The organism is Bacillus sp. CCB-MMP212 (assembly GCF_022748145.1).
GTDB classification, from domain to species: domain Bacteria; phylum Bacillota; class Bacilli; order Bacillales; family Bacillaceae_G; genus Bacillus_A; species Bacillus_A cereus.
This window is the reverse complement of sequence record NZ_JALDQE010000004.1, coordinates 57,672-115,342: the sequence shown is the minus strand read 5'-3', so window position 1 is coordinate 115,342 and position 57,671 is coordinate 57,672. Positions and strand designations below refer to the sequence as shown.

Here is a 57,671-nt window from a genome sequence, read left to right as displayed (position 1 = left end):
CATCAGTTCCTTCAGGAAGTACGATAGAAATGCCTTTTCCTTGAACTTTTTCTTTTACTGTTGTAAATAAGTTGCTCACGAATAAACCCTCCTACATATGTTAAAAAACTCTATCTTTAAGAATACTGCTTTTCTTCTATATTTTAAACTTATAGCTCCCAAAAAATAGATAAAATAAAAATGATTATATTTTCATAAAATTCAGCCGTTAAATTCACCTCGCTTAAACACTTAAATGTGACAATTTTATGCGCCAAGGTTTTATATAGATGATTTTAAAACTATATATGCTATAGTTAACGTGTAAAACTATCATTAACTGAGGTGAATAGAATGAGTGAAGCAACAACAACGTTAGATGGCTGGTATTGTTTACATGATTTACGTTCTATTGATTGGGCTGCATGGAAAACATTATCTAGCGACGAACGCGGACAAGCAGTGTCTGAATTTTTAAATGTCGTTGAAAAATGGAACGAAGTAGCTACTGCGAAAAAAGGTAGTCACGCAATGTATACAGTTGTTGGTCAAAAAGCTGATATTATGCTTATGATTTTACGTCCAACAATGGAAGAGTTAAATGAAATTGAGACAGAATTGAATAAAACAACATTAGCTGAATATATGGTTCCTGCATATTCTTACGTATCTGTTGTTGAACTAAGCAACTACCTTCCAGCTGATGAGGATCCATATCAAAATCCACAAATTTTAGCTCGCTTATATCCTGAATTACCGAAAGCAAATCATATTTGCTTCTATCCAATGGATAAGCGTCGCCAAGGTGATGACAACTGGTACATGCTTCCTATGGAAGAGCGTAAAAAAATGATGTACAGTCACAGCAAGATTGGTCGCCAATACGCAGGGAAAGTACGCCAAGTTATTTCAGGATCTGTTGGATTCGATGATTTCGAGTGGGGCGTAACATTATTCGCTGACGATGTTCTTCAATTTAAGAAACTTATATATGAAATGCGATTTGATGAAGTAAGTGCTCGTTATGGTGAATTCGGAACATTCTTCGTTGGAAACATCTTACCAGACGAAAAAGTAGAGAAATTTTTACACATATAATATTGAAAAAGGGACGAAATTCGTTCCTTTTTTTATTTCCCTCTATATTTCTCCTCAAAAAACTCCTTTTTCCCTCAAATTCGAACAAAAATCGACAAATTCCTTACAAAATTGTAACTTTTCTATATCCAAATTCATGCTAAAATGGTACGAGCTATATGCTAATAACGATGCGAAGGTGATAATTTATATGAAGAAAATCTTGTCTATTTTACTAGCGCTTATATTGTCAATTTCTTCCTTAGGAGTAACAACATCCCATGCGGAAGAAAAAATACAAATAGAAGCTGCTGCTGCACTTCTATTTGATGCAGATACAGGGAAAATACTGCATGAACAAAACCCAGACGAACTGCTAGCTATTGCTAGTATGTCAAAATTAATTGTTGTTTACGCTGTTTTAGAAGCAATTAAAGAAGGGAAAATTACTTGGGATACGAAAGTAAATATTTCCGATTACGCTTATGAAGTCTCACGTAATAATGAATTCTCTAACGTACCATTTGAGAAAGGACGTCAATATACTGTAAAAGAATTATATCATTCTATTGTTATATTCTCTGCAAATGGATCTAGTATTGCTTTAGCAGAGCTACTTGCAGGAAGTGAGAAAAACTTCTTAAATCTTGCAAATGAACATGCAAAAAAACTAGGGTTAAAGAAATATAAATTTGTAAACGCTACTGGTTTAAATAACGCTGACTTAAAAGGGAAACATCCCGAGGGTACTGATCCAAATGCAGAAAACTCTATGTCAGCTCGCGATATGGGTATACTTTCAAAAGTAATGATTACAAAGTATCCAGAAATGCTAGAGGATACAAAACAAAGATTTAGAAACTTCCCAGACAATCATCCAAAACCAATTCGTATGGAAAACTGGAACTGGATGTTACCAGGAGCTGCCTTCGCTTATGAAGGTACTGATGGTTTAAAAACAGGAAGTTCTGATACAGCTGGATATGGATTTACTATTACTGCGAAACGCGGTGATTTACGTCTTATCTCGGTTATTATTAAAACGAAATCAATGGACGAGCGCTTCACAGAATCTCGTGAATTAATCGAATATGGATTTAATAACTTTGAAAAACAAAAGCTCAAGGTTGATAAAAATAACACAATCTCTGTAGTAAAAGGGAAAGAAGATCAAGTAACGGTTGCACCTGAAAAAGAAATAACAGTAATTGCGAAAAAAGGTAGCAAAGATCCTTATAAAATTGGGACTGAATTAGATAAATCTCTTGCTGAAGATGGACATTTAGTTGCTCCTGTTAAGAAAGATGCTAAAGTAGGCTCAATTACTTTAGAATCAACTGATAAATATGGTTTCTTAGACGGTAGTAAAAGTATGAAAGTTACTGCAAAAACAACAGAGGAAGTTGAAAAAGCAAATTGGTTTGTGCTAACAATGCGCTCTATTGGAGATTTCTTCTCAAACTTATGGTCTAAAGTATTTTAATGATGAAAAGCTAGCTCACGCTAGCTTTTTTTATTTTCCTCTCTCAATGTAAAACTTCGTTTGGTTGTCATATCTGAGTCCTTTTTCTCATACGTATGAACTAGTAATTGTTCCACACTTCATCTAGAAATAAACCTCTTTCCAAAAGGTATTACAAAAAGAGAGGTGACACATAATGGGTGTTATTGCTTATAACGAAGCAGATGTAAAGTTGTTAGCTAGACTGATGCGTGCTGAAGCCGAAGGAGAAGGGCAACAAGGAATGTTAATGGTCGGAAACGTTGGGGTAAATCGTGTCCGCGGAAATTGTTTAGACTTTAAAAGTATTCGTAATTTACGTCAAATGGTGTATCAAAATCCTGGTGGTTTTGAGGCAACACAAAAAGGATATTTTTATCAAAGAGCCCGTGAACAAGATATCGCCTTAGCAAGGCGAACTATTCAAGGACAACGTTTTTGGCCCGCTAACTTTGCCTTATGGTTCTTTAGACCTGAAGGTCCTTGTCCACCAACTTGGTATAACCAACAAAACTCTGGTCGCTTCAAAAAGCACTGCTTCTTCCAACCATCTGGTGAAGACTGTCCTAGCGTATATTAAGAGATGAAAATGAGGAGGGATTTTTGAATGGCACAGCAACAAAATCCGTACTATGGAACAGGTTTTTATCAACCATCTGGAACTTATGTCCAACCACAACAAATGACTCAACAACAACAGCAAGCAATGCAACAACAAACAGCTCAAGCTGCGCAAGCTCAATATGCAATTTCTCAAGGCATGTTACCTCTAGAGCAATCCTATATTGAAAATATCCTTCGTTTAAACAAAGGTAAGCAAGCTACAGTTGTAATGACTTATGAACGTGGCAGTTCCCTTGGTACACAATCTTATACAGGTATTATTGAAGCAGCCGGCCGTGACCATATCGTTATTAGTGAACCGCAATCAGGAAAACGCTATTTACTATTAATGATCTACTTAGATTACGTAGAATTTCCAGAAGAAATTACGTATTTACCTAGTCAACAAGCAACTTATACTCCAAGACCATAAAAAAAGCTGGCAAATGCCAGCTTTTGTTTTTTATAATCCTTTTACAACTGCAGTCCCTACTAGAATCCACGCCACAATAAACGCTACACCACCAAGAGGTGTAATTGGGCCAAAGAACTTAATGCCTGTCGTACTTAATGCATACAAACTACCTGAGAACATAATAATCCCAGCTACCATTAGCCAACCAGCAGTAGTTAAAAGTGATGATTGAACCTTATCCATCAATAAAGCAACTACGAATAATCCACCTGCATGAAACATCTGATATGTAACGCCTGTTTTCCAAACTTCTAACATTTTCGCAGAAATTTTATTTTCTAAACCGTGTGCTCCAAAGGCCCCTAACGCAACAGATAGCCCCGCTGCAATACAACCTAGTAAAAAGAAAATTTTCATCTTAATTCCCCTTTTTTACCTTTATCATAAGCAATTTTTTCATATAAGCCAAACGATTTAATTCTTAAAAATCAAATAAAGAATTACCATTTGCACCTTCTTCTTTTATATACACAGGTTCTCCAGAAACTGGTATAACTGGTTGAACTGTTGTTATAGGCTGTGATCCAATTACTTGCGATTGAATTTGCGGCTCCCTATACGTAGAAGATTCAACCTGTTCATCTAATAGTAAATCGCATAAAGCACGCACAACTAATAAATGTTCTTTTGACTTTTGTCCTTCGCTACTTTTTGCCTTCGCAATTTCATTCGCCATTTTATTTAAAATCTTGTCACTAGATATTTGCATTCCTTATCACCTCGTACTTTGTAATTCTTTCTCAAATTGTCCCAGTTTCTCTACTGAACCAAATACTATTATCATATCATGTTCTTGTAGTTTTTCCTGCCCTGTTGGATTATGTATAATCTTCCCATTTCTTGAAATCGCTAATATCGTTACATCAAACTGATTCCTTACATTACTCTCTAGTAACGATTTACCGACTAGTATTGAATCTTTGCCAACTAGAATTTCTTCAATGACAAATGACTGTTCTACTCCATACAACACTGTATCAATATAATGAACGGTTAATGGATTTGCAATACCTTTTGCTATATGAATACCTGCCATACTAGATGGATTAATAACCTTATTTGCACCAGCACGCCTTAATTTCTCTTCAGTTTCTGGCTTTTCAGATCTCGCCACAATTTTAATCGTATCGTTTAATCCTCTTGCTGTTAATGTAATAAATACATTTTCGGCATCATTTGCAACAATAGCAACTAAACCAGCTGCTTTTAAAATTCCGGCATTATGTAATACTTGATCTTCCGTTGCATCTCCATGTACAAATAAAAGCTTTTCCTGCTCCAATATGCTTTCATCTTTATCAACAACGACAAATGGAATATTCTTTTCTTGCAATTCATGTACAACTTGAAGCCCCACTCTACCGCAACCACATACTATAATATGATTTTTCAACTGCGCTATTTGTTTATCCATCTTCTTCCTCCGTACTGCATGAAATAAATTCCCTTCAATAATCATAGCTGCCACTACCCCAATTGCATACGTAACAATACCTACACCAACAGGAATAATAAGGAGCGCAAATACTTTCCCTGCTTGCGTTACAGGAACGGCATCTCCGTATCCAACAGTCAATACAGTAATCATCGTCATCCAAAATGCTTGAAACAAACTAATCTCTTCAATTGTCATAAATCCTATCGTTCCTAGAATTACAACAAAAGTCATACATATAACTGCTATCCATAATTGCTTACGTGCATTCATACCGTGTTTCAACTCTTTTCTCTATCTACAATCTTTGCCAGTGGAAATAAAATACGTATATACTAGATACGGAATCTATGAAAGAGGTTGATATAATGAAGACATTTCTTTCCGCCTTACAATGGGCACTATTTATTTTAGCTGGAAGCCTTATTGTACCAATTAGTGTCGCAACTAGCTATGGTCTTGATGGCGCTGAAGCCATTGCATTCGTACAAAGAACATTATTTGTTCTAGGCTTTGCTGGTCTCTTGCAAGCTATATTTGGGCATAAACTTCCTATTCAAGAAGGTCCTGCTGGCCTTTGGTGGGGAATTTTCTCCCTTTACGCAAGTTTAGGCGTCGTATTATTTGGATCAAGCAATGAGACACTTAAAGTTCTTCAATATGCTTTCTTATTAAGCGGTATTATTTGTATTATTCTTAGCGTTTTTGGACTTATTGATAAACTCGTTCGCTATTTTACACCGACAGTCATTGGAACGTATTTATTTCTTCTTGTCGCGCAACTCAGTGGCTCCTTCTTAAAGGGAATGTTTGGCCTTGATGGAAAACATACAGAAGTACAACCTAACGTATTTATTCTTTCACTCATTGTTATTTTACTATCCTTTTTCATCATGAAGCTACCTATTATTGGACAATATTCCGTTCTTTTCAGTATCATATGCGGCTGGATATTATTCGCATGCTTCGGATTATCTAATCCAATAACACCAGTGACAGACATAATTCGTTTTCCGTCCTTATTTGTTTTCGGCATGCCTCGTGTTGAATGGAACATGGTAATTACGGTCATATTTGTTACACTCTTACTTCTAACAAATATGTTAGCAAGTATTCGCGTTGTACAAAAGGTTGTCTCTAAATATGAAGAAAATGCTGCATCAGATCGTTTTAAACAAGCCGGCATTATAACAGGAATCAACCAATTGCTAGGCGGCCTGTTTTCAGCTATTGGACCTGTCGCTATTTCTGGATCAGCAGGTTTTATTGCAACGACTAATATTTATAAACGTCTCCCTTTTATATTAGGGTCAAGCTTTATTATTGTCGTTAGTATATTCCCAAAGATTACTTCATTCTTTGCAGCAATCCCTGTTGCAGTTGGTTATGCCGCTATTTATCCTGTATTCGCAAGCATGATTGGCCTCGCCTTTCGAGAATACGAAACTGTCCAGGATAAGGAACAATTATTTAAAGTAGCCGGTCTTTCAATCTTCACAGGAGTCGGAGTTATGTTTGTTCCAGCAGGAGCATATTCCACACTTCCACCATTTCTAGCATCGTTTTTAAGTAACGGTCTCGTTCTTGGATCTGTAATGGCCATTTTGCTAGAAATACTATTTTCTCGTTCCACAGCAAAACAAATATCGTAAATTGGAAAACTTCCATTATTGCACTCTACCTTTAGAGTTGTTACGATAAAATCAAACTTGAATCATTGGGGTTTTATCCATCCCCAATGATTATTAACCGATATTATGAGCAACACACTCATAATGATTTATCTACTTCTTTTCAAAGAGGTTTGATGTCTTACTATTATTCCTCAACATCTTCATGAACATGTATTTTGATTTCAATTAAAGAAAGGAATTTTCTATATGACTTATAAAATGATTGTTTTAGATTTAGATGATACTTTATTACGTGATGACCATACTATTTCACCTCGTACGAAAGAAGCGTTAATGACTGCACAAGAGCAAGGGGTAAAGGTTGTACTTGCTTCTGGACGTCCAACGTTTGGTATGCGCAATGTAGCCAAAGAACTTCGCTTAGAAGAATACGGCAGTTTCATTCTATCTTTTAATGGCGCAAAAATTATTAACTGTAAAACAAACGAAGAAATCTTTAGTAGTACACTATCTCCTGAAATCGTTCACAACCTATTTGAAATTAGTAAAACTGAAGATGTATGGATTCATACTTATATGGGCGATGATATCGTAACGGAAGAAAATAATCCTTATACTGAAATTGAGGGCGATATTACTGGTATGCCAATTGTTGTAGTAGATGACTTTAAAGCCGCAGTTAAAGAGCCTGTAGTAAAAGTATTAATGAATAAAGAAGCTGAACGCCTTGTTGAAGTTGAAAAGAAACTTCAACAACAACTAGAAGGCCAATTAAGCGTGATGCGTTCGAAACCATTCTTCTTAGAATTTACTGAAGCCGGTGTTACAAAAGGAACAAGCTTAAACAAACTGATTCAAAAGCTTGGCATTAAGCGTGAAGAAGTTATCGCAATGGGCGATAGCTATAACGACCAAGCAATGATTGAATTTGCTGGTCTTGGTGTTGCAATGGGCAATGCACCTGATGATATTAAAGAAATTGCAAACTACGTAACAGATACAAATATGAATGATGGTGTTGCAAAAGTTGTAGAGAAATTCGTTTTAAAAACGGATGTACTTGTTTAATATTTTCATTCACAAAACCTATTTGAAGTCAAATACTTCAAATAGGTTTTTATTTAAATTCTCATGCTTTTGTGACTATATTTTGAACTTTGCACTATTCTCGTAGTGTAAACTTTCTTTTTGTATATAATGAAACAAAATAGACTATTTTATTTTGAAAAAGAATACAAATTTACTATATACAAGCATACGTTAAAGGAGGCTACTTTATGTTATCTACACCAATCGGACGATTAAGAGCAATTGGACTAGTTGAGGGTATTTCTTTCCTATTACTATTATTTGTAGCAATGCCATTGAAATATTTCGCAGGATTTGCAACAGCTGTTAAAATTACAGGCATGGCTCATGGTGTTCTGTTTATTCTATTCATCTTTGCAGTAATTCAAGTAACAATCGTACACCGTAAATCAATTTTATGGGCACTTGGAGCATTTGTTTCATCAGTTATCCCATTTGGTACTTTTGTACTAGATGCAAAATTAAAGAACGAACAACAATAATAAAAAGGTAGTTAACGACTGTTAACTACCTTTTCTATTTATAAATTTGGAATTTCCCAATCAATTTCTCTTTCTCCCATATTAGCTAAAATCGTATTTACTTTAGAGTATGGCTTACTACCAAAGAAACCACGTCTTGCCGATAATGGGCTTGGATGTACAGATTCGATAATATGATGATTCGGATTCGTAATTAACTTCTTCTTCGCCTGCGCATGGCGCCCCCACAATATGAAAACAACTGGCTTTGCACGTTCGTTCAACAGTTCAATCACACGATCTGTGAAGTGCTCCCATCCTTTTCCCTTATGAGAATTTGCTTCGCCTTGACGAACTGTTAATACGGTATTTAGTAGTAATACTCCTTGTTCCGCCCATTTTACTAAATAACCGTTATTCGGGATTTCATAACCATATTCATCTCGAAGTTCTTTATACATATTTAACAATGATGGTGGTGTTTTAACATCAGGTTGTACAGAAAAACTTAAACCATGCGCTTGATTCGGTCCATGATATGGATCTTGTCCTAAAATAACAACCTTTGTATTTTCATAACTTGTATACTGAAGAGCGTTAAAAATATCTTCTACCTTCGGATAAACAACATGCGTGCTGTACTCTTCTGTCAAAAAACTGGATAGAGTACGATAATACTCTTTCTCAAATTCTGGTGCCAATAATGGTCCCCAATCATTCTTTAAAACATTTTCCATACTGTCACTTCCTGTCTAATTAATTCAACATATCCTGTTTTGTAAATACTAAGAACGAAATAATAAGGGAAACAACTGCCCAAACAGTTAAATTCATCAAAGAAAATCCCATTGATAAGCCTTGTAATGCAGGTAATTTTCCTGATAAATAATCCGTTAATGATAAATTCACGCTAAAAATATATTTCGCACCTTCCCAAGATGTTGCGAACGAGCTTAAGATACCGCCTGCAATTAATGCAGCTAGCATAACGCCCATACCAGCTGGTGTATTACGAATTAAAACAGAGACCATAAATGATATAGTTCCGACAACGATAGCAACAAACCAGGCTAGTCCATACGCCATTAAGATGTATTGCCACTGCGGAATCAGATGCACAAAGTTCGTATTTAACGTTTCCTTATCAATGACGAATCCTGTTAAAACAGGTAAATTCCATCCCGAGTATCCAAATACAAGCCCTGATAATATGTAAGCAAACAAACCTACAAGAAACAGTATGAGCGAAATGAAAAATAACATCGTCACGTATTTACTAAGGAGTATTTTCCAGCGCCGAATCGGCCGCGTAAGTAACATCTTCATTGTCCCATCACTTCGTTCTCCTGAAACGATATCAATAGCGACAATCATTACGAGAAGCGGAATAAACAATGTAATTCCTTGTTCAATAAATGCTCTGACAAAAGTCGGTGCACCCGGTGCCATCGGGTTAATATCATGATCTAAATAATATTGTTGTTGCTCAACTCTTACCTTTAACCAATCACGCCATTCTTCTGGCAACCTAGAATTGTTCAACCGGTTCTGAGAATCAACAATTTGCTGTTGCAATGAAACCTTCCAATCAGTTGTACCGAGTCTTTTTTGTGTCGTTTCTATTTCACGATACTGCGCGTACACAAAAAGCGGGATCAAGATTGCTAAAATAAGCATGACAACAAAAATACGTTTCTTACGGTAAATCTTTTCTGATTCATTTAAAACTAGATTCGCAAATTCACGCATGCTGCTCACCCCTTGTGAGTTCAATAAATAAATCTTCTAGCGTAAATACAAGCTCCTTAACGCTATGTACATCTATTTCATTTTCTACAAATTTTTTATTCCAACTACTTATAGATGCAATATCCATGCGGCATAGTAATCGCTCGCCTTTTACACTCACTTCTCTTATTTCTTCGGCCGCTTCTAGCATATCTTTCGCCTTAGAAATTGGTGTAACAATCCATTCTACACGATCACTTGCTGTTTTAATTAATTCTTCAATTTTGGCAACTGTTATCATCTTTCCTTTATGAATAATAGCAACGCGATCGCATATCATTTGCACTTCACTTAGCAAGTGACTTGAAATAAACACGCTCATATTTTCTTCTTTCACAAGCTTATGTATAAATTCCCTAAGTTCTCTAATCCCTGCTGGATCTAAACCATTCGTTGGCTCATCTAATATAAGCAATTTAGGATTCCCAAGGAGCGCCTGTGCAATTCCAAGGCGTTGTTTCATACCAAGTGAGTACGTTTTTACCTTGTCATGAATTCTTTCATCTAAATGAACCATTTCAGCAATTTCAATAATACGTTCATCTGATATATCACCTAACATACGAGCAAATTGCTTTAAATTTTCCCATCCTGTTAAATATGTATACAACTCTGGGTTTTCAACGATACTCCCAATTTGACGCATCGCTTCTCTGAAATTTTCCTTAATCGAATAACCACCGATAGAAATCTTACCTTCTGTCGCCTTAATCAATCCGACTAACATTCGAATGGTAGTCGTCTTTCCAGCACCGTTTGGTCCTAGGAACCCGAACACTTCTCCTTGCTTTACATCAAAGGAAATATTCTCTACAAGAGTCTTGTTTCCAATTACCTTCTTCAAGTCTCGTACGGAAAGTATCGTCGTCATTTTACCCCTCCTTGTTCTAGTTTTAATTTACTTACAACATTTTGAACTAAACGTTCTGCCATATACGTATAACCTACTTCATTCGGATGAAAATGATCAGAGTATAATAAATCTTTCCCGCGGTTTTGGAATAAATCAAATGTCGGTGTAATATACACATTTTTATCGTTTAGCGCTAACTTCTCTAAAGATGCATTCCAGTCCACAACAATGTTTGAAGACCCTTTTAAATCTTCTACATCTTCAAAAGGATTGTATAAACCAAGCCAAAAAATCGGACTATTTGCATTTAATTTACGAATTTCTTCTATAATTTTCTTTGCTTCATTTTGAAACGTTTCTGTATCAGGACGATACGTCTCTAAATCTATTTTCCCGAGCGATTCCCAGCCTGGGAACAAATCATTCCCGCCGATCGTTAACACGATTACATCTGCTTGCTTAATTGAATATTGAGCGCCACTACTTTCAATTTGTTTTAATAAATCGGGCATTTTTGCACCACTAACTGCTAAATTTGTTAATGCAATTTTTTGCTTATAATCTTTTTGTAAATCCTCTTTCATTCGCCCAACATAGCCAATTCCTTCTTTATCACCAACGCCACGCGTTAATGAATCACCTAAACTAACGATTTGTAACGTTCCCGTTTTCTTTTTCTCTTTTGCCACTACATCGGTCTTTTTAATTAAATTTGAAGCTTTCGGATTTAATACATCATTTACACCTGAAACAAAGCCATATGCAAATAAACAGAAAGATGCAATTGTAATGAGTAGAATTACTTTTACTACTTTTGATCTCATATCAAAACCCCTTTTAGCCCTCATAGATTGTCCATAATTATACCAAACGAAATTTTGAAAAGCGATTTTCACACCTTCTCAATTATGTCGTTTCTCTATCTACTAACTCTGGTAATAACTCTATATGCTTCACATCTAATTTCTCTTCATTAATCTTTTCATATAATAATTCAAACGCTTTCACTCCAACGTTTTTACTAGAATGCGAAATCGTCGTTATACCCAATATATCTGCCACCTCTTGATCATCACACCCGATAATCGTAATATCCTCTGGAATACGAACTCCTTGTTTTTTTGCTTCTGTAACCATCCCCGCTGCAATATGGTTACAAGATACAAGGAACGCCGTCGGTTTTACTGACATATGAGCCCATTCTCTAATTACATTGCGTCCATCTTCCACTGTAAAACATCCCTCAAATTTCCAGGTCTCTAACGATGTTACGATACTCTGTTGAAGCGAATCTTCGTACGCCTTCTTTCGTCTTTGGCTATTAACGCTATTACTTCTTCCAATACAATATCCAATACGTGTATGACCGGCATCTATTAAGCTTTTCATCCCACGTGAAAATACTTTGTAGTAATCGATATGGACACTTGAAATATACTTCGAATCTATTTCTTCACACATAACAATCGGGCCGAATTTCGTATATTCTTCAAGCTTCTCCTTACTATTTGTCCGAGAACAAATAATAACCCCATCAAGCTTTTTCATTTTTAACATATTTAAAATTTCTAGTTCTCTTTCTTCGCTATAATTTGTCTGGCAAAGCATCATATTATAATTATTCTTTGCTGTTTCTTTTGATATCCCCTCGATAATAGCACTATAATATTGATCATTTACGTGTGGCAATAAAACGCCAATTACATTCGTTTTTCCTTTCACTAAATGAATTGCATTCACGTTTTGCGTGTAATTTAATTCTTCTATAATTGCTAAAATTTCTTTTCGTTTCTGTTCATTTACGTACGGATGATTATTTAGTACACGTGAAACAGTTGAAACAGATACTCCAGCAAGTTCAGCAATCTTTCTTATATTTGTCATCTCATTTTCCCCTTCTCACAAAAATTCTCCCTTGACCTGGTAAGCTTTCCACAATATATCCTTTCCTAGCAAATACATTTAGAAAGGATATACAACTATGCTTCGATTCAAATTAGAATATATATTTTTCATTGGCGGTTTACTCATTCTTGCCATCGGTATTAATATGATGACAACAATTACTTCCTTTGGACTTAGTCCTTATGATTCCTTCTTTATTGCACTATATCAAAATTTTGGGATAAGCATTGGTTTTTGGATTTTCATGATTAACTTTGCCTTTACACTTATCGTACTCTTTTGGAATAAAAAACAAATTACAATCGGTACAATTGTAACGATGGTTCTTATTTCTCTTTTTGTTGATTGGATTGGTTCCATTACAACTATTATGGACGCTATCCGCTCTCTTCCAAAATATATAACACTTATTTGCGGAAATCTATTCGTTGGAGCTGGAATTGGTCTTTACGTCTCTACAAACCTTTGCGCGGCGCCTCAAGAAGCTTTCGTTTTAACGGTTGCTGAAAAGAAAAAATGGACGTTTAGAAGAACAGAGATTTCATTAGCCTTTTTATTTTTAACGTTAAGCTTTTTATTAGATGGACCTATCTATTTTGGAACAATCATCTTATCCTTTACAACAGGCTGGATTATCCAAGCATTTATTCAAGTTGGTACGCAGATTTTAAATAGAAAAGAGCCTATTAAGCAAGCTGCTTAATAGGCTCTTTCTGTTTTATGGTAAGAGATACTACTTAGCATCCCCTTCAATTCGATAGTTCGCTTTCAAACAATCGATTTCTTCATACCCTTGCAACGTATGTAGAATATAATCATAATCAGCAAGAGACGCACGATGCGTTACGATTACAATTTCAGCCTTTCCTTTCTCTTCAAGCGGCATTTGAATAATCTTTTCAAAGCTAACGCCACGCTCAGAGAACAATGAAGTAATTTTTGCAAATACACCAATTTCGTCTTTTACATGCAGTCTTAAAAACTTTTTCACGACAATTTCGTCTGGCTCTTTTAATACTTTTTGATATTGTGGGACTACAGCACTATTTCCTGTTACCCCTAATCTAATATTTTGCATTACAGCAACTAAATCCGAAACAACAGCTGTCGCTGTCGGTAAACTTCCTGCGCCTGGTCCATAAAACATCGTTTCTCCAACTGCTTCACCGTACACATACACAGCGTTATATTCATTTTGTACTGCCGCAAGAGGATGTGTATTTGGAAGTAAAGTTGGTTCAACTGTAACCTCCAATTTTTCACCATCTCGTTTTGCAAGACCGATTAATTTAATTGTATAACCTAAGCTCTTACTGTATTCAATATCTTCCTCTGTAATAGAGGTAATCCCTTTTACTTTCACATCTCCAAGCTCTACATTTGTAGAGAAACCGAGAGTAGCTAAAATCGTCATTTTTCTTGCTGCATCTAAACCTTCTACGTCTGATGTTGGATCTGCTTCTGCAAATCCAAGTTGTTGGGCTTCTTTTAACACGTCGTTATATGCTCTCCCTTCGTCTGACATTTTCGTCAAAATAAAATTTGTCGTTCCATTTACAATTCCCATTACTTTCGTAATAAGATCTGAAGAAAGTCCTTCTACGATACTGCGTAAAATTGGAATTCCTCCTGCCACACTCGCCTCATAGAATAAATCAGCCTTATTATCTTTTGCTGTCGCTAATAATTCAGCTCCATGTAATGCCATTAAGTCTTTATTTGCAGTTACAACATGCTTTCCGCTTTTTAAAGCTTGTAAAATATATGATTTTGCATCATCAATGCCACCCATCACTTCGATGACAACATCAATATTTGGATTATCTAAAATTTCATTTGCATCTTGTGTTAATAGAGTAGAAGGTACCTCTACCTCTCTCTCTTTCTCAATGTTTTGCACTAATACTTTCGTTACCTTAACTGGACAACCTACTTGGTGTATGAGTCGTTCTTGATGATCCGTAATAATACGAACCACACCACTGCCAACTGTCCCAAGACCTAATAACCCAACTTGAATTTCTTTCATAGTACTGTCCACCCCTCAAAAATTGTGTTTAGATGAAATTATATGAGTAAAAAATCTGAAAAACAATGTATTTTGAACATTCGGAAAAATATAAGTTAATCTTTACAAGGAAAACGTTGCCACGTGTTACACAATCTTTCTTTACAATATATAAGGGGTTTCTTGATACACGTAATAATTCAACCAATTAGAAAACAATAAATTACCATGACTCCTCCACCTAACAAGCGGCTTTTCATCTGGATTATTATGTTTAAAATAGTTTTTTGGCACATCAATATTTAATCCCTTGTCACGATCTCGTTCGTATTCTTGTTTTAACGTCTCACAACTATATTCGCTATGTCCAAGGGCAAAAACTTGCCTTCCTTCTGGCCCAATAACAAGGTGAACACCTGCTTCTTCAGAGTTTGCTAACAATGTTAATTCTTTCACTTCTCTAATATCATTCTCTCGTACTTCTGTATGACGAGAATGCGGAGCAAAAAACAATTCATCAAATCCTTGTAACAATTTCACATGTTGCTCGCAAACCTCATGTTCAAATACACCGAACATTTTTTCCTTAAGGGGATACTTTGGAACACCATAATGATAGTACAAACCAGCCTGTGCCCCCCAGCAAATATGGAGCGTAGATGTTACATTCGTTTTTGAATACTCCATAATACGTTTAAGCTCTTCCCAATAATCTACTTCTTCAAAAGAAAGAGTTTCAACTGGTGCTCCTGTAATAATGAGCCCATCAAATTTTTCATTTTCAATATCACGAAACGTTTTATAAAAGCTCGTTAAATGGTCCTGCGCTACATTACGAGACAGATGTGATTCCATATGAAGTAAATGAACATCTAATTGCAACGGTGTGTTTCCAATTAAGCGAAGTAATTGTGCTTCTGTGTCTTGCTTCGTTGGCATTAAATTTAATATAGCAATTTTCAAAGCGCGTATATCTTGTGTTTCTGCTCGCTCCTTCGTCATTACAAAAATATTTTCTTTTTGCAACACTTTGCGAGCCGGTAAATCTTTATCAATTATGATCGGCATGTGTTTTGCCTCCAACTAGAGCTGCTTCCAAATCTGCAATAATATCAGAAACATCTTCTATACCAACCGATAAACGAATTAAATCAGATGTAACACCAGCTAAACGCTGATCTTCAGCATTTAATTGTCTATGCGTCGTACTAGCGGGATGTATAACGCAAGTTCGTGCATCAGCTACGTGCGTTACAAGAGTTGCTAGTTTTACATTTGCGATAAATTCTTTTGCTGCTTCTAATCCCCCTTTAATACCAAATGTTAAAACCCCACTAGCACCTTTTTTCAAATACTTTTGTGCTAACGAGTAATTTTCATTACTATCTAATCCCGGATAATTCACCCATTCAATACGTTCATGATTAGCAAGCCACTTAGCAACTGCCAGAGCATTTTCGCTATGACGCTCCATTCGTAAATGCAAAGTCTCTAAGCCAATATTGCTAATATATGCATTGAATGGGCTCATACAATTTCCATAATCTCTTAATAGTTGAACACGTGCTTTCACAATATATGCTGCTGCACCAAAGTTTTGAACGTAACTTACACCGTGATAACTTGGATCTGGTTCAACAAGCTCAGGATATTTTCCATTTGTCCAATCAAAATTTCCACCGTCAATTACAATACCGCCTAAAGAGCTCGCATGCCCATCGATATATTTAGTCGTAGAATGAACAATAATATTTGCCCCATATTCAAACGCTTGGCATAAATAAGGAGTTGCTAATGTATTATCAACGATAAAAGGTACCTCTAATTCTTTAGCGGCAGCTGAAAATTCTTTGAAATTTAAAACATTCATCGCTGGATTTCCTAATGATTCTGCATAGATAAGTTTCGTCTTATCGTTAGCAAGTGCCGTAATTTCATCTGCCGTTAAATTTGGATTAAAGAACGTAACATCAATGCCAAGCTTACGTAAACTCACCCCAAATAAATTAAACGTTCCCCCGTAAACAGTTGAAGAGCAAAGTAAATGATCCCCACTACTACAAATATTTAAAACTGCGAGCATAATAGCTGCTTGCCCAGAAGCCGTTGCAACAGCTCCTACACCGCCTTCTAAATCTGATAACTTCTGCTCAAATGCGGCTAGAGTAGGGTTTCCAATACGCGTATAAATATATCCTTCTGCCTCTAAGTTAAATAGAGCTGCTAAATCATCCGAAGTATCGTATTTATACGTTGTGCTTTGATAAAGTGGTAAAACACGTGGTTCACCATTCTTTGGCGTATAGCCACCTTGCACACAAATCGTTCCTTTTCCCCATGATTCTCCCATCTCTCATTCTCCTTTCTTTTATACAAAATAAAAAACTGCCCCTTTCCTGAAAACAAGAAAGGAGCAGTTTGAAAACACGCTCTAAAGGCTCTTTCTTATCTCTCAGGATTACTACCTGCAGGATTTGGCACAATTCCGTTATACGGCTGTTGCCAAGGTTTCATCGGGCCTGTCCCTCCACCTTTTCTTGATAAGACTATGCAATTACCGTTGATTTTATAGCAATAATTTCCTAATGTCAAACAGTTTTTCTGAATGTTCTAAAATAAATGTTAACAGTTTCATATAAAGCAACAAAAGAAATATATTCTAGTCTATTTCAAAAAAGACCTTTAAAAAACTCAAATCAGTCTATAAAATTAAATAAGTAATTTAACCTATAAATTCAAATTCTCTAAAATTCAGCCTATATGTTGAATAGGCGGTCCTCTCAAAAAGATACTATATATATTCAATCCATTTTCCACTAGTATATTTCACTTTTTCCCTACTGAGATTTACATAACGGAGGTATAACATGACAAATAAAAAAGATATGCAGTACATACTTGCTCTATATGGCATTCTTCTAGGATCTATAGTAGGAGCTACAGTCTGGTTATTTTTAGTCACAATAAATATTGGAATCCACTTTATTTGGGGATACTTGCCTGAAGTTCTCTCTTATCCCTCTTATTACACCCTTTGCGTAACAATAATTGGCGGGGTCCTCGTTGGTCTATCACAAAAATATTTCGGTATATATCCACGCCTTATGCCTGAAGTGATGACTGAATATAAAAAAACTGGTCGAATCGAATATCGCTTTGTCCATCAGGCTACTTTAACAGCGATTATTGTTTTAATTTTCGGAGCTAGTCTTGGTCCAGAAGCCGCACTAGTTGGAATTATAGGCGGACTGTGCACATGGGTAGGGGATCGCTTTAAATTTGCCTTAAAGGGTATGAATGAGCTAACCGAGATTGGAATTGGCGCTACTTTAAGTGTCATTTTTAACGCACCATTATTCGGTTATTTAGCACCGAATGAAAATGAGGGGGAACAAATTGCTGCTTTTTCTAAAGGAAAAAAGGCAATTGTATACTTAGCTACTACTTTCGCAGGTTTTTCTGTTTATTTACTACTGAGTAAACTCGATAATCGTGGATCCTTTATTGTTGATTTCGGGGAAGGTGCACTTTCTTTCAATGAATGGATCGCATTTCTTCCACTTGCTAGTATCGGTGCTATAGTTGGTTTCTTTTATTTCAAGTTAGAATTCACTTTAGAGAAGTTAATTCACCCTTTTAGGGAATACAAGCTGACACTCGGAATTATCGGTGGCATTTTATTAGGAATTGCAGGAACTTTTCTTCCGTACACATTATTTTCAGGGGAACATCAATTAAAAGAGTTAGTTGTTGAATGGAGCCATTTATCTTTTTGGATACTACTTCTTTCAGGGATTTTAAAGTTGTGTATTACTGCCGTTTGTTTGAACACAGGGTGGCGGGGTGGACATATATTCCCAATTATATTTTCCGGATCAAGTATTGGATACGCTATAGCATCTATTCTTCCTATAGATCCAGTAGCATCCGTTGCTATCGTAACGACAGCAATTTCGAGCTATGCGTTACGAAAGCCAATAGCTATTACATTGCTATTACTTATGTTTTTCCCGCTTAATTTACTATTGCCAATGCTTGGTGCAGCTGCTATTGGGAATGCCTTTCCACTCCCAAAACATAACGAAAATAAAAATTAATAAAAATAGGCAGTGGGGACGAAAGCTCCACTGCCTATTTTTTTATTACACATGCTGCTTTAATAACGCTTCTAACTCCTCAAAATTATGCACTTCATATGTCGGTATAATCCCACTATCATTTAATTTCCTTTCTGGATTAAACCAACAAGTATCAATTCCCGCTACATATCCACCTTTAATATCAGCGCTTAATGAATCACCAATAATCAGCCCTTCTTCAGGTGCAAAGTTAGGAATCCGTTCAAAAACATAATCAAAATACTCTTTCATCGGCTTTTGAAAACCTGTATCTTCTGAAACAAAAACATCTTTAAACAATGAATGTAACCCTGCATTACGCAAACGTTTATCTTGCGTCTTAGAAACACCATTTGTCACTATATACAACTCATACTCCCCTTGAATTTGATTTATAAATTCAAACGCACCTTGCATGAGTTGATTTCCTTCTTCTAAGTAGTTACGGTAATTATTTTCGAATAATATTCCGTCTACTTCTTCTCCATACTCTTGAAACAACAGAGAAAATCGTGTATTTATAACTTCATTGCGTGATAGTTCACCTTTTTCAAAAGCATCCCAAAGACCTTTATTTATTTTTTTATAACGAGCCTCTATCTCGTCTGTTAAAGAGATTCCCTTCTCTTCAAAAAGCACCCGTAAAGCCATTTTTTCAGCCTTTTGGAAATCTAATAATGTATCATCTACATCAAATAGCAATGTTTTATATTTTTTCATAAATTCATCACACTCTCTTTTCTACAAAAACAAATTTACATAAATCGTATCATTCCTTCTTGTAAAGATAATAGGAGATATCTCATACTATACATAGGGGTGAAAATATGAAAATCAGCAAAAATGAGGAAGAAATTTATCAATACATGCAAATCCATCAATTCCATACCCTATTTTCATTTCATGTCTTGCCATATGTAGAGCTGCATTCTTTTCAAACGAAAGAGATGATATGTAGCGAAGGAAATGCTCTCCCTTATCTCTATTACTTAATTTCTGGGAAGGCAAAAATATATATGAGTCATAAAAACGGGAAGGTTTCATTAATTAATTTTATTCAAGCACCATCATTTATCGGGGAATTAGGATTAATAGGAGTAGAAAATATTACTAAGTCCGTTGAAGTACTAGAAGATTGTGTTTGTTTGGCACTTCCTCTTAAAGATTGTCAGCAACTTTTATTACAAGATGCAACGTTTTTACAGCACTTATGCAAATTTATTGGAGAAAAGACAATTACTCGCACTGAAAATTACGCAAAAAACTATAGTTATCCTTTTGAAAATCGATTAGCTGCTTTTATTTTATTAACAGAACAAAATAATTGTTATATAGAAAAGCATACTGAGGCCTCGGAATATTTAAATATCAGCTACCGTCATCTTTTATATGTATTAAATCAGTTTTGCCAACAAAATTACTTAAAAAAAGACGGAAGAACCTATTACATACGAGATCGAATTCAATTAAAAAAACTTGCTGATGAACTAAAAATATAAAAAAATCAGCATTAACGTTTATATGTTAATGCTGTTTTTTCGAGTGACGATTATAATTTTAATTAAAATTTACTTGCTACTTTAGCTGCTTCTTCAAGACCTGTAGCAATGATTTCTTCTGCTTTATCTGGGAATTGGTTATGTCCTTCAATAATTACTGTTTCCATGTTTGTTGCGCCGAAGAAGCCCATCATACTTGCTACATATTTAACAGCCATTTCTACCTCAGCTGCTGGACCTTCTGAATATACGCCGCCTCGTGCATTTAATAATGCAATCTTCTTATCACCGATTAGGCCAACTGGACCCTCTGGCGTGTATTTGAACGTTTTACCAGCACGGTTTAAATAATCAATATATGTGTGTAGCACCGCTGGAATCGTTAAGTTCCATAATGGGAAGCCGAAAACAACTTTATCAGCTTCTAGGAATTGATTTAAATACTTATCAGCAACTGCTACTGCTTTTGCCTCTTCTTCTGTTAAATCAAATCCTTTACCTGCCTTGAATGTACCATTGATCATGTCTACACCTACATATGGTAATTCTTCTTTATATAAATCCAGTTCTACTACTGTATCATTTGGGTGTGCTTCTTTATAGTTTGCTAAAAATGCCTCATATAATTTTACACTAACTGCTTGTTCCGCTGGACGGTTGTTTGCTTTAACGAATAAAACTGTTGCCATTATTTCTTCCTCCTAGTACTCACTCTTATGTTGTTATATGCTTTCAAAAAAGGTATCCCTTGTAATTGTTGTTTTGTTGCTTACAAACATATTTTATCTTTATATCAAGACAATTTCGTCCTCACATAGACGTATTTTTCCATAAAAAAAGTCCACCTTCTAAAGGCGAACTAGGTCTTACGACTTTTGTCTTATACAATTCCATTTTTCACTGCATATAACGCCGCTTGCGTACGATCGGATAAATTTAATTTACTCAAAATGCTACTTACATGCGCCTTAACCGTCTTTTCTGTAATAACTAAAACAGATGCAATTTCCTTATTGCTCATCCCTTTTGCTAATAGTTGCAACACCTCATTTTCTCTCGCTGTTAGCACATCCACTTGAATAGAATGTTCTTCTTCCTTTTCTTCTACAGGTAATGTTTGAGAGAGAAGAGCATTTGCTATATCCGGATGTAATTGAATATTACCTTTATATGCACTTCGAATAGCCTCAACAAGCTGATCCGGTTCTACATCTTTTAAAATATACCCACTTGCTCCAGCCCGTAATGCAGGTAACACATGCGCCTGATCAGAAAAGCTAGTTAATACAATTACTTTCACATTTGGATACTCTTTTTTAATATATGCCGTCGCCTCAACACCATCCATTTCAGGCATATATAAATCCATTAATATAACATCAGGATTTGTTTCTCCTACTTTCACTAACGCTTCTTTCCCATTATTCGCTTCTCCAACTAAATCTAAATCTTCCTGTGTACTTAAGAAAAACGCTAATCCTTTTAAAACAACTGTATGATCATCAACTAACAATACTTTTATTTTCACAAACTTCCCTCATTTTCACATCATAATGGTACATTTACTTTTACGCTCGTTCGTTTATTACTACTTACAATTTTAATTGTTCCACCAACTAATTCTACTCTTTCACGCATCGTAGTCATACCTAGTGATTTCTTTTCTTTTATATTCTTTTCCACAAAGCCCTTTCCTTGATCAACTATTTCTAATGATACATTTTTCTCATTCACTGTAAAATAAATCGTCGCTTCTTTTACACCTGCATGCTTACTTACATTGTTCAGTGCTTCTTGGCCAATGCGCCATAAAGCTTCTTCTACTACACGAGGTAAATCACGAACACCCGTAACTTGCTCCCTAATTTTCAGTCCCAAATTTTCACCGTACTGCTTTAGAGCTGGCAATAATCCTTTTTCTAATCCTGCCGGACGAAGCTGCCAAATTAATGTCCTCATTTCTTTCAAAGCTCCTTGTGCAAGTTCACGCATCTCATGCAAAGATTGATCTACCTTTTCATTTTTACCTTTTAAAACTGCCTCGGCGCCTTTTGTCATGAAGGTTAATGAAAATAATTTTTGCGAAACAGAATCATGTAAATCTCTTGCTAATCGGTTTCTTTCTTCCATTCGTACAAGTTCACGGCGCTGCTCGTTTAACCTCAAATTCTCTATTATTAACGAAACATGGTTTGATAGCGCTTGAATTACATCTATTGTATTAGCATCAAACTCTCCATTATTCAAGCTAACACATAAAACACCAAATATATGGTTTTGAATATGTATTGGCGTAGCAATAACAGTTTGATTTAGATGCACATTATGCCCTATTTGATGTTTTATTAGAACTGGTTCATCTTGCTCTAACGCCTTGTTGGCCGCCTCTTTTACATCCTCTTGTAACTCTTCCTGAACGTAAGACGCTCGCAGAGATAATTCTTTTTCCTCCCTAATAAAAAGCGCTACTTGATTCCATTGAAATACTTCACCTACGTGATTTACCACCTTTTCAGGTAATACATTAAACTTATGAATCGTTTTTAAATCTTGAATGAAACGCTCTAATTTCACATAATAATGTGCTCTTCTTTTTTCATTTTCATATAATTTTGTTCGCTTTAAAGCCGTACCAATTTGGAAAGCAACCGATTGGAGTAATACTAATTCTTCTTCCGAAAAATGTGTTTTACCCGGACTTGCAACATTTAACAACCCAAATTTTTCTCCTCCAGCTTTTAAAGGAACCGTAGCATGATGAAGAATGCCCTCCGTATCTCCCCAATTATATTCAATTGCATTATTAATTCTTTTACATTCAATAATATTAACGGCTCTCTCTAATTTCCCATCTACAAAACCTCGTAAACACCAACACTCACCTTCGCACATCGGGCGTTTATTTTCATATGTAAGTGCCTCTGGTAATTGGTAATCAATCAACTTCGTATACTTCCCATTTTCATCTGCAAGAAAAATCCATCCTGTCGTTAAGCCTGTCACACTTAGTAATTTCTCTAGGACAGCTTGCAATACATGATACGTATCATTTGATGTATTTAATGTTTCTGCAATTTCCTTTAATATAACTAATTCATTTGTACGATTATCTCGAAACATACCCAGTCTCCTGCATACAAGATTTTAAATAGCTCTTAAAATAAATCATCTACTTTTCACTTTGTACTTATTCGTAACATTGATATAATGGTGAAAACATAGTTTTCATTATATCACTTGAGGGGGCTTTCATAATGACATTAAATAAAGCACTTACTATCGCTGGTTCTGACACAAGTGGCGGTGCTGGTATACAAGCAGATTTAAAAACATTCCAAGAACTTGGCGTATACGGAATGACATCTCTTACAACAATCGTAACGATGGATCCACATAACGGTTGGGCACATAACGTATTTCCAATCCCAGCTTCTACATTAAAACCACAATTAGAAACAACAATTGAAGGTGTTGGCGTAGATGCTTTAAAAACAGGTATGCTTGGATCAGTAGAAATTATTGAAATGGTTGCAGAAACAATCGAAAAGCACAATTTCAAAAATGTAGTAGTTGACCCTGTTATGGTATGTAAAGGTGCAGATGAAGCATTACATCCTGAAACGAACGATTGCTTACGTGACGTTCTTGTGCCAAAGGCATTAGTTGTAACGCCAAACTTATTTGAAGCTTACCAATTAAGCGGTGTGAAAATTAATTCTCTTGAGGACATGAAAGAAGCAGCGAAGAAAATCCACGCTTTAGGTGCCAAATACGTACTAATTAAAGGCGGAAGCAAACTTGGTACGGAAACTGCAATCGACGTCCTATATGATGGAGAAACATTCGAACTTCTAGAATCAGAAAAAATCGATACAACCAATACACACGGTGCAGGTTGTACATATTCTGCTGCAATTACAGCAGAACTTGCAAAAGGAAAACCTGTGAAAGAAGCAGTAAAAACTGCTAAAGAATTCATCACAGCTGCTATTCGTTACTCATTCAAAATTAACGAATACGTAGGTCCAACTCACCATGGTGCATATCGTAAATTCGTTGTATCAAAAGAACTTGTCTAATATATAAATAAAAACACTCACAAGGTTCATACATTGACTCTGTGAGTGTTTTTTATAAGCTTTATGTCTTCTGGTCATCTTATCTTTAAGATGCAGAGCTGACCTTATTTCTACCATTTCGTTTCGAGTAGTATAACGCATCATCCGCCGCTTGAATAAATTGCTCTGATGACCCTTCATACTCTGAAACCCCTACCGAAACCGTAATTTTTATTTTTGTTCCATCTAACAATTGAAATGGGTGACTTTCAACAGCTGTACGAATTTGCTCGCCCATACAAATTCCGTAAGCTAATCCCTTATTCGGTATCAAAAGCGCAAACTCCTCTCCCCCCTTTCGAAAAGCCAAATCTGGAAATTGTGAAGTTTCTCGTAAAATACATCCTACTTGTTTTAACACTTCGTCCCCTGCAGGATGCCCGTACGTATCATTTACATACTTAAAGTGATCAATATCTATAAGGAGTAAACAAAGCGAATCATTTTTCATGTTCTTATTACTAATATGATGATTCATCTCTAAATCAAACTGTCTTACGTTTCCTAGACCTGTCAATGCATCTATCGTTGCGTATTGTTTCATCTTTTGAAATAACTCATTGGATTGTAAAACATAGTTTGTACTTACGAATGTTATGTAACCTGTAGTAATACTTGAAATTAAATATAGTACAACTACAGATATATCATTAAATAATATATACATCGGTACTATCAAAATAGAAAGGCAGTATACGTGTAACCATACTAACTTTAACGTAATCGAAGTTTGTATTCTTGCAATAAAGATAACACCAATTCCACTTAGTAAAATTGTATAGCAAGCCAATTCGGAAGCTAAAGAGTACTCAGTAAAAATTAGCCGAGTAATTAAAATTATAGTAACTGTTATACTACTAGCTACCGGACCTCCAACTATAATTGCCAAAATAACGGCTAAATAACGTAAATCCAACATAATATCTTCAATGTGTACACCAAAATGCATTAACAGTACACCTAATATTCCAGTAAAAATACCGATTACACACTTCTGCAAAAAAGAGAATTCTTCTTTTAACGGTTTATCCCTTAAAAGCTGACCTCCAACAAAAATAAAGGAAATAATAATTGTTGTATTTACAAATAAGTCCCTTAACATAAAATAATCTCCCTACTTTTCCATCTATCCCCTTCCTCACTTTATTGTATACGAAATCCCTATAATTCCCAAAGTTTTTTGTTTATTTTTTTGCTGTTCCACGTGAAACAGCAAAAAAAATAAAAAGGGCGAAAACTCGCCCTTTTTCATTAACAACAGCGTGATATTTTTCCACCCTTTGCATTAAATCTTGCTTCTTGTGCCTCAGCAAAAAATTGCTTTTGACATACAACCTCTTCTTCAGGATGATGCTTTTTCATATGCTCTACGTATACTTCATAACTTGGTACCCCAACGAGCAAACTAATAAAGCGCTTCCTTTTCCCCCATACTTGCCACAGCTTTTTAAGCATAGTTCCTCGACTCACTTTCATCTCTAGGAATATATGGTGCCTCTTTTAACGGCATTGGCTTATTTCTCAATACTTGTATCCAAATTCGAAGTGCTGAAATTAACACAGCGATTACAACTATCATAAAAATCCCACAAAGCGCTGCATCGATATAATCATTAAAAATAATTTGCTTCATTTGAGCAACATTTTTAGCTGGTGCTAACACTTTCCCTTCATCTAGCGCTCCCTGAAACACCTTTGCGTGAGATAGAAATCCGATTTTAGGATTTTCATGAAATAGCTTTTGATAACCAGCTGTCATTGTTACAATAAGCAATCCCACAGTTGGAATAAGTGTTACCCAAACGTACGCCTTTTTCCCCATTTTGAACAAAATTGTCGTTCCAAGTAATAATGCGATACCCGCTAACATTTGATTTGCAATACCGAAAAGCGGCCATAATGTATTAATTCCACCGAGCGGATCTATTACCCCTTGGTATAGGAAATATCCCCACCCTAATACACATAACGTTGTAGCTATTACATTCGCTAATGTAGAATCTGTTTTCGCAAAAGGCTTATATACATGCCCTAAAATATCTTGAATCATAAATCGTCCTACACGCGTTCCTGCGTCAATCGTTGTTAAAATAAATAGGGCTTCAAAAAGAATGGCAAAATGATACCAGAATGCCATCATCGCCGTCCCACCTATTACTTGTGAGAAAATATATGCCATACCTATTGCTAACGTCGGTGCGCCACCTGTACGTGATAAAATTGTTTGCTCTCCAACATTTACAGCAAGTTCTTTTAGTTCATTTGGTGTAATAGCAAATCCCCATGAAGAAATAACTTGAGCTGCCTGTGATACATCCGTACCAATAAGTGCCGCAGGACTATTAATCGCAAAATAAGTTCCTGGCGTTAATACACAAGCTGCAATCATTGCCATCGCCGCTACAAACGACTCCATTAACATTGCTCCGTAACCGATTGGCTGTGCGTGTCCCTCTTGCTCAATCATTTTTGGAGTTGTACCAGATGAAACGAGAGCATGGAATCCAGAGACCGCACCACAGGCAATCGTAATAAATAAGAACGGGAATAAATTACCGGAGAAAACAGGACCAGTTCCATCAATAAATTGCGAAACTGCTGGCATTTGTAAATTGGGTGCTACAATTAAAATACCAATCGCCAATCCAACGATTGTTCCAACTTTTAAAAATGTACTTAAATAATCACGTGGTGCTAATAGCATCCAAACTGGTAATGCAGATGCAATAAATCCATATACAATAAGCATAATAGCAATTGTTTCACCACTAAATGTGAACATACTTGCAAGTGTTGGATTTTCTGCTACATACTGTCCTCCAACAAGAGATAAAATAAGTAGGATAATACCAATTACTGACCCTTCTCCAACACGACCAGGCCTAATATAGCGCATATAAACTCCCATTAAAATAGCGATAGGAATCGTTGCTGCTATCGTAAACATTCCCCAAGGACTTCCGATCAGTGCCTTTACTACGACTAACGCTAATACTGCTAATAAAATAATCATAATTCCTAAAATACCTATCATTGCAATTAGTCCTGTAACAGGTCCAATCTCATCCTTAATCATTTCTCCTAACGATTTACCATTACGTCTCATCGAAGCAAATAAAATGACAAAATCTTGGACAGCCCCCGCAACAACTACCCCAACAATAATCCAAATGGTCCCTGGTAAATATCCCATTTGTGCTGCTAAAATCGGTCCTACTAAAGGTCCCGCCCCAGCAATCGCTGCAAAGTGATGTCCAAATAATACCCACTTATTTGTCGGAACATAGTCTTTCCCATCGTTTAATGTATGGGCTGGTGTTTGCCGATTATCATCTAAATTAAAAACCTTTCTCGCTATAAATCTACTATAAAAACGATAAGCAACTGCATACACACATACGGCAGCTACTAAGAGCCATACAGCATTAATGGTTTCACCTTGTGATAAAGCTATTACCCCAAAAGCACCTGCTCCTACTGCCGTAATAACGCCCCAAAGTAAGATCGATTTCAATGTCTTCACATACAATTCCCCCAATACTATTTCTTAGTGGAGATTGTACTAAATTTTCTGAATATTTAACTTGAATCCTCCTTATCATGAAGGATTTTCAGTTTATCATGTTAAAATACTCTCATTACCTACTATAATTCAATGTTATTTCGAAGGCGTTTTACATAATTACGACTGACTGGAATCGGTTGCTCATCATACCTATCTAAATACAAATTATACGTGCCATTATAATAAGGTTTCAGTTCTTTTACATATGACATATTAATTAAATAGCTTTTATGCACACGTAAAAAATCATATGCATTTAGCTTATTTTCTAATTCCTGAAGTGTATATGTTGAAATATACTGATTATTCGTTGTGTAAATTGAAACAGTTTTATTTTCTTTATTTTTACTTACATATACGATATCTTCTGGAAGCATATATCGTATACCTTCTTGACTTTCTATCGGTAGTTTCCGCAAATAACTCTTTGCTTTCTCACCTTGTTCTTTACCTATTTTATATAAAAGAAATTGTAAATCTTCTTCACGAAATGGTCGTAATAAATAATAAAATGCTTGGAAACGAAAAGCTGTAATAGATTCCTCTATGTTTTCACCTACAAAAATAAATTTTGTATAGCAATTTATTTCTCGTAATAAACTTGCATATTCAAAACCAGTACCATCTAGTAATTTGGAACTTAAAAAAACAAAGTCTGGTATATGTTTTTTCATCATAAATAAAGATTCTGTTCCTGTCTTTGCTTCAAAACATTCTACATTTCTCATATTTTCAGTGAAATTTTCAGCTAACTCTCTTCTCTCTTCTGCCTCTTCCATGATCAGTAAAATTTTCATTTCTTCAACCACCTAATTCTTTGTCCATATGTCCTGCTGTATACATTCGCTTTTATAAGAAATAATCCCTTTTTCTTACTATACCATTATTTATCTAAAAAAACAGAAAAAAGGAAACCCCTTCGGTTTCCTCTCCCCCTTTATCCTACATTAACTGCCTAGAAAGAACCAAGTAGTGTAGGGTAATAAACGATCAGGCATACATTTAAAATTTCACTTTATACTAATTCTCGTTGCTTCGTTTCTTGTCCAAGTATTACTACAGCGAATACACCAATTAAAATTGATCCGCAGAAAATCGTAAATATTAATGATAGTGAAGCTTCTGAGGCAACTAAATACCCCACTAATAGTGGTCCAAGAATACCACCAATACGCCCAAACGCTGCTGCCATTCCTGCACCTGTACCACGAATAACGGTTGGATACTGCTCAGGTGTATAGGCGTATAATGCTCCCCAAGCACCTAAGTTAAAGAAGGATAGTAACATACCTGCCACGATTAATACTGTTAATGAATCCGCAACCCCAAACAAATAGGCACTGCAAGCTGTCCCGATTAAATACGTAACCAAAACAAATTTACGACCGAGACGTTCAATAAACCAAGCAGCGGTGAAATACCCTGGAAGTTGAGCTAACGTCATAATAAGTACGTATTGGAAACTTTTTATTAAACTAAACCCTTTTAGCACCATTACACTCGGTAACCAAAGGAACATTCCATAGTAGGAAAAGACAACACAAAACCATAGAATCCATAGCATAATTGTTGCTTTACGATATTCCCCAGACCAAACTGATTTTATATTTTCAATAACAGATGATCTTTTTTCAACTTTTTGGAACCTTGGGGAATCCGGTAAATTCCATCTTAAATATAAAGCATATAGTGCTGGAACTGCACTCAATACCATCGCAACTTCCCAACCATATTTCGGAATAACAAAATACGAGATAAGAGCTGCAATTAACCATCCACCTGCCCAAAAACTTTCTAATAACACAACAATTTTCCCACGCTCATGTGCTTCAACACTCTCTGATACTAGTGTAGAAGCAACCGGAAGCTCTCCGCCAAGCCCCATACCAATTACAAAGCGTAAAACGAGAAACATCGCGAGTGTCGTCGTTAACGCAGTTAAACCACTACCGATAGAAAATAATAATAATGTAATAATAAAGACTGATTTTCGCCCTATTTTATCTGATAGTATCCCAAAAATAAGCGCTCCTACTGCCATACCGATTGAGTTAATACTACCTATCCAGCCCATTTCCTGGCTCGTTAATCCCCAATCCTTTTGCAAGGCTACCATTACAAATGAAAGCATTCCAACATCCATTGCATCAAATAGCCATCCAAGCCCAGCTATACCAAGTAGTTTGCGCTTCGAAATTTCTTTTACCTTACCCACTAGAAGTCCTCCTTACACAGGTGTCTTTACACATCATTTTACATGTGTGAATTGTATAAGTAAAATACTTTTGTGTAAAAAATTTCTCCTTCATCATTCCCAAAAAGTAAAACGTCTATCCCGATTGGTGAGGGCTAATAATCAGTAGGGATGCCTCACTGATTAAAGTTTCAATTTATTAAAAATGAACAAATAAAAAAAGCAGCGATATTTCGCTACTTTTTCGAACGCATTACTTCTTTTAAAAATTCCGCTAATACTAACTGACGACGCCAGCGTGTTGGATTACTGCATAATCTATAAAACCACTCTAAATGAATCGCTTGAATCCATTTTGGTGCACGTTTTACTTCTCCAGCCCATACGTCTAAACTTCCACCCACTCCAACAGCCATTTTCGTTTCTAAACGATGCTTATTGTTTTGGATAAAGTTCTCTTGTCTCGGGAAACCGAGTGCAACAAGTAATAAATCTGGTTTTGCTTCTTGAATGCGAGAAATAATATTCTCTTCGTCTTCTTGTTTAAAATAACCATCTTGTGTACCGGCGATGGATACAGCTGAATATGTCTTTGTTAAATGATCTGCTGCAGCTTGTACAACATGCGGCTTTGCACCTAATAAGAAAACAGATACTGGTTTACTATCTTCTGATAACTTCGCAAGTAAATTACACATTAAATCAAAACCTGCTACACGCTCTTTTAAAGGTGTACCAAGCATACCACTTGCCTTTACAACCCCAATACCATCAGGTGTAATTAAATCTGTATTCAATAATGTTTGATAGAACTTTTCATCCTTTTTTGCGCACATAACAATTTCAGGATTTGCTGTTACTACCTGAAACGTATGAGTTCGTTCCGCTTCTAGTTGTTCTTTTAAATATTGGACCGTTTCATCCATTGTCATTGTAGAAAAAGGAACGCCTAGAATATCAACTGTTTGTACTGCCATAGTTAACTATCCTCTCTATCATTACAAGTTTTTCGCTATTAATTGCTTATATGTTTCTTTTGTATCTTCATATAGTTTTTGAAGTGAGAAGTTCATAGTAGCATGCTCATAAATATGTTTACCCATTGCTGCTAATTCTCCCGTTTTCCACTTATCATACGCTTCTTCTAAAGCTAATGCTAATGCCTTTCCATCACCTGTTGGCACAATCCATCCGTAAGTTTCATCTACGATTAATGGCTCAATTTCTCCAGCCCTAGTCACAATTGATGGTACACGTTGGTTTGCCGCTTCTAATAAAACTAGTGGGAACCCTTCACTATGGGAAGTTAATAAATTTACATGTGACGACGCAAATAATTGTTTTACATCTTGACGATGTCCTAAAAACTCTACTTTATCGTTAATCCCTTTTTCAGTAGCTAATGACTTTAGATTTTCTTCTAATGGGCCATCGCCAACTAATAATACTTTAATTTTCTCTAATTTTGTTTGTTGTAACGCATCGAATAAAACTTCATGTCCTTTGACGGGATGTAATCGTGCTACTTGGATTGCCGTAAATACATCTTCATCAATATTGAACATTTCTTTTTTATTATAGCCTTCTGCTTTTTCCTGATCGTATTCAATTCCATTATAAATAACATGCATCTTGTCATTTGAAATGCCTAATGCTGCCAAGCTTTTTTTCAATCTATTTGTTACAACGAAAAATAAGTCTATATTTTTTAAGGCTTTCAAATTTAATTTCGTAAAAATCCAACCTTTTAAGCCCTGTTTAGTAAAGTCTTGAAATGGATCACTATGAATAGTCGTTACCCATTTTGCCTTTATTCTCTTTTTCATTAAAGAAACATAGAAATTAGCCCTAGGACCATGTGTATGAACTACATCAAATTTTTCTTTATTAATAAATTCACTTATATTCTTTAAAATGGATAAATCATAGCGCGATTTTTGTGAAAACACATGGACTTTTATCCCTAACTCCCTTGCTTCCTTCGCAACAATTCCATCTTCAAATACTGCTAATTCTACTTCACCAGTTGGAAACTGATCGAGAAGTGAAATAATATGTGTTTTCCCTCCCCCATCTTCTGCTCCTGCATTCATATGCAATATTCTCATATTTTTTCCTCCTTTAAATCCTCGCTACGTTTCCATCTATTTTTATTTTACTGTACTAAAAAATAAAAGCTAACAAAAGTTAGCTTTTATTTTTATCATTCAATTTCTAGGTCTACTATTAGATAAGCTAACACCACTACAAAGTAAATTCCAACTCCTGGTGCTGTTAAAATATGTCCTGCAATATAAGCAATACCTAACGCTAACAATAAGCTTGCTGAAATCATTCCATATTTTATATTAAATATGTCCTTAAATCTCGTAGCAAATGCTAGTAGAATTCTTAGCCCGTAATAAATAAATGGAATCATTAGTAATACAAAGCCAATAATCCCGAAATCGTAAAACCAATCATGGAAGTCCATTTCAATTAGTTTTGGATCTGGCTGCTTTTGTTCATTGTATTTAAAGTTACCTGCATAACCCATTCCTAATAACTTTTGTGACATTGGCGCTTCTTTAAAGAACTGCTTATGTCTTTCTTCATATACTTGACGTCCACTGAAAATAAGGTTTTCTTGATTTTCTTTCTTTTGCTCTTTCTCAAGTTCTTTCTTAACTTCCTCTTCTATCTTCGCCTTTTCTTCTGGCTTTTCAACTTTATGATGATTTTCTTCTTTTGCTTTAAGTTCTTGTTCTTTTTTCAACTTATCTTTAATTTCTTGTTCTTTTTGGCCTTGCTGAGCCACATTTTGCTCTGATAAATAATTATTATGAATGCCCATATTTTGTGCTAATGGTGTTTGTTTAAACGTCCCAACTACACCAGCTAATAGGACAATAGCAATTACTGCGTTAAGTGCAAGAGATTTTTTGTTCGGATTTTTTCTATTAAATAATAATTGTAGTACAATGATCCCGATTGCTGCTGCCAACGTAGCACCAATTGAGCCCATTCCTACTTTTGTACCAACTTGAATTAATGAGTAAATCATTAAAAGTGATGGAATCCAATATAAAATATGTTTCCAGCTCTTTGTTTTTTGAATAGAATATAGTACCACAATAGGGAAAATAATAGCTAAGATTGAACCTAGTTCATTCCCTGCATAGAACCAACCTCGAGAACCAACCTTCATCCATTCATAACTACCAAAGTCAGTAGATGTTGAAATAGAAATAACCATAATTGCGTTAATGATTAATGTAGAATATACAATACTATTTCGAACCTTATCACTAATATTAACTTTCGTTTTCAATGATTTTAAAGCTAAAATGTATGATCCCAGCATAATATATATATATAATGCTTTCGCAACGAATTTAACTTCTTCACCAAGTACAATAGGATCCTTAACTAGTTTGTTATTAATAAATCCTATCCCTAAAACGCCGGCTAATAATATAAGATAAATTAAAAACTTTCTATTTTCCTTCTCTTTTGCCTGAATTAAAATGTAAATACCACCAACAGCCATAATAAGGAATCTTACTAAAATTCCAACGGTAGCATTTGACTTTAATAAAGTGATGCTAAGAGACGTTAATAAATCTAAAACAGGCTGTAAAATAATAAAAAAGAGCAAAAAATGCTCAAATCTAACCCTAGCTTGATTTGCTAACATTCCAAGACCTCCATACAAAATCTTAACATTATCTTTTAATCATAATTTATTATCGTTAAAACACACCTAGCAATTATAACATAACTCATATTTAAATTGAGAACTTATTTTTATGCCGAAACTAACCAAATCCAGCTTAAGTAGTGCTAGAAAACATTATCCTTTAGCTATTCTTCCCTATCTCTATAAAAACTATCTAACACTCTTCCACTTATTATCAGCATTATAGTAACATTTGTTAATTTATTTATAAGTATATAAAATTTAACAATTACACACAAACACCCACTCGGCTATCCTACAACTAAAGATTAACCTTGCTTCGTTTTCTCCTAAGCATTTTCAAACGCTTTCTTTATGTATTTTATCCGTTTTTATACATGTAACGAAAAGTAATTGTTATTTCCAATACTTTAGTGTATATTTTTTCTCTGGAACATCTTTAAGAGAAAGGGATTAAGGCCATGTTATTAATCGATATATTTACGTTTCTTGGCATTATCGCCGCTGCCATTTCTGGTACATTAGTTGGTTTAAAAAAAGATTTAGATTTATTTGGTGTCCTTTGTTTAGCTGTAGCTACTGCGCTCGGCGGCGGTATTATTCGTGATATCATGATTGGTAACCTGCCCCCTGTCGCATTTGTAAAACCCATTTACTTTTTCGTAAGTGTATTATCAGCATTATTTACTTGTATGTTTTTTGAGCGTATCAATAAACTTCAAGTCGTTATTATGCTTTCTGATGCTGTTGGATTAGGCGTTTTTACAGCTATTGGTGCAAATGCGGCAATGTCACATCATGTTGACGCCTCATTTCTAGTTGTTTCAATGGGAGTCATTACAGGTATTGGAGGCGGTATTTTGCGTGACATTTGTGCTCAAGATATCCCTTACGTATTCCGAAAAGAGATTTACGCAATCGCTTCTATCTTAGGAGCAATTAGCTTCCTAATCACATACGCTATGGGGGCGCACGTATTAGCTTTCTATGTTTGTTTATTAGTAACATTCGTTATTCGTGTCGTCACTGTAATATATAATGTGCATTTCCCTGTTTTCTTTAAAACACATGCTAAAATTAATAAAGGCCATTAAGAGAATTCTATCTAGAATTCTCTTAATTTATATACTATTCAACGAACTAATATAGAGTAATTATATATAAGCATATATAATTACTCTATATTAGTTTTAAAATTGAAAACGTTTTATATACAGGGGGAAGAATGATGCTTGGGGTTTTCAGAAAAAATATTAATAAAACAAATGCCAGTATAATCGAATTAAGTAAGGACCAACAAATAACTTTTAATGTACCTACTAATTCTGAATTGAAAATTCAAATGGATATGCTACATATTTCAAAAGAAGATTTACAAGTTGTAAAAGTACTACAGCCTTTTATTTATGCAGAAATTGATTGGATTACTGAAAAATTCTATGCCAACATTACAAAACAACCTAATTTAATTACTATTATTGAACGTTACAGCTCTATTCCAAAACTAAAACAAACTTTAAAAACACATATTAAAGAATTATTCAGCGGCAATATGCATGAAGATTTCATTGAACAGCGTGTTAGAATCGCCAAAAGACATGTGCAAATTGGTTTACATCGAAAATGGTATACTGCTGCTTATCAAGAATTATTCCGCTCTATCATGAAGATTTTGCAAACAAAAATAACAACAATCGATGATTTTTCCTATTCTATAAATGTCATAAATAAATTATTCACTCTTGAACAAGAACTTGTTCTTGCAGCTTATGAATCTGAATATGAAAGAATGCAAAAAGAGCATGAGAAAGAAAAAGAACTAACTGCTATGACAATTACGCATATTGCAACAGAACTAGCTGCTGTATCTGAAAAGACAAGCTCTTCTATTCAAAAACTAACCGCTAAGTCTGAAACTATTGTAGAGATTGCTAAAACAGGTACATCATTAGCTACAACATCTGAAGAAAAAGCGAATAAAGGGAAAGAACAATTAAACCAGCAAAACAAACGAATGGGATCTATTCAAATGAATATGGAAACGATTATTACAGATACTCATGAACTTCTTGATATTTCTAACAAAATTAACGAAATCATAGATATCGTTAAATCAATCGCGGAGCAAACAAATTTACTCGCACTAAATGCTGCTATCGAGTCTGCACGTGCTGGAGAATTTGGGAAGGGGTTTTCTGTTGTTGCTGGTGAAATCCGAAAATTATCAGAGCAAACGAAAGAATCTATCTTTAACGTTACAAAGCTCGTCGAAAAAACAAATGAACAAATTATCCGTGTCTCGTCTTCCGTAAAACAAATTAGCTCTCTCGTATCAGAAGGAACGGATAGTATGTCGGCAACAGATCGATACTTCCAAGAAATTGTAAAAGATATGTCTAACTCAAAAGAACAGAATAAGAAAATTGAACATGAGCTACAAGCTATTTCACAAGTAATGAAAGGAATTCAAGATGATTCCTCACAAATGGCTCTAACAGCCGATAATTTACAACTAGAACTAAATCGATAAGATAAAGTGAAACTTTAATCAGCCCTCAACAATCGGGCTTTTACAGGCAGTCCGGAAAATAGCGGAATAAAATTCAGGTCCGGCATACTTTCCATTTTGCACTGACTACTAAATTTCATCTTCCATCAAAAAAAGAATCCAGAATGGATTCTTTTTATTTTCTGAAAAATATTTTTTGACAATACACATAACTCATATAAACACCAAAGCTCTGCAAAATAAACAATGCCGGCATAATTACATTGTAATATGCCATATCTACTTGGAAAAGCCTTAACAATACGTAGCCACTAATTAAAAATAAGAACAACATATATCCTTCATTTTGTTGTTTCTTAATAAGGAAGTGCAATAGAGCTATAGTCATAAACAGTGTTACGGCTATATATATCAGTTTTTCACATTTGAAAAGAATAGAATTTATCCCCTCATCTGAAAACTGATTTATCATCGGTTCTAAAAGTTTAAATCTTTCTCCCTCAATCTCTTTTAACTTTTGATCAATATGCTCTGTTACACTTTGATTTTTCGATATTTTTTCCTCGTGTTTCGTTTTTCCAATTAAGACAGATTGAACATACGTCTCATTCGAAATCGTATATTGTGACAATCCCATTGCCTTAATTCCATAATTCACACCAAAATGAGTACTATAAAATAGAATAAGTATCCCTACCATCTTTAGTAACACTTTTTGTTTCGTTGCTGATTGAGACACTTCAATTAATAATACATATACAGTGATAAAAATAGGAAGAAATAATCCTATCGGGAAAATCATATTACTAAATGCAAATAAAACCGCTGAAAACACCCACATATAAGGATGATCTAACCCTTTATATAAAAGTATGTAACAAGCAAAATAAAATAAAAATATTGCAAGTGACTCAGGAGTTAATACGGAACTCAGCAATATATTTGGAATATACAGAGCATAAAATATAGAAGCAATACGACCGCATTCTTCTCCAAAAACCATTGCCGCAATACGATAAATAAAAAATGCGGTTCCTGCGCAAAATAACACATTAAATAGTTGTAAAGCGAATAATGTATCACCGAATATACGAATGATTACTGACTCATATATAATAAAAGGCAAATGAGTTACAGTCCCTATATTATTACCAATTGCAATCTGCTTTGCAGACTCATACATCACTTTCATATCACCAATTATTGGAGCATCTACAAATAACAGCATACTAAGCCTCACAACTATAGATATACTTATAAGAAAAATAAGAAATTGTTTATCTGTAAAACGATATTGTAGAATTGATGCCACTAACAAAATAAGTATGACGAAAATTGCCAATATGATTGTTACACTTGTTGTACTTCCTCCAAAGAATTGCTTACTTGTCTCAAATGCTACCCAACAACTATAAACGAAAAATGCGAGCATCGCACCGATCGTAATTTTATTGAAGAAAGATGAAAAATTTGTTTGTATATGATTCATATGTCCATTGCACCTCTATTTCCATTCATAACAAAATGATTCTATCATGAATGGGTACACGGCTGATAGGGAATTTCTATGACGAATACATAGTCATTACTTTTTACTTGCAATGTAAGCGAATCCTCTTTTACACTACATTTTAGATAAAATAAATTTTCTTTCAGTTACATGAATACAAATACAGAAGTTTAAATAATCCTCTTTTGGAATACACTTTACTTCATTAAATACCTAATATGAGTACTCCACTTACACATATTATTCTGATTGAAAACAGACTATAGGGGCTGAATATATGGAAAAGAAATTCATGCGAGAATCTAAAGCAATTAAGACAACACGTGTTTTTCCTAACGATTTAAATAATCACCAAACACTTTTTGGAGGGAAATTATTAGCAGAAATTGATAGTATTGCTTCAATTGCGGCTGCAAGACATAGTCGTAAACATTGCGTAACAGCATCTATTGATTCAGTTGATTTTTTAACCCCAATTCACCAAGCTGATTCTGTTTGTTATGAAGCATTTGTGTGTTATACAGGGAAATCTTCAATGGAAGTTTTCGTAAAAGTAATCGCAGAAAATTTATTAGCAGGCGAGCGTAGAATTGCTGCTACTTGCTTCATTACATTTGTGGCTATAAAAGATGGAAAACCTTCGTCCGTACCACAAGTACTACCTGAAACTCAGGAAGAACATTGGTTACACACAACCGGTTTAGAACGCGCGGAAAACCGAAAAAAGGGGCGTTTAAAAAGTAAAGAGATGGCTGAAGTTTTAACTTTAAGTAAGCCTTGGAATATTTAACATAATCTTCTCATCATACATGCACAGGTCCTTCCTTGCATGTATTTTTTATTATAAAAAATACTATCGCTTGCTTCATCATAATGCGGAATGGATAGCGCTTCATTAAAAGATATATAAATAATAGTATTGGATATAAAGCAACTTGTAGGCGTAAGTACAATGCTAAAAAGTAGAAAATGTTTCGTTTTATGAGTATCAGCTAATTTTAAGCTCCAATATAATAATCCCAATGAAAAGAATAGAAACTGTCCTTCTGTTAAATTTTCCACAACAATCTCTGGAGGATACACCGCTAATAAGAAAGCACCTATTAATCCTGCAGCGGGATTCAATAAATAAGTACCAATCTTATAAGTTAGTAAAATAATAAGTACTCCTAATAGGATAATAATTAATTTAGCTACAAAAAGGCCTTTATTACCATTTCCAAAAAAGTAAAATACAGTAACTAAAAACACTGGAAAACCTGGCATAATATGAATAGGTGGTTTATCAAGCTCATGATATATTAACATTCCTGTTTCCAATAAAATAGTTTCCATTTTTTGATAACCTATATCATCGCTAGCTAGAGTCAAATCTGCACCATGTGTTTGTAAAGTTGCAAAACGAAGCGCAAATCGCCTTAACATTTCATATTTCCCCTTAAAATACATAATTTTCAAATTTTATTTATATATTTTCACAAGAAAATATATTCTATTATTGTACTTTGTATACAAAGTACAATAATAGAAAGTTGATTTACAAAGTTTATATGCGTTAAACTGATACAGATGTTCTTGTAATCTTCTTCCTTTCAAAAGGCTTGTATATATGGTGCAAGACATAAAAAATTTGAGGAGATAAAAATTCTATGATGGAACAAAAACAACTTGTTTCTGTTGTCATACCTCTGTATAACACAGAAAAATATATTGAAGACACAATGCAGTCAATACTGGATCAAACATATAAAAACATTGAAATTGTAATTGTAGATGATGGAAGTAAAGATCAATCACCTTCTATCGTAAAAAATCTTGCAGAAAAATATCCGGGGCAAGTAAAATACGTTCACCAAAAAAACCAAGGCGTTTCAGTAGCTCGTAATACAGGGATTGAAAATGCTAGCGGGGAATACGTCGCTTTCCTTGATAGTGATGACTTATGGCATCCAACTAAAATTGAGAAACAAATCGAGAGTATGCATAAAAACAACATGGATGCGTGCTATTGTGGTTATATGAATTTCTACGAAGAAACAGGCGAAAAGGTTGAGCATACAACAAACTTTATTAAAGGTGATATGGCAAAAGCATTCTTAACACACCAAGTTGTTGCTCAAACAAGTACTTGGATTTTCAAACGCTCTATCGCAATGAATCATAATATCCGTTTTACACCAGGATGTAGCTGGGGAGAAGACTTGGAGTTTTTATTTAAACTAATGAGTGTGACAAATGTATGCTATGTCGATGAATATTTAACATATTATAGAATCTTATCCGAAGGAAATCTTTCTTCTAAATATAAAGATTACGAATTAAAAACAACTAAAGAACTGGAAATATTCAATCGTATGAAAGACTGGGTACATAATAAATCTCAAGACTTCATTACGAAAGACCCTCAGTCACTTATTGAGATTCTTGAGACTTATTTATTCCCTTATACGGTTATCAATAATGCTTGTATATACATTAAAGAAAACACTCAATTAAATAATGCCCAAGTTCAATTAATCAAAAAAGATATAAAGAAATATTGCCGTAAAATCTATTCAAAAAACGGAAAGCGTAGTAAAAAACTATATGCAATGCTTTGGTTTGTACGAATTAAATTTCTGTTTTCTTAAACTGAAAATATAGTACTCATCTCTCTTTCCATAAACAAATCAAATTTACAAATAGGACAAACGAAAAAGGTCCTAAAGAATAGAAAGGTTTTTTCTCATGAAAACAAATAAGATTCTTAAAAATGCCTCCTACCTATTTGTAGGAAATATTACTGTTCGATTTGTACTTGCTATCGCGACGATTCTCTTCGCAAGATACGTTTCTCCTGGTGAGTATGGGATGTTTACAACTGCATTAGCAGTTTCCGCTGTTATTTGTTATTTCACAGATGCAGGTTTGACACATACGTTTATGCGTGAAGGAACGAGAAAGGATGCAAATATTAGCGTACTAATCAGTAGTTATTTACGCATTCGTTTCGTATTAGCTGTCGTAATTTCTGTACTCTTCGCTATTTTTGCTCAGTTCTTCTATACAGATGCCTACTTACGCGCCATGGTATATTGGGTTGTACTACCAACAATGTTTGGAGCAACTTTACAAGGTGTCGGGATGGCTTACTTCCAAGTAACAGAACGTATGCAATTTACAGCCATTATTTCTGTAATACAAGGTGTAACAGCCGCAGCTGCTCTTCTACTAGGAATGTCATTTAAATGGTCACTTATGATGGTCGCTGCCATGTACGGAATATCCAGTCTTGTAACAGGTGTCATCGCCTTTATAATGGTAATTCGCCATACGACAGTTCATAAGGGCTGGGACAAAGGGATTTTAGATCAACTGCTGATTTTCACAATCAATGGCATTATCATTATGCTCTTGCCACAGTTAGGGCCTATTATATTAGAAAAAGTTTCAACGTACGAGCAAGTTGGATTCTTTGGAGCTGCTTCTAAAATACCCGCTGTACTTTATCAAATACCCGGTGTAATTGCAGCAGCCTTTTATCCAAAGTTATTTTCTTTTGGAAATGAAAAAAATATTGATGAACATAGAAAACTATCTCTGTTTGAATTAAAGCTTATGTCTTTCTTAGGAATGGGGATTTCTATCCCATTCATCGCTAATCCAAGATTTTGGATTGTTACTTTATTAGGTGAAGAGTATGCCCCAGCTGGTGACGCTCTTGCAATTTTAGCCTTTATGGTCATTTTACAATCTATCAACTACCCACTTGCTGATAATTTAACGACAATTGGTCAACAGTGGAAGCGTGCGACAACGATGGGGATTGGGTTAGCTGTTGCTGTCATAAGTTACATCGTATTAGGTAGCCAATTTGGAATGATGGGAGCAGCTGTAGCTGCTATCCTTACCGAGATTACATTATTAATCGGCTTTACTTTATTCGCTCGTAAAGGCTTTACATTACTATTCAAAGGAACAATATTCAATGCACTAGCATTTATAATCAGTTACGCTCTATATCGTACTGTGTTAATTAACTTACCACCACTAGTAGCTTTAACACTTACTGGTATATTGTACGGCATTATCGGTCTTGCAATTGACCCACAAATACGCAGGTTACTTTTAGGGTTTGTGAATAAAAAGCTAGGCAGATAAACAACAACGAAGCAAGTTTCTCTTCCAAATTATGAGGAGAAACTTGCTTTGTTTACTTATATACATTTTTTGAAATGATAGCATTATATCGAAGAATTTAGTATCATGATTCAAGACACTATTTAGAATTGAACGGAGGACATTATGAGCTTATTAACTGTTGAAAAATTAGGCCATACATTTGGTGATCGTACATTATTTAAAGATGTATCCATGCGCTTACTCGCAGGAGAACATGTTGGATTAGTTGGAGCAAACGGTGTTGGTAAATCAACATTTATGAATATAATTACTGGTGAACTTATCCATGATGAAGGCCGTGTCGAATGGACACCTGGCACAAATTATGGTTACTTAGACCAACATACAATTTTAACACCTGGCCGTACAATTCGTGACGTATTAGCAGATGCATTTTTACCTTTATTTAAAAAAGAAAAAGCTTTAAATGAAGTTACAGAAAAAATGGGAACTGCTACACCTGAAGAATTAGAAGAACTTCTTGAGCAAATGGCGGAAATACAAGATGCTCTTGAAGCAGGCGGTTTCTATTTATTAGATATGAAAATTGAGGAAGCAGCGCGCGGTCTTGGAATTGACGCAATTGGTTTAGATCGTGATGTTGCTGCATTAAGTGGTGGACAACGTACAAAAGTATTACTTGCAAAGTTACTACTTGAGCAACCAGAAGTATTACTATTAGATGAGCCTACCAACTATTTAGACGTTGAACATATTCATTGGTTAACAAATTATTTAAAAGAATATCCACACGCATTCCTATTAATTTCCCATGATACGGAATTTATGAATAAATGTGTCGATGTTATTTTCCATCTAGAATTTACAAAGATGACGCGTTATACAGCGACATATGAAAAATTCCTAGAGCTAGCGGAAATTAATAAAAACCAACATATTAATGCTTATGAAAAACAAAAAGAATTTATAAAAAAACAAGAAGATTTTATTGCGAAGAATAAAGCGCGCTACTCAACGACAGGTCGTGCAAAAAGTCGTCAAAAACAACTCGATCGTATGGAACGTATCGATCGTCCTGAGACGGCGATTAAACCTGAATTCTCGTTTAAAGAAAGTCGCGCAAGTAGCCGATTCGTCTTTGAAGGAGAAAATGTAGAAATTGGATATACACACCCGTTATTACCAAAACTAACAATGACAATTGAACGCGGTGAAAAAATTGCAATCGTCGGATGTAATGGCGTAGGTAAGTCTACACTATTAAAGACGATTTTAGGTAAAATCAAACCCTTAAGCGGAAAAACAAGCCTTGGTGATTTCTTAAACCCATCATACTTCGAACAAGAAGTGAAAGCTGATAATATAACACCGATTGATGATGTTTGGAACACGTTCCCTAGCCTAGACCAACATCAAATACGTGCAATGTTGGCAAAGTGCGGTTTAAAAAACGAACATATTTCTCGTCCTCTAAGCCAATTAAGTGGTGGCGAACAAGCGAAAGTCCGTTTATGTAAGCTAATGGGGGAAGAGAGCAACTGGTTACTATTTGACGAGCCAACAAATCACCTTGATGTTACAGCAAAAGAAGAATTGAAGAAAGCGATGAGAGCTTACAAAGGAACAATTCTTTTAGTGTGTCATGAACCAGACTTTTATGAAGATTGGATAACAAAAGTTTGGAATGTTGAAGAATGGTCGCAACACAATTCATAACTTTCCACTACATTTTTCTTACATATTAATTTCTATGTAAGAAAAATGTATTTTTATATTCCGTCCTAATAAAAATATAAAATACATCTCCTATATAGCCCCGGGCGTATTTTGATAAGTAAACTAATCATGGTATTCTTTTAGGTGATACTCTACATACCAAGAATAGAATATTCTCAACTACTAAAATATAATTGATTTGAAGGAGTGTATAAATTTAATGCCGATTACAGCATTTAATAGAATCAATTCTTTTTTGACTAAATCTTTATTAATACTATGTCTCATTATCTTGTCATGGATTACGTGGGAATCATATCTCACAATTAGCGATAAACTAGACATTCCAAATTCAGTAAGTCTTCCTATTATGATTGGAATTGGGCTCGTTTTTCTTATAGTAGCGTGCTTAATAAATAAATATATGTCATCGCTAACATTCGTGATTTCACTTACTTTATTAGCTTTTATCGTTCGCTTAATTTGGATTCTACAAATACCAAGCGTACCTTTATCAGATTTTGCAATAATGTATAATAGCGCTATTCAAGCTGCCCACGGTGATTTTAGTTTTACAAATACTACATATTTCACTTCGTGGGTGTATCAACTTGGATTTACGATGTATGAAGCGCTCATTATAAAGATTTTTGGAGAAGGAATATTCGCTTTACAATTTTTAAATGTCCTATTTTGTACGGGAACTACAATATTTGTTTATAAAATCACTGCGAAAACATTTAATGAATGGTCCGGACGTATCGCTGGATTGATGTATGCATTATATATTCCAAGTATTATGCTAAGTTCTGTGTTAACAAATCAACATCTAGCTACTTTCTTCTTTTACTTTGGATTTTATTTATTAGTAACTAAAGGATTGCAAAGTGAATACATGTGGATTTTTATTGGTATCTTATTATCTTTAGGGGACATTATGCGACCACTTGGTATGTTAATTTTAATTGCTGTCGCTATTTACATCTTCCTACATGGAATGCTGGGGAAACCTAAAAAAATCATTTTCAATTCTTTTAAGAAATTATGTGGGATTTTTATTGTTTTCTACTTAGTTCACTACATGATAAGCTTTGCATTTATCTCCTCTGGAATTACACAATATCCATTATCGAATCGCGATCCTCTTTGGAAATTTGTAGTCGGTCTTAACCATGAAACAAAGGGTGGGTATTCCCATGAAGACGCAAGCCATATTATGTCTCTAGAGGTTGGCGAAGAACGCACTTTAGAAGAAAAGAAAATTATTAAAGAACGATTAGCTGACAAGGACAAGGTTATATCATTATTTGAAGAGAAGTTTGCACTTATGTGGGGTGATACCGATTCTTCACCATCATGGAGCTTATATACATCTAACTTTGAAATTCTGGATGGGATGCAAGATTTAAAAGAGAATGCTATTCTATATGAGCGCTATATGTATACAGCTGCGATGTTCTTCGGAATAATAGCGATTCTTTACCTTATAGTAACAAAACAAGACAATCTTCATTACACATTATTCTTACTACTAATTGTTGGATATGTATTAATTCATCTATTAATTGAATACCAAACTAGATACAGGTATTTCATAATACCAAGTTTCAGCATAATACAAAGTTATGGGATATACGTATGTTTTCAATACGTTCGAAAATTCAAAAGAAATTAAGTGCAAAGTACCTCCTTTTCAACCTTGGAGATACTTTCTTATAAATAAATAATATGAAGTTCAAAAATATGTTATACTATCTACTGGTATCTTTTTTCCTATACCACCTAAATTTATATATTTTATAAAAATGAGGATAATATTATGGAGAAACTCTTAAAGTTTGGTTTAGTAGGAATCTTTAATACGCTCATTACAATTATTAGCTTTTGGATATTATTAAAATTTGGGATGAACTACCTTATTGCGAATACCATTGCCTATTTAATTGGTGTTGCCAATAGCTACTATTGGAATAAAAATTGGGTGTTTAAACCTAATAATAAAAGCACGTCAATGTTCTTTAAATTTCTAACTGTAAATTTAATTGTATTGGCTTTTAATACATTATGTTTATTTATATTAGTAGATAAACTTGCCTTTAATGCGCTAATTGCACAGATTTTCGCAATTGGTGTCGGAATGGTTATCAATTTTGTCCTTAATAAAATTTGGACATTCAACCAAACTGAAAAGGCTACTAATTAAACTTAAACAACTTATTAAAACTACGGAGGATATAACATGCAAAAATTAATTTCGGTTGTAGTTCCTATGTACTTCGAGGAAGAAGTAGCGCAGGAATGTTATAACCGTTTAAAGTCCGTTATGCTTCAAAATGATATTAATTACGAGTTTGTCTTTGTAAACGACGGTAGCACAGACCGTACAATGGAAATCTTATCTGAGATTGCATCAAATGATTACCGTACAAAAATCGTTAATTTCGCGCGTAACTTTGGACATCAAGTAGCCGTTACAGCTGGTATTGCTGCTGCAAAAGGTGATGCTATTGTAATTATAGATGCAGACTTACAAGATCCACCTGAAGTTATTCCTGAACTTATTGCAAAATGGGAAGAAGGATATGAAGTTGTTTATGCAAAACGTAAACAACGTAAAGGTGAAACTTGGTTTAAACTTTTAACAGCTAAGTATTTCTATAAATTCTTAAATTACATGTCCGATATCGATATCCCAAAAGATACTGGTGATTTCCGAATCATCGATCGTAAAGTAGCTGATGTTTTCAATCAAATGACTGAGCGCAATCGTTTCATTCGTGGGATGATGTCTTGGGTTGGCTTCCGCCAAACGTATGTTGAATATGAACGTGACGAGCGCTTTGCTGGTGAAACAAAATACCCATTGAAGAAAATGATTAAATTTGCATCTGATGGCATTATTGCGTTTTCAACAAAACCATTACGTATAGTTATGACTTTAGGCTTATTATCAGTTCTCATTTCAATAATTGTCTTAGTATATACAATTACTGTGAAAATTATTGGCTCTGGTACGCAAACAGGTTGGGCATCTATTATGGTCGCTATTACATTCTTTAGCGGTATTCAGTTACTTGGCCTTGGAATCGTCGGTCAATATATTGCTCGTATTTATGACGAAAGTAAAAACCGTCCAATTTATATCGTGAAAGAAACAATTAACCTTGAAAAAGAAGAGACTGTACAGAAAAAAGAAATAGTGAATATATAATAAAAAGGTAACAATGAAAGCCATCATTGTTACCTTTTTATATTGTAATACTCCATAATCCGCAAGCGAAATTCCTTTAAATTTGGATATACCTCTAAGTTAGATAACATCCCTTGAATGACTGGAATTCTAGGGTTTGACCTCATTTCTGACTCTAAAACATCTAATGTAACAAGCAATTCATCATCTTCTAATTGATCAGCTAATGTTCGCTTAAACACAATGATTTCTTTTAAAAAACGTTCTTTAACTTGCTCCTTAATAAGCTCTGATTTACAAACAAACTCCCCAAGCCCTTCTTCGTGTAGAACAGGTTCTTCCAAAGATTCTATGAGCCCATCTACTAAATGATCTATCCTTTTTAAAATAAATATCGATACATAGGACAAATCAATTTCTAGTGCTTGTAAAATAATTAATTCTAAATACCCACGGCATATACCTTCTACCATAATTACTAAATCCAATAAATATGGCATAACCTTTTCACCATAAATGGACAATAAACTATTCCGATAAAATGCATGAGACTCTAACTTCATCCGCATCATAAATTCTTCCACTTCTTTATTAAACGGAATGGCATTTTCTCTTGCATGCATAATAATAAACTCTTTATGTTTTTGCACATCAGTAAACTGAAAGTATAATTGCTTTTCAAATTTTTCACGTGGTAGTAAAGACTCTTTTTCAATATCCAGCATTTTCTTTTGGATTTTTTCATAATAATATCGAAGCGTCGCTAATAAAAGCTCATCTTTCGATTTAAAGTACAAATAAAAAGCTCCCTTTGAAATACCACAAGTGGTGACGATTTCTTGTACCGACGTTGCATTTACACCCTTAGTCGCAAATAACTTCATAGCCGCTTCTATAATTAAACGCTCTTTTTCTTTCATATCTTCTCTCCTAAATTTAATCTCGCATCTTATTATAAATGTATTATACCATCTCTTTTTATTGACGATTGACCAACTGGTCAGTTATATTATGTATTAGACTGACCAGTTGGTCAATACAATATAAAGGGAGCGCAAACATGAACAAAATCATCAATTTCTCGTTAAAAAATAAGTTCGCAGTTTGGCTACTAACCATTATTGTTACTATTGCAGGGATCTACTCTGGACTCAATATGAAGCTGGAAACAATTCCTGATATTACAACACCGATTGTAACAGTAACTACGGTCTATCCTGGTGCTACACCAGAAGAAGTAGCTGATAAAGTTTCAAAGCCGATGGAAGAACAACTACAAAATTTAAGCGGTGTTAACGTTGTAAGCTCATCATCTTTTCAAAACGCATCTTCTATTCAAGTAGAATACGATTTTGATAAAAATATGGAAAAAGCAGAAACAGAAATTAAAGAAGCTCTCACAAATGTAAAACTCCCAGAAGGTGTTAAAGATCCTAAAGTTTCACGAGTAAACTTCAATGCTTTCCCAGTTATTTCGTTAAGCGTAGCAAGCAAGAATGAATCTTTAGCTACCTTAACTGAAAATGTAGAAAAAAATGTTGTACCAGGATTAAAAGGACTTGATGGTGTTGCATCTGTCCAAATTGCTGGCCAACAAGTAGATGAAGTACAGCTTGTCTTCAAGAAAGATAAAATGAAAGAACTAGGACTAAGTGAAGATACTGTAAAAAATGTGATTAAGGGATCGGATGTATCTTTACCACTTGGCTTATACACATTTAAAGACACGGAAAAATCAGTTGTTGTAGATGGCAATATTACAACGATTAAAGCATTAAAAGAACTTAAAATTCCAGCTATACCTTCCTCACCTAACGGTCAAGGTAGTCAAAATGCTGGCGCTGGTGCACAAACGCCGCAAATGAATCCAGCTGCTATGAACGGGATTCCAACAGTTACATTAGACGAAATTGCTGACATTAAAGAAGTTGGGAAAGCAGAATCCATTTCTCGAACAAATGGAAAAGAAGCAATTGGAATTCAAATTGTGAAGGCCTCCGATGCAAATACAGTTGATGTTGTAAATGCAGTAAAAGATAAAGTAAAAGATCTTGAGAAAAAATATAAAGATTTAGAGATCATTTCAACATTCGACCAAGGTGCACCTATTGAAAAATCAGTTGAAACAATGCTAAGCAAAGCAATTTTCGGTGCTATCTTTGCGATTGTTATTATTATGCTGTTCCTACGAAATATTCGAACAACGTTAATCTCTGTCGTTTCAATACCACTTTCTTTATTAATTGCTGTTTTAGTCATAAAGCAAATGGATATTACGCTTAACATTATGACACTTGGAGCAATGACCGTTGCTATAGGCCGCGTTGTCGATGACTCAATTGTTGTTATTGAAAATATTTACCGACGTATGTCGTTATCAGAAGAGAAATTGCGCGGAAAAGATTTAATTCGTGAAGCTACGAAAGAAATGTTTATCCCAATTATGTCTTCTACCATTGTAACAATTGCTGTATTTTTACCACTTGGACTAGTAAAAGGTATGATTGGTGAAATGTTCTTACCATTTGCCTTAACTATCGTCTTCGCTTTATTAGCATCATTACTAGTAGCTGTTACAATCGTACCGATGCTAGCTCACTCTTTATTTAAGAAAGAGAGTATGAGGGAAAAAGAAGTACATCATGAAGAAAAACCAAGTAAATTAGCAAATGGTTATAAACGCATACTTGCATGGGCTTTAAATCACAAAATTATTACATCAAGTATCGCTGTCCTTCTATTGGTTGGTAGTCTTGCACTTGTACCAGTTATCGGTGTAAGTTTCTTACCTTCTGAAGAAGAAAAAATGATTATTGCAACATATAATCCTGAACCAGGTCAAACGTTAGAAGACGTTGAAAAAATTGCAACAAAAGCTGAGAAGCACTTCCAAGATAATAAAGACGTCAAAACAATTCAGTTCTCATTAGGTGGAGAGAATCCAATGAGTCCTGGTCAATCAAACCAAGCAATGTTCTTCGTGCAATATGATAACGACACGAAAAACTTTGAAAAAGAGAAAGAACAAGTCGTTAAAGATTTACAGAAGATGTCTGGCAAAGGCGAATGGAAAAACCAAGACTTCGGAGCAAGTGGCGGTAGTAATGAAATTAAACTATACGTTTACGGAGATAGCTCAGAAGACATTAAGCCTGTCGTAAAAGATATTCAAAATATCATGAAGAAAAATAAAGACTTAAAAGATATAGATTCTAGTATTGCAAAAACATATGCAGAGTACACTTTAGTCGCAGATCAAGAAAAGCTAAGTAAAATGGGCTTAACGGCTGCTCAAATTGGAATGGGACTTTCTAATCAACATGATCGCCCTGTTCTGACAACAATTAAAAAAGACGGTAAAGATATCAATGTATATGTAGAAGCTGAAAAACAAAATTATGAAACAATCGATGACTTAACAAATCGCAAAATTACAACACCACTTGGTAATGAAGTAGCTGTGAAAGATGTTATGACTGTAAAAGAAGGTGAAACATCGAATACAGTAACACACCGAGATGGACGTGTTTATGCAGAGGTTAGTGCAAAACTAACATCTGATGACGTTTCAAAAGCATCTGCTGCAGTCCAAAAAGAAGTAGATAAAATGGATCTTCCTTCCGGTGTAGATGTTTCTATGGGCGGTGTTACTAAAGATATTGAAGAATCATTCAAACAACTGGGCTTAGCGATGTTAGCTGCGATTGCCATTGTATACTTCGTTCTTGTCGTTACATTTGGCGGTGCTCTTGCACCATTCGCAATTTTATTCTCGCTACCATTCACAATTATTGGGGCTCTTGTTGCCTTATTAATCTCTGGTGAAACATTAAGTGTATCTGCAATGATTGGTGCGCTTATGTTAATCGGTATCGTTGTAACAAACGCAATCGTGCTTATCGACCGCGTTATTCATAAAGAAAATGAAGGTCTATCAACACGTGAAGCTTTATTAGAAGCTGGTGCAACACGCCTTCGTCCAATTTTAATGACTGCAATTGCAACAATCGGTGCTCTTATCCCGCTTGCATTAGGATTTGAAGGTAGTGGCTTAATTTCTAAAGGACTTGGTGTAACAGTAATTGGTGGATTAACAAGTTCAACGTTATTAACACTTCTTATTGTTCCAATCGTTTATGAAGTATTAAGCAAGTTCAAAAAGAAAAAAGCAAAATAACAAAAAAATAACCTCGCTAACTGCGAGGTTATTTTTTATTTCCAAACAAGATTAGGAAATCGCCATAGCCTTCTTTCTCTAATTCCTCTTTTGGAATAAATCGAAGAGCTGCGGAATTAATACAGTAACGAAGGCCATTTGGTCCTGGACCGTCTGGAAATACGTGCCCAAGATGTGAGTCTCCTTCTTTACTTCTCACTTCTGTACGTGTCATATTATGACTCACATCCATCTTTTCTTTCACACTTGCTGACATAACTGGTTTTGTAAAACTAGGCCATCCACATCCACTATCAAATTTGTCTAGAGAAGTAAACAGCGGCTCACCTGAAACGATGTCTACATAAAGACCTTCCTCTTTATGGTTCCAATACTCATTTCGAAATGGTGGTTCTGTACCATTTTCCTGTGTTACATAAAACTGCATCTCATTGAGTTTTTCTTTTAAATGAGCATTATCCTTTGGCCAATGTTGCTTAATAAAAACATCTCGTCCTGAGCCTTTACGATATAACTCATAGCGGAATGTGTTTTTCTTATGATATCCTTGGTGATATTCTTCAGCTGGATAAAATGTAGCTGCTGGTAGTATTTTTGTCGCAATTGGTTTTGAAAAGCGTCCACTCTGCTCAAGCTCTTCTTTTGAGGCCTCAGCTTTTTTATGTTGTTCTTCATTATGATAAAAAATCACCGTTTCATAAGACTGCCCGCGGTCGTGGAATTGTCCCCCAATATCAGTCGGATCAATTTGTCTCCAATATATATTTAACAATTCCTCATACGGCATTTTATTTGCATCAAATGTAATTTGTACTGCTTCATAATGTCCTGTTGTTTCTGAGCACACTTCTTTATACGTTGGGTCCTCTTTATGACCGCCTGTATAACCTGAAACAACCTGTATAATTCCCTCCATCTCTTCAAATGGAGAAACCATACACCAGAAACACCCTCCAGCAAATGTAGCCAATTCTACCTTTTCATTTACAGCCATTACTTCACCCCTATTCTATATTCTCCTTACAGTATGGCATAAGAAACATAATGTTATAAAAGAAAAAGCATCGAACATCGATGCTTTTTCTCTACTTCACTTTATTTTGTTCCAACATCCTTCTCAATTTCATCACTTGTCACGTCTAAAACATCTAGTAAGAAAATGAAGATTGGGATACCGATAATCAGTCCCCATACACCTAAGAAGTGCTCTGAGAAAATTAATACCATAAAAGTATAGAAAATCGGTAAATTTGTTTTTTGCGACATAAACTTCGGATTTAATACGTAACTTTCAAGCGCATGAATCACTGTTACGATAACTAAAATATAAACAACGTACATAATACCGCCAATATTGTAAGCAATCATACAAAGTGGGAATAACGAAATGATAACCCCCGCTACTGGAATTAATCCAAGCAAGAAAATCATTAATGCTAAACCTAATAATTGCGGGAATCCTAATATCCATAGTGCAATCACGGATAAAACACAGTTAACAACTGCAATTAAAAATTGTGCTTCGATTACTTTTCCGAATGAACGTGCAAATTTCTTACCAAAATACTCAATTTCAGTATAGAAAATTGCAAGCCTGCTTTCTTTAAACTTTGCAGTAAAACCAACAATACGAGATTTTTCTAGTAAGAAAAACAAACTCAAAATTAAAGAAAGTAAAACTTGAAGACCAAATTTACCAACATTCGTAATTGATTTATACAAAATGTCTACGCCTTGTCCTACATATTTAGAAAGCTCCATATGATTGACAGCATTAACTGCATACTTAATTAGTTCACTATCTGGTGGGTTTCTTAAAAATACATTGAATTGGTAAATCAATTGTGAAATTTGTATCGTTAATACTGGTAAATATTTAAATAGTGTAATAGCAATTCCACCAATTAACATTACATATAGAAATGCTATAATAATTTTTCGATTAATAGGCATGAAATGATCTAATTTGCGGGAAATAAACTTTTGGAATCGATCCATTAAATACGTGAGAATAAACGTAATTAATATTAAATTCAACATACTTTGCAGCCCGTATAACACGAGAGCAAGTATTACTAATACGAGTAACCTCTGAAATCCTTTGCTTTGAAACAGGTTTTTTATTTGCATAATCGACGAATACTCTCTCCTGTCCTATAAACTAAAACGTTAATAAGTAGATTTCTCTCTCTTTTCTACTTTTAATTATTCATTCATATTAAGATTTTTATAAACTCATTATATGCCTACCTTAACAGGTATATAGTAGCTTACTTCTTATTTTACAATACAATGACCTAATTCAAAACGTATTCTACATAGTATTAATGAAGATTTAAGGAAACTTACATTTTTTTAAATAGGTCTTACCACTACTGTAACATAAAAAGCAAGCTATCAGTAGAAATCTGTCCTACAAATAGCTTGCTTTTCTTATTTTTTAAGTAAGTTTTACTATCCAATGAATGGCATGAACATCGGGATGACAACTACTGTTACAACCCCAACTACCGTTACAGCGATACTTGCCATCGCTGCCTCTACCTCACCCATTTCAATTCCTACTGCAACTCCTAATGCATGGCCCGCTGTTCCAAGTGCTAAACCTTTTGCAATCGGATGCTTCACTCTAAATGTTTTTAAGAATAATGCTCCTAATGCGTATACGATAACTGCGTTGAAAATAACCGCAAACGATGTAATTGCAGGAATACCACCAATACTTTCTGAAATTGGTAACGCAATTGCTGTTGTTGCTGCTTGTGGTAGCATTGAATTCATTACTGCTGTATCTAAACCGATTGCTTTTGCAACAATGAACACGACAATTACTGAACAAATAGATCCAACCACGATAGCTGATAAAATTTGCCACCAATATTTTTTCAACTTATCAACTTGTTTATATAGTGGGATAGCGAATGCAATTGTTGCTGGCTCTAAGAAGAAACTAATCATTTTTCCACCAGTATTATATTCTTCAAAAGTAAAGTTACCTACCTTTAGAAAGACAATCCCTAATACCATCGCTACGAATAATGGTGTAAATAGGAAGAACCCTTTTGAATGCTTGAATAATAATGTTCCGATTCCGTATGCGATTAATGAAACGACGATTCCGAAATATGGAGTCATTGTGCTTGCCATGTTCATTACCTCCTAACAATATATAAATTCAATGGTTACGCAACCTTTCCGTGCTTGCGTCCTTTATTTACTATTTTCAATTCTTTTGTATCTTCTGTTTCTTTTTCATCTTTTCCTAAAATGAATTGTGCAAATAATCCTGTTACAGCGAGTAAAATAACTGTTGCTACAACAATTACAGTTAAAATTTGTACAAAGTATTGCCCCATTACACCAAGAGAATTAATAACTGAAATACCTGATGGGACGAAAAGGAATCCGATAATGCCGGTTAAAGCTGTTCCAAGTGATTCAACTTGCTCCAATTTAATTACTTTTAAACATAATAGACTAAATAAAATAACTAACCCGATTACCGATGAAGGCATTGGAATTGGTAAATGCGTTGCAATAATATTTGAAATTAACATAATAGCTGAGAATATAAATGCTTGTGATAAGAAACTATATACTTTTTTCGTACTCATTTTGGCCACCTCTTTCGATTTGGTACCTTTATTGTATAGGATATAAACACTAAAGTAAGCGTTTACATAACAGAACGTCAAATATACAGAATCAGTTACAAATATAAAAGGATGAAATACAAAAGCTGCTTCTTAAATACGAAGCAGCTTCTTGAGTTCTTTTGCATATGTACGGCTAACAGGTACTTTCGATCCTTCTTTCATGATTAAATTATAAGTAGAATTGAACCATGGCTGAATTTCAGTAATATGATTAATATTCGCAATAAAGCTACGATGGATGCGCATGAAGCTTGCTTGTGGTAACTTCTTCTCTAAAATTACAAGTGTATCATGTGTTACATACGTTTCCCTCATTGTTTTTACTGTTACTTTCCCATCTACAAGCCCTACATATATAATGTCTTCAATATTCACAAGTACGATTGATTCTTCAATTGGTAATGCTAATTTATGCATCTCTGCTGCTACATCTGTCCCCTTTATTTCGTGCTTCGTTTCTATTTGCGCTTGTTTTTGTTTTTTATACTTCTTTAATGTTTGCACAATACGTTCTTCATCAAATGGTTTTAAAATGTAGTCTAACGCATCTACTTCAAATGCTTGCAGCGCATATTGATCATAGGCAGTAGCAAATACAATTGCAGGTGGATTTTTCATCTTCTTTAATATATTCGCGATTTCAAATCCGTTATCATCGGATAATTGAATATCTAAAAACACAATATCTGGTCTACTTTGCATTAGTTCTTCTAATGCGTCTTCCACACAATCAGCCTCACCAACTATCTCAACTTCTTTCGTTCTCTCTAATAAATACTTTAGTTCATCACGTGCTAACATTTCATCGTCAACTACTAATACTTTTAACACCCGGCTCTTCCTCCCCTACTTTTTTTGGAATAATAAAGGTAATCTCCGTCCCTTTATTTAATTCACTTTCGATATGAAGCATCGTTTCTTTCCCAAATAACCCAATAAGACGTTCATTAATATTATATAAAGCTGTTCCAGTCCCTTTCTTTGATGAAACTACCATCTTTCCTAATTGTTCTAAACGTTCTTCCTCAATTCCCTGTCCATTATCTTTTACTTCAAAGTGAACCATACCCTCTTTTTCAAAAACATGCACTTCCACTTCGCATATTGGTTGCTTCTTCGGAAAAGCATGTCGCAGTGCATTTTCAACCAATAGTTGAAGAACAAATGGTGGTACTAAAGTTGTCTTTAGCTCATCCTCAATATACATCTTTACCTCATACTTATTTGGGAACCTTGCTTGTTCTAATGATAAGTATGCCTGTACGTGGTTTAATTCTTGCTCTAGTGGAATCAATAACTGACGTGCCCCTTGCAAATTACAACGAAAATACACACTCAGCTGTAATAATAACTTCCTTGCTTTTTCTACATCTGTTCGGCATAAAGCTGATACTGTATTAATCGCATTAAATAAAAAGTGCGGGTTAATTTGTGCTTGTAATGCTTTTATCTCCGCATCTTGAAGTAATTTACTTTGCAACTCAGCTTCTCCTAACTCTAACTGCGTGGAGAATATCTTTGCTAACCCCTCTGCTAATTCTTCTTCAACGCGACTTAACTGGTTAGAATTTTTGAAATACAGTTTTAATGTACCTATCGTATTTCCATGTGAAGTTAGTGGAATAACAATAGCGGCTTGTAAGGGACAGCTTTCATGTTGGCAATTAATAACCTCACGTGATTTCGCCTTCATTATTTTCCCTGTATGTAAAACCTCTTTTGATAAACCAGTTATTAAACTATGTGAAGGAATATGGTGATCTGATGCTAATCCAACGTGCGCTAATATTTTCTCTGTATCTGTTAAAGATACCGCATCCGTTCCTGTAAAGCGGTGAATAATTTGTGCCACATGCTTACACGATTCTTCTGTTAAACCTTGACGAAAATACGGTAACGTTTTATCAGCAATACGCAATACTTTATGAGTCTGAAGTGCTTTTGCATTCTCCTCCTGACGCAAAATAGCTTGTATCATAGAAAGTAAAATAAAACTTCCAAAACTATTTACAAGAATCATCGGTATCGCTATTGTTTTCACAACGCTAATTCCATCCTCTATAATTAATAAAATCATAACCATTTCTAAAGATACGATAAAAACACTTAAAACTGCTGAAAACTTAGGAGTAATTGTACGATTATATTTTTTGAAAATATATCCGATATAACCCGTTATAATCCCCGCTAAAATAGAAGAGATTGCGCAGCTTAGCGCTGTCGTACCACCAAGCATATAACGATGAATACCAGCAATAAACCCTACTCCAACCCCTACGATAGGGCCACCAAGTAAGCCACTAATACCAACACCCATAATACGCGTATTCGCAATTGTACTTGACGAAGAAACACCTTGTAACCAATTTTCATTCATAATCGTATTTCCTGCTATTTCAATCCCAGTGTAATTGCTTACAATTGTAAATACCGAAAAAATACAAATAAGCTTAAGCTTATCTACATAGCCATCCTGTTTATGAAGGAGACGTCTGAAAGTTTTAATATGAGAGAGTAAAAATCCTAAAATAACTATAAGTCCGACTCGTTCAATCATCATGAGTACTAAATTTAGCATCTTTGATTCATTCCTTTTTATTTAGTTAGTTTTATTATGGGAAAATAATGAAGTCGGCGTCAAGAAGAACGAAATGTTTTTTGAAATATTTTACACATAATAACTTCCTCTTTATTTGACAATACAATAGAAGAGTGCTAAAAATAAAGTAATATAATACAGTCCTTTAACCCAACCCCGTGAGGTTGAGAAGGAAGTCGGAATACAATATACGTATGTTCTTTTCTTAGGG

The 57,671-nt window shown here is 34.8% G+C and carries 53 protein-coding genes, 2 pseudogenes and 1 riboswitch (1 of these 56 only partly in view); of the genes and pseudogenes, 22 read left to right on the top strand and 33 right to left on the bottom strand.

Annotated elements, in window-relative coordinates:
• On the bottom strand, positions 1 to 79 hold the beginning of the coding sequence (gene pta, locus MRP26_RS12435; RefSeq protein ID WP_000067215.1) for a phosphate acetyltransferase. The gene continues 893 nt to the left of window position 1, outside the view; only the first 79 of its 972 coding nucleotides appear in the window; its start codon is at positions 77 to 79; its stop codon lies beyond the left edge, outside the window.
• 254 nt (positions 80 to 333) lie between these two features.
• Between pta and hemQ the strand changes: the two genes are divergently transcribed.
• The 4 genes from hemQ (at position 334) to gerQ (ending at position 3,593) form a co-directional block, all read left to right on the top strand.
• Positions 334 to 1,077 carry a hydrogen peroxide-dependent heme synthase gene (hemQ, locus tag MRP26_RS12430; protein WP_001287595.1) on the top strand — a complete coding sequence of 248 codons (744 nt, stop codon included), beginning with the start codon at positions 334 to 336 and terminating at the stop codon, positions 1,075 to 1,077.
• A gap of 190 nt (positions 1,078 to 1,267) precedes the next feature.
• Entirely contained in the window at positions 1,268 to 2,539 is a 1,272-nt protein-coding gene (locus tag MRP26_RS12425) for a serine hydrolase (protein ID WP_242806172.1), read from the top strand.
• Positions 2,540 to 2,714: 175 nt separating this feature from the next.
• Positions 2,715 to 3,137, top strand: a complete 423-nt coding sequence (gene cwlJ, locus MRP26_RS12420; RefSeq protein WP_000538155.1) for a cell wall hydrolase CwlJ — start codon at positions 2,715 to 2,717, stop codon at positions 3,135 to 3,137.
• Positions 3,138 to 3,164: 27 nt separating this feature from the next.
• On the top strand, positions 3,165 to 3,593 hold the full coding sequence (gerQ, locus tag MRP26_RS12415) for a spore coat protein GerQ (RefSeq protein ID WP_000068652.1): 429 nt from the start codon (positions 3,165 to 3,167) through the stop codon (positions 3,591 to 3,593).
• Between the two features lie 30 nt (positions 3,594 to 3,623).
• On the opposite strand, the gene MRP26_RS12410 is transcribed toward gerQ, so the two are convergent.
• The 3 genes from MRP26_RS12410 to MRP26_RS12400 all read right to left on the bottom strand — a co-directional run bounded on the left by MRP26_RS12410 (position 3,624) and on the right by MRP26_RS12400 (position 5,343).
• A complete protein-coding gene (locus tag MRP26_RS12410) occupies positions 3,624 to 3,992 on the bottom strand; it encodes a DUF423 domain-containing protein (RefSeq protein ID WP_000688315.1) in 369 nt (122 codons plus the stop codon).
• 64 nt (positions 3,993 to 4,056) lie between these two features.
• Positions 4,057 to 4,344 carry a YwdI family protein gene (locus tag MRP26_RS12405; protein ID WP_001167346.1) on the bottom strand — a complete coding sequence of 96 codons (288 nt, stop codon included), beginning with the start codon at positions 4,342 to 4,344 and terminating at the stop codon, positions 4,057 to 4,059.
• A gap of 6 nt (positions 4,345 to 4,350) precedes the next feature.
• On the bottom strand, positions 4,351 to 5,343 hold the full coding sequence (locus MRP26_RS12400; RefSeq protein ID WP_242806227.1) for a potassium channel family protein: 993 nt from the start codon (positions 5,341 to 5,343) through the stop codon (positions 4,351 to 4,353).
• Positions 5,344 to 5,438: 95 nt separating this feature from the next.
• On the opposite strand from MRP26_RS12400, the gene MRP26_RS12395 reads away from it, so the two are divergent.
• The 3 genes from MRP26_RS12395 (at position 5,439) to MRP26_RS12385 (ending at position 8,275) form a co-directional block, all read left to right on the top strand.
• Positions 5,439 to 6,722 (top strand): purine/pyrimidine permease, encoded by a 1,284-nt coding sequence (locus tag MRP26_RS12395; protein WP_000847031.1) that lies wholly within the window; start codon positions 5,439 to 5,441, stop codon positions 6,720 to 6,722.
• Positions 6,723 to 6,950: 228 nt separating this feature from the next.
• Positions 6,951 to 7,772 carry a Cof-type HAD-IIB family hydrolase gene (locus tag MRP26_RS12390; protein WP_000221387.1) on the top strand — a complete coding sequence of 274 codons (822 nt, stop codon included), beginning with the start codon at positions 6,951 to 6,953 and terminating at the stop codon, positions 7,770 to 7,772.
• Between the two features lie 209 nt (positions 7,773 to 7,981).
• Entirely contained in the window at positions 7,982 to 8,275 is a 294-nt protein-coding gene (locus MRP26_RS12385) for a DUF3817 domain-containing protein (protein ID WP_000953396.1), read from the top strand.
• A 38-nt stretch (positions 8,276 to 8,313) separates the two neighbouring features.
• On the opposite strand, the gene MRP26_RS12380 is transcribed toward MRP26_RS12385, so the two are convergent.
• The 5 genes from MRP26_RS12380 to MRP26_RS12360 are packed head-to-tail and all read right to left on the bottom strand — an operon-like array spanning position 8,314 to position 12,779.
• The gene (locus MRP26_RS12380; protein WP_000432541.1) at positions 8,314 to 8,991 is read right to left on the bottom strand and encodes a uracil-DNA glycosylase; all 678 of its coding nucleotides are present in this window, start codon (positions 8,989 to 8,991) and stop codon (positions 8,314 to 8,316) included.
• 19 nt (positions 8,992 to 9,010) lie between these two features.
• Positions 9,011 to 10,003, bottom strand: coding sequence for an ABC transporter permease subunit (locus tag MRP26_RS12375; RefSeq protein ID WP_001206475.1), 993 nt, complete (start codon positions 10,001 to 10,003; stop codon positions 9,011 to 9,013).
• Positions 9,996 to 10,913: an ABC transporter ATP-binding protein gene (locus MRP26_RS12370; RefSeq protein WP_088024739.1), complete on the bottom strand. Its 918-nt coding sequence runs from the start codon at positions 10,911 to 10,913 to the stop codon at positions 9,996 to 9,998. The genes MRP26_RS12375 and MRP26_RS12370 overlap by 8 nt, the downstream gene beginning before the upstream one ends.
• Complete coding sequence (locus MRP26_RS12365; RefSeq protein WP_015055217.1) at positions 10,910 to 11,791, bottom strand: SGNH/GDSL hydrolase family protein; 882 nt, start codon at positions 11,789 to 11,791, stop codon at positions 10,910 to 10,912. The genes MRP26_RS12370 and MRP26_RS12365 overlap by 4 nt, the downstream gene beginning before the upstream one ends.
• A gap of 10 nt (positions 11,792 to 11,801) precedes the next feature.
• Positions 11,802 to 12,779 (bottom strand): LacI family DNA-binding transcriptional regulator, encoded by a 978-nt coding sequence (locus MRP26_RS12360; protein WP_000181979.1) that lies wholly within the window; start codon positions 12,777 to 12,779, stop codon positions 11,802 to 11,804.
• A gap of 97 nt (positions 12,780 to 12,876) precedes the next feature.
• Here MRP26_RS12360 and MRP26_RS12355 point away from each other — a divergent pair, with 97 nt between their 5' ends.
• Complete coding sequence (locus tag MRP26_RS12355) at positions 12,877 to 13,503, top strand: YczE/YyaS/YitT family protein (RefSeq protein WP_000943411.1); 627 nt, start codon at positions 12,877 to 12,879, stop codon at positions 13,501 to 13,503.
• Positions 13,504 to 13,533: 30 nt separating this feature from the next.
• Here MRP26_RS12355 and MRP26_RS12350 read toward each other — a convergent pair whose 3' ends face one another.
• The 3 genes from MRP26_RS12350 to MRP26_RS12340 all read right to left on the bottom strand — a co-directional run bounded on the left by MRP26_RS12350 (position 13,534) and on the right by MRP26_RS12340 (position 17,158).
• Positions 13,534 to 14,829: a homoserine dehydrogenase gene (locus MRP26_RS12350; protein WP_000659109.1), complete on the bottom strand. Its 1,296-nt coding sequence runs from the start codon at positions 14,827 to 14,829 to the stop codon at positions 13,534 to 13,536.
• A 141-nt stretch (positions 14,830 to 14,970) separates the two neighbouring features.
• Positions 14,971 to 15,876 (bottom strand): homoserine O-acetyltransferase MetA, encoded by a 906-nt coding sequence (gene metA, locus MRP26_RS12345; protein WP_001121531.1) that lies wholly within the window; start codon positions 15,874 to 15,876, stop codon positions 14,971 to 14,973.
• A complete protein-coding gene (locus tag MRP26_RS12340; protein WP_000504786.1) occupies positions 15,860 to 17,158 on the bottom strand; it encodes a bifunctional O-acetylhomoserine aminocarboxypropyltransferase/cysteine synthase in 1,299 nt (432 codons plus the stop codon). Before MRP26_RS12340 ends, metA begins: the two co-directional genes overlap by 17 nt.
• Positions 17,159 to 17,250: 92 nt before the next feature.
• A riboswitch (SAM riboswitch) is annotated at positions 17,251 to 17,355 on the bottom strand.
• A 320-nt stretch (positions 17,356 to 17,675) separates the two neighbouring features.
• Here MRP26_RS12340 and MRP26_RS12335 point away from each other — a divergent pair.
• Complete coding sequence (locus MRP26_RS12335; protein ID WP_075718655.1) at positions 17,676 to 18,905, top strand: chloride channel protein; 1,230 nt, start codon at positions 17,676 to 17,678, stop codon at positions 18,903 to 18,905.
• A gap of 45 nt (positions 18,906 to 18,950) precedes the next feature.
• Here MRP26_RS12335 and MRP26_RS12330 read toward each other — a convergent pair whose 3' ends face one another.
• On the bottom strand, positions 18,951 to 19,646 hold the full coding sequence (locus MRP26_RS12330; protein ID WP_090978327.1) for a YjjG family noncanonical pyrimidine nucleotidase: 696 nt from the start codon (positions 19,644 to 19,646) through the stop codon (positions 18,951 to 18,953).
• A 107-nt stretch (positions 19,647 to 19,753) separates the two neighbouring features.
• On the opposite strand from MRP26_RS12330, the gene MRP26_RS12325 reads away from it, so the two are divergent.
• On the top strand, positions 19,754 to 20,425 hold the full coding sequence (locus MRP26_RS12325) for a transcriptional regulator YeiL (RefSeq protein ID WP_197242334.1): 672 nt from the start codon (positions 19,754 to 19,756) through the stop codon (positions 20,423 to 20,425).
• 62 nt (positions 20,426 to 20,487) lie between these two features.
• Here MRP26_RS12325 and MRP26_RS12320 read toward each other — a convergent pair whose 3' ends face one another.
• The 3 genes from MRP26_RS12320 to MRP26_RS12310 form a co-directional block, all read right to left on the bottom strand.
• Complete coding sequence (locus tag MRP26_RS12320; protein ID WP_000246722.1) at positions 20,488 to 21,114, bottom strand: FMN-dependent NADH-azoreductase; 627 nt, start codon at positions 21,112 to 21,114, stop codon at positions 20,488 to 20,490.
• A 191-nt stretch (positions 21,115 to 21,305) separates the two neighbouring features.
• A complete protein-coding gene (locus MRP26_RS12315; RefSeq protein WP_063549203.1) occupies positions 21,306 to 21,953 on the bottom strand; it encodes a response regulator in 648 nt (215 codons plus the stop codon).
• Positions 21,954 to 21,973: 20 nt separating this feature from the next.
• Positions 21,974 to 23,545, bottom strand: coding sequence for a GAF domain-containing sensor histidine kinase (locus tag MRP26_RS12310; protein ID WP_000488131.1), 1,572 nt, complete (start codon positions 23,543 to 23,545; stop codon positions 21,974 to 21,976).
• A 134-nt stretch (positions 23,546 to 23,679) separates the two neighbouring features.
• On the opposite strand from MRP26_RS12310, the gene pdxK reads away from it, so the two are divergent.
• A complete protein-coding gene (gene pdxK, locus MRP26_RS12305) occupies positions 23,680 to 24,504 on the top strand; it encodes a pyridoxine/pyridoxal/pyridoxamine kinase (RefSeq protein ID WP_000174259.1) in 825 nt (274 codons plus the stop codon).
• 85 nt (positions 24,505 to 24,589) lie between these two features.
• Here pdxK and MRP26_RS12300 read toward each other — a convergent pair whose 3' ends face one another.
• The 8 genes from MRP26_RS12300 to MRP26_RS12265 all read right to left on the bottom strand — a co-directional run bounded on the left by MRP26_RS12300 (position 24,590) and on the right by MRP26_RS12265 (position 33,978).
• Positions 24,590 to 25,645: a GGDEF domain-containing protein gene (locus MRP26_RS12300; protein WP_000942875.1), complete on the bottom strand. Its 1,056-nt coding sequence runs from the start codon at positions 25,643 to 25,645 to the stop codon at positions 24,590 to 24,592.
• Positions 25,646 to 25,794: 149 nt separating this feature from the next.
• Entirely contained in the window at positions 25,795 to 25,998 is a 204-nt protein-coding gene (locus MRP26_RS12295; RefSeq protein WP_023523602.1) for a YbdD/YjiX family protein, read from the bottom strand.
• A complete protein-coding gene (cstA, locus tag MRP26_RS12290) occupies positions 25,991 to 28,066 on the bottom strand; it encodes a carbon starvation protein CstA (protein ID WP_023523603.1) in 2,076 nt (691 codons plus the stop codon). Before cstA ends, MRP26_RS12295 begins: the two co-directional genes overlap by 8 nt.
• A 122-nt stretch (positions 28,067 to 28,188) precedes the next feature.
• A complete protein-coding gene (locus tag MRP26_RS12285) occupies positions 28,189 to 28,905 on the bottom strand; it encodes a LytR/AlgR family response regulator transcription factor (RefSeq protein ID WP_000698259.1) in 717 nt (238 codons plus the stop codon).
• 218 nt (positions 28,906 to 29,123) lie between these two features.
• On the bottom strand, positions 29,124 to 30,323 hold the full coding sequence (locus MRP26_RS12280) for an MFS transporter (RefSeq protein ID WP_197242335.1): 1,200 nt from the start codon (positions 30,321 to 30,323) through the stop codon (positions 29,124 to 29,126).
• A 215-nt stretch (positions 30,324 to 30,538) separates the two neighbouring features.
• Positions 30,539 to 31,279: a WecB/TagA/CpsF family glycosyltransferase gene (locus MRP26_RS12275; RefSeq protein WP_000290751.1), complete on the bottom strand. Its 741-nt coding sequence runs from the start codon at positions 31,277 to 31,279 to the stop codon at positions 30,539 to 30,541.
• Positions 31,280 to 31,300: 21 nt separating this feature from the next.
• Positions 31,301 to 32,410: a glycosyltransferase family 4 protein gene (locus MRP26_RS12270; RefSeq protein WP_053563282.1), complete on the bottom strand. Its 1,110-nt coding sequence runs from the start codon at positions 32,408 to 32,410 to the stop codon at positions 31,301 to 31,303.
• A gap of 95 nt (positions 32,411 to 32,505) precedes the next feature.
• Positions 32,506 to 33,978 (bottom strand): O-antigen ligase family protein, encoded by a 1,473-nt coding sequence (locus MRP26_RS12265; RefSeq protein ID WP_053563281.1) that lies wholly within the window; start codon positions 33,976 to 33,978, stop codon positions 32,506 to 32,508.
• Positions 33,979 to 34,442: 464 nt separating this feature from the next.
• Between MRP26_RS12265 and MRP26_RS12260 the strand changes: the two genes are divergently transcribed.
• From MRP26_RS12260 to MRP26_RS31040, 3 genes and pseudogenes are all read left to right on the top strand, one after another.
• The gene (locus MRP26_RS12260) at positions 34,443 to 35,075 is read left to right on the top strand and encodes a trimeric intracellular cation channel family protein (protein ID WP_000924377.1); all 633 of its coding nucleotides are present in this window, start codon (positions 34,443 to 34,445) and stop codon (positions 35,073 to 35,075) included.
• Between the two features lie 131 nt (positions 35,076 to 35,206).
• Positions 35,207 to 35,755 (top strand): annotated as a pseudogene (locus MRP26_RS31045) (protoglobin family protein); the annotation flags it as partial.
• Positions 35,756 to 35,770: 15 nt separating this feature from the next.
• On the top strand, positions 35,771 to 36,511 hold the full coding sequence (locus MRP26_RS31040) for a methyl-accepting chemotaxis protein (protein ID WP_375852790.1): 741 nt from the start codon (positions 35,771 to 35,773) through the stop codon (positions 36,509 to 36,511).
• Between the two features lie 154 nt (positions 36,512 to 36,665).
• Here the strand turns inward: MRP26_RS31040 and MRP26_RS12250 are convergent, their stop codons facing one another.
• Positions 36,666 to 37,979, bottom strand: coding sequence for an ArnT family glycosyltransferase (locus tag MRP26_RS12250; RefSeq protein ID WP_053563280.1), 1,314 nt, complete (start codon positions 37,977 to 37,979; stop codon positions 36,666 to 36,668).
• A 298-nt stretch (positions 37,980 to 38,277) separates the two neighbouring features.
• Between MRP26_RS12250 and MRP26_RS12245 the strand changes: the two genes are divergently transcribed.
• A complete protein-coding gene (locus MRP26_RS12245) occupies positions 38,278 to 38,790 on the top strand; it encodes an acyl-CoA thioesterase (RefSeq protein WP_000412126.1) in 513 nt (170 codons plus the stop codon).
• A 61-nt stretch (positions 38,791 to 38,851) separates the two neighbouring features.
• On the opposite strand, the pseudogene MRP26_RS12240 reads toward MRP26_RS12245, so the two are convergent.
• Positions 38,852 to 39,449 (bottom strand): annotated as a pseudogene (locus tag MRP26_RS12240) (4-amino-4-deoxy-L-arabinose transferase); the annotation flags it as partial.
• 200 nt (positions 39,450 to 39,649) lie between these two features.
• Here MRP26_RS12240 and MRP26_RS12235 point away from each other — a divergent pair.
• The 6 genes from MRP26_RS12235 to MRP26_RS12210 all read left to right on the top strand — a co-directional run bounded on the left by MRP26_RS12235 (position 39,650) and on the right by MRP26_RS12210 (position 47,049).
• Complete coding sequence (locus MRP26_RS12235) at positions 39,650 to 40,630, top strand: glycosyltransferase family 2 protein (RefSeq protein WP_069356580.1); 981 nt, start codon at positions 39,650 to 39,652, stop codon at positions 40,628 to 40,630.
• Between the two features lie 97 nt (positions 40,631 to 40,727).
• Entirely contained in the window at positions 40,728 to 42,140 is a 1,413-nt protein-coding gene (locus MRP26_RS12230) for an oligosaccharide flippase family protein (protein WP_242806171.1), read from the top strand.
• 144 nt (positions 42,141 to 42,284) lie between these two features.
• On the top strand, positions 42,285 to 43,838 hold the full coding sequence (locus MRP26_RS12225) for an ABC-F family ATP-binding cassette domain-containing protein (protein WP_000055383.1): 1,554 nt from the start codon (positions 42,285 to 42,287) through the stop codon (positions 43,836 to 43,838).
• A gap of 220 nt (positions 43,839 to 44,058) precedes the next feature.
• Entirely contained in the window at positions 44,059 to 45,513 is a 1,455-nt protein-coding gene (locus MRP26_RS12220; RefSeq protein WP_088024720.1) for a glycosyltransferase family 39 protein, read from the top strand.
• A gap of 144 nt (positions 45,514 to 45,657) precedes the next feature.
• Entirely contained in the window at positions 45,658 to 46,041 is a 384-nt protein-coding gene (locus MRP26_RS12215) for a GtrA family protein (protein WP_000413280.1), read from the top strand.
• Between the two features lie 36 nt (positions 46,042 to 46,077).
• Entirely contained in the window at positions 46,078 to 47,049 is a 972-nt protein-coding gene (locus tag MRP26_RS12210) for a glycosyltransferase family 2 protein (protein ID WP_001170716.1), read from the top strand.
• A gap of 29 nt (positions 47,050 to 47,078) precedes the next feature.
• On the opposite strand, the gene MRP26_RS12205 is transcribed toward MRP26_RS12210, so the two are convergent.
• Positions 47,079 to 47,948 (bottom strand): TetR/AcrR family transcriptional regulator, encoded by an 870-nt coding sequence (locus tag MRP26_RS12205; protein ID WP_069356582.1) that lies wholly within the window; start codon positions 47,946 to 47,948, stop codon positions 47,079 to 47,081.
• Positions 47,949 to 48,088: 140 nt separating this feature from the next.
• Between MRP26_RS12205 and MRP26_RS12200 the strand changes: the two genes are divergently transcribed.
• The gene (locus MRP26_RS12200; protein WP_078400648.1) at positions 48,089 to 51,205 is read left to right on the top strand and encodes an efflux RND transporter permease subunit; all 3,117 of its coding nucleotides are present in this window, start codon (positions 48,089 to 48,091) and stop codon (positions 51,203 to 51,205) included.
• 28 nt (positions 51,206 to 51,233) lie between these two features.
• Here MRP26_RS12200 and msrB read toward each other — a convergent pair whose 3' ends face one another.
• The 6 genes from msrB to lytS all read right to left on the bottom strand — a co-directional run bounded on the left by msrB (position 51,234) and on the right by lytS (position 57,439).
• Positions 51,234 to 52,199 (bottom strand): peptide-methionine (R)-S-oxide reductase MsrB, encoded by a 966-nt coding sequence (msrB, locus tag MRP26_RS12195; protein ID WP_242806170.1) that lies wholly within the window; start codon positions 52,197 to 52,199, stop codon positions 51,234 to 51,236.
• Between the two features lie 101 nt (positions 52,200 to 52,300).
• The gene (locus MRP26_RS12190; RefSeq protein WP_001166009.1) at positions 52,301 to 53,335 is read right to left on the bottom strand and encodes an AI-2E family transporter; all 1,035 of its coding nucleotides are present in this window, start codon (positions 53,333 to 53,335) and stop codon (positions 52,301 to 52,303) included.
• A gap of 324 nt (positions 53,336 to 53,659) precedes the next feature.
• Entirely contained in the window at positions 53,660 to 54,352 is a 693-nt protein-coding gene (lrgB, locus tag MRP26_RS12185) for an antiholin-like protein LrgB (protein ID WP_000168869.1), read from the bottom strand.
• Positions 54,353 to 54,387: 35 nt separating this feature from the next.
• The gene (gene lrgA / locus MRP26_RS12180) at positions 54,388 to 54,819 is read right to left on the bottom strand and encodes an antiholin-like murein hydrolase modulator LrgA (RefSeq protein WP_053563271.1); all 432 of its coding nucleotides are present in this window, start codon (positions 54,817 to 54,819) and stop codon (positions 54,388 to 54,390) included.
• A 132-nt stretch (positions 54,820 to 54,951) separates the two neighbouring features.
• Entirely contained in the window at positions 54,952 to 55,692 is a 741-nt protein-coding gene (locus MRP26_RS12175) for a LytR/AlgR family response regulator transcription factor (protein WP_000921848.1), read from the bottom strand.
• A complete protein-coding gene (gene lytS, locus MRP26_RS12170; protein WP_242806169.1) occupies positions 55,670 to 57,439 on the bottom strand; it encodes a two-component system sensor histidine kinase LytS in 1,770 nt (589 codons plus the stop codon). Before lytS ends, MRP26_RS12175 begins: the two co-directional genes overlap by 23 nt.
• Positions 57,440 to 57,671 lie beyond the last annotated feature (232 nt).

Bases quoted from the DNA above. Each gene is read 5' to 3' on its own strand.
- MRP26_RS12395 (WP_000847031.1), top strand. From the start codon at position 5,439: ATGAAGACATTTCTTTCCGCCTTACAATGGGCACTATTTATTTTAGCT.
- cwlJ (WP_000538155.1), top strand. From the start codon at position 2,715: ATGGGTGTTATTGCTTATAACGAAGCAGATGTAAAGTTGTTAGCTAGA.
- MRP26_RS12270 (WP_053563282.1), bottom strand. From the start codon at position 32,410: ATGAGAATATTGCATATGAATGCAGGAGCAGAAGATGGGGGAGGGAAA.
- MRP26_RS12325 (WP_197242334.1), top strand. From the start codon at position 19,754: ATGAAAATCAGCAAAAATGAGGAAGAAATTTATCAATACATGCAAATC.
- MRP26_RS12335 (WP_075718655.1), top strand. From the start codon at position 17,676: ATGACAAATAAAAAAGATATGCAGTACATACTTGCTCTATATGGCATT.
- gerQ (WP_000068652.1), top strand. From the start codon at position 3,165: ATGGCACAGCAACAAAATCCGTACTATGGAACAGGTTTTTATCAACCA.
- MRP26_RS12385 (WP_000953396.1), top strand. From the start codon at position 7,982: ATGTTATCTACACCAATCGGACGATTAAGAGCAATTGGACTAGTTGAG.
- pdxK (WP_000174259.1), top strand. From the start codon at position 23,680: ATGACATTAAATAAAGCACTTACTATCGCTGGTTCTGACACAAGTGGC.
- lytS (WP_242806169.1), bottom strand. From the start codon at position 57,439: ATGCTAAATTTAGTACTCATGATGATTGAACGAGTCGGACTTATAGTT.
- MRP26_RS12425 (WP_242806172.1), top strand. From the start codon at position 1,268: ATGAAGAAAATCTTGTCTATTTTACTAGCGCTTATATTGTCAATTTCT.
- MRP26_RS12250 (WP_053563280.1), bottom strand. From the start codon at position 37,979: ATGAATCATATACAAACAAATTTTTCATCTTTCTTCAATAAAATTACG.
- MRP26_RS12320 (WP_000246722.1), bottom strand. From the start codon at position 21,114: ATGGCAACAGTTTTATTCGTTAAAGCAAACAACCGTCCAGCGGAACAA.
- MRP26_RS12405 (WP_001167346.1), bottom strand. From the start codon at position 4,344: ATGCAAATATCTAGTGACAAGATTTTAAATAAAATGGCGAATGAAATT.
- MRP26_RS12410 (WP_000688315.1), bottom strand. From the start codon at position 3,992: ATGAAAATTTTCTTTTTACTAGGTTGTATTGCAGCGGGGCTATCTGTT.
- MRP26_RS12370 (WP_088024739.1), bottom strand. From the start codon at position 10,913: ATGACGACGATACTTTCCGTACGAGACTTGAAGAAGGTAATTGGAAAC.
- lrgB (WP_000168869.1), bottom strand. From the start codon at position 54,352: ATGGCAAGCACAATGACTCCATATTTCGGAATCGTCGTTTCATTAATC.
- hemQ (WP_001287595.1), top strand. From the start codon at position 334: ATGAGTGAAGCAACAACAACGTTAGATGGCTGGTATTGTTTACATGAT.
- metA (WP_001121531.1), bottom strand. From the start codon at position 15,876: ATGCCGATCATAATTGATAAAGATTTACCGGCTCGCAAAGTGTTGCAA.
- MRP26_RS12330 (WP_090978327.1), bottom strand. From the start codon at position 19,646: ATGAAAAAATATAAAACATTGCTATTTGATGTAGATGATACATTATTA.
- MRP26_RS12210 (WP_001170716.1), top strand. From the start codon at position 46,078: ATGCAAAAATTAATTTCGGTTGTAGTTCCTATGTACTTCGAGGAAGAA.
- MRP26_RS12300 (WP_000942875.1), bottom strand. From the start codon at position 25,645: ATGTTAAGGGACTTATTTGTAAATACAACAATTATTATTTCCTTTATT.
- MRP26_RS12310 (WP_000488131.1), bottom strand. From the start codon at position 23,545: ATGTTTCGAGATAATCGTACAAATGAATTAGTTATATTAAAGGAAATT.
- MRP26_RS12190 (WP_001166009.1), bottom strand. From the start codon at position 53,335: ATGCAAATAAAAAACCTGTTTCAAAGCAAAGGATTTCAGAGGTTACTC.
- MRP26_RS12375 (WP_001206475.1), bottom strand. From the start codon at position 10,003: ATGCGTGAATTTGCGAATCTAGTTTTAAATGAATCAGAAAAGATTTAC.
- MRP26_RS12235 (WP_069356580.1), top strand. From the start codon at position 39,650: ATGATGGAACAAAAACAACTTGTTTCTGTTGTCATACCTCTGTATAAC.
- MRP26_RS12360 (WP_000181979.1), bottom strand. From the start codon at position 12,779: ATGACAAATATAAGAAAGATTGCTGAACTTGCTGGAGTATCTGTTTCA.
- MRP26_RS12350 (WP_000659109.1), bottom strand. From the start codon at position 14,829: ATGAAAGAAATTCAAGTTGGGTTATTAGGTCTTGGGACAGTTGGCAGT.
- MRP26_RS12200 (WP_078400648.1), top strand. From the start codon at position 48,089: ATGAACAAAATCATCAATTTCTCGTTAAAAAATAAGTTCGCAGTTTGG.
- MRP26_RS12215 (WP_000413280.1), top strand. From the start codon at position 45,658: ATGGAGAAACTCTTAAAGTTTGGTTTAGTAGGAATCTTTAATACGCTC.
- MRP26_RS12245 (WP_000412126.1), top strand. From the start codon at position 38,278: ATGGAAAAGAAATTCATGCGAGAATCTAAAGCAATTAAGACAACACGT.
- msrB (WP_242806170.1), bottom strand. From the start codon at position 52,199: ATGGCTGTAAATGAAAAGGTAGAATTGGCTACATTTGCTGGAGGGTGT.
- MRP26_RS12230 (WP_242806171.1), top strand. From the start codon at position 40,728: ATGAAAACAAATAAGATTCTTAAAAATGCCTCCTACCTATTTGTAGGA.
- MRP26_RS12225 (WP_000055383.1), top strand. From the start codon at position 42,285: ATGAGCTTATTAACTGTTGAAAAATTAGGCCATACATTTGGTGATCGT.
- MRP26_RS12400 (WP_242806227.1), bottom strand. From the start codon at position 5,343: ATGAATGCACGTAAGCAATTATGGATAGCAGTTATATGTATGACTTTT.
- MRP26_RS31040 (WP_375852790.1), top strand. From the start codon at position 35,771: ATGCAAAAAGAGCATGAGAAAGAAAAAGAACTAACTGCTATGACAATT.
- MRP26_RS12295 (WP_023523602.1), bottom strand. From the start codon at position 25,998: ATGCTTAAAAAGCTGTGGCAAGTATGGGGGAAAAGGAAGCGCTTTATT.
- MRP26_RS12380 (WP_000432541.1), bottom strand. From the start codon at position 8,991: ATGGAAAATGTTTTAAAGAATGATTGGGGACCATTATTGGCACCAGAA.
- lrgA (WP_053563271.1), bottom strand. From the start codon at position 54,819: ATGAGTACGAAAAAAGTATATAGTTTCTTATCACAAGCATTTATATTC.
- MRP26_RS12285 (WP_000698259.1), bottom strand. From the start codon at position 28,905: ATGAAAATTTTACTGATCATGGAAGAGGCAGAAGAGAGAAGAGAGTTA.
- MRP26_RS12355 (WP_000943411.1), top strand. From the start codon at position 12,877: ATGCTTCGATTCAAATTAGAATATATATTTTTCATTGGCGGTTTACTC.
- MRP26_RS12340 (WP_000504786.1), bottom strand. From the start codon at position 17,158: ATGGGAGAATCATGGGGAAAAGGAACGATTTGTGTGCAAGGTGGCTAT.
- MRP26_RS12205 (WP_069356582.1), bottom strand. From the start codon at position 47,948: ATGAAAGAAAAAGAGCGTTTAATTATAGAAGCGGCTATGAAGTTATTT.
- MRP26_RS12275 (WP_000290751.1), bottom strand. From the start codon at position 31,279: ATGGCAGTACAAACAGTTGATATTCTAGGCGTTCCTTTTTCTACAATG.
- MRP26_RS12220 (WP_088024720.1), top strand. From the start codon at position 44,059: ATGCCGATTACAGCATTTAATAGAATCAATTCTTTTTTGACTAAATCT.
- MRP26_RS12265 (WP_053563281.1), bottom strand. From the start codon at position 33,978: ATGTTAGCAAATCAAGCTAGGGTTAGATTTGAGCATTTTTTGCTCTTT.
- MRP26_RS12390 (WP_000221387.1), top strand. From the start codon at position 6,951: ATGACTTATAAAATGATTGTTTTAGATTTAGATGATACTTTATTACGT.
- MRP26_RS12260 (WP_000924377.1), top strand. From the start codon at position 34,443: ATGTTATTAATCGATATATTTACGTTTCTTGGCATTATCGCCGCTGCC.